This window comes from Sphingobium sp. LMA1-1-1.1, assembly GCF_040676365.1.
Classification (GTDB): Bacteria; Pseudomonadota; Alphaproteobacteria; order Sphingomonadales; family Sphingomonadaceae; genus Sphingobium.
Genome location: NZ_JBEGHS010000012.1, coordinates 1 through 57,671, shown reverse-complemented (window position 1 = coordinate 57,671; position 57,671 = coordinate 1). Strand labels below are relative to the sequence as shown.

Annotated in this window: 48 protein-coding genes and 1 pseudogene (1 of these 49 running past the window's edge); 25 read left to right on the top strand and 24 right to left on the bottom strand. The window is 61.6% G+C overall.

Annotation, left to right across the window (positions count from 1 at the left end):
• Positions 1–249: the 5' portion of a DUF2147 domain-containing protein gene (locus MRBLMA1_RS07850; RefSeq protein ID WP_363735963.1), read on the bottom strand. The gene continues 153 nt to the left of window position 1, outside the view; 249 of the gene's 402 nt are visible here — the first part of the coding sequence; it begins with the start codon at positions 247–249; its stop codon lies beyond the left edge, outside the window.
• Positions 250–308: 59 nt separating this feature from the next.
• Between MRBLMA1_RS07850 and MRBLMA1_RS07845 the strand changes: the two genes are divergently transcribed.
• Positions 309–1,007: a methyltransferase domain-containing protein gene (locus MRBLMA1_RS07845; protein ID WP_363735962.1), complete on the top strand. Its 699-nt coding sequence runs from the start codon at positions 309–311 to the stop codon at positions 1,005–1,007.
• Here MRBLMA1_RS07845 and MRBLMA1_RS07840 read toward each other — a convergent pair.
• Positions 958–2,070 carry an NAD(P)/FAD-dependent oxidoreductase gene (locus MRBLMA1_RS07840; RefSeq protein ID WP_363735961.1) on the bottom strand — a complete coding sequence of 371 codons (1,113 nt, stop codon included), beginning with the start codon at positions 2,068–2,070 and terminating at the stop codon, positions 958–960. The genes MRBLMA1_RS07845 and MRBLMA1_RS07840 overlap by 50 nt on opposite strands.
• Positions 2,067–3,131, bottom strand: coding sequence for a type III polyketide synthase (locus MRBLMA1_RS07835; protein ID WP_363735960.1), 1,065 nt, complete (start codon positions 3,129–3,131; stop codon positions 2,067–2,069). Before MRBLMA1_RS07835 ends, MRBLMA1_RS07840 begins: the two co-directional genes overlap by 4 nt.
• A gap of 559 nt (positions 3,132–3,690) precedes the next feature.
• On the opposite strand from MRBLMA1_RS07835, the gene MRBLMA1_RS07830 reads away from it, so the two are divergent.
• The 4 genes from MRBLMA1_RS07830 to kdpC are packed head-to-tail and all read left to right on the top strand — an operon-like array spanning position 3,691 to position 8,177.
• On the top strand, positions 3,691–3,780 hold the full coding sequence (locus MRBLMA1_RS07830) for a potassium-transporting ATPase subunit F (protein ID WP_363735959.1): 90 nt from the start codon (positions 3,691–3,693) through the stop codon (positions 3,778–3,780).
• A 12-nt stretch (positions 3,781–3,792) separates the two neighbouring features.
• A complete protein-coding gene (kdpA, locus tag MRBLMA1_RS07825; protein WP_363735958.1) occupies positions 3,793–5,496 on the top strand; it encodes a potassium-transporting ATPase subunit KdpA in 1,704 nt (567 codons plus the stop codon).
• 13 nt (positions 5,497–5,509) lie between these two features.
• Entirely contained in the window at positions 5,510–7,540 is a 2,031-nt protein-coding gene (kdpB, locus tag MRBLMA1_RS07820; RefSeq protein WP_363735957.1) for a potassium-transporting ATPase subunit KdpB, read from the top strand.
• A gap of 52 nt (positions 7,541–7,592) precedes the next feature.
• Complete coding sequence (kdpC, locus tag MRBLMA1_RS07815; protein ID WP_363735956.1) at positions 7,593–8,177, top strand: potassium-transporting ATPase subunit KdpC; 585 nt, start codon at positions 7,593–7,595, stop codon at positions 8,175–8,177.
• Positions 8,178–8,198: 21 nt separating this feature from the next.
• On the opposite strand, the gene MRBLMA1_RS07810 is transcribed toward kdpC, so the two are convergent.
• The 6 genes from MRBLMA1_RS07810 to msuE form a co-directional block, all read right to left on the bottom strand.
• Positions 8,199–9,599: an FAD/NAD(P)-binding protein gene (locus tag MRBLMA1_RS07810; protein ID WP_363735955.1), complete on the bottom strand. Its 1,401-nt coding sequence runs from the start codon at positions 9,597–9,599 to the stop codon at positions 8,199–8,201.
• 10 nt (positions 9,600–9,609) lie between these two features.
• Entirely contained in the window at positions 9,610–10,782 is a 1,173-nt protein-coding gene (gene ssuD, locus MRBLMA1_RS07805; protein ID WP_414714761.1) for an FMNH2-dependent alkanesulfonate monooxygenase, read from the bottom strand.
• 3 nt (positions 10,783–10,785) lie between these two features.
• Complete coding sequence (locus MRBLMA1_RS07800; protein ID WP_363735954.1) at positions 10,786–12,027, bottom strand: SfnB family sulfur acquisition oxidoreductase; 1,242 nt, start codon at positions 12,025–12,027, stop codon at positions 10,786–10,788.
• Between the two features lie 41 nt (positions 12,028–12,068).
• On the bottom strand, positions 12,069–12,278 hold the full coding sequence (locus tag MRBLMA1_RS07795) for a hypothetical protein (RefSeq protein WP_363735953.1): 210 nt from the start codon (positions 12,276–12,278) through the stop codon (positions 12,069–12,071).
• Between the two features lie 147 nt (positions 12,279–12,425).
• Positions 12,426–13,523, bottom strand: a complete 1,098-nt coding sequence (gene sfnG, locus MRBLMA1_RS07790; RefSeq protein ID WP_363735952.1) for a dimethylsulfone monooxygenase SfnG — start codon at positions 13,521–13,523, stop codon at positions 12,426–12,428.
• A 39-nt stretch (positions 13,524–13,562) separates the two neighbouring features.
• Entirely contained in the window at positions 13,563–14,150 is a 588-nt protein-coding gene (msuE, locus tag MRBLMA1_RS07785) for an FMN reductase (RefSeq protein WP_363735951.1), read from the bottom strand.
• Positions 14,151–14,823: 673 nt separating this feature from the next.
• On the opposite strand from msuE, the gene MRBLMA1_RS07780 reads away from it, so the two are divergent.
• From MRBLMA1_RS07780 to MRBLMA1_RS07765, 4 genes are all read left to right on the top strand, one after another.
• Positions 14,824–15,972: an aromatic ring-hydroxylating dioxygenase subunit alpha gene (locus MRBLMA1_RS07780; RefSeq protein ID WP_363735950.1), complete on the top strand. Its 1,149-nt coding sequence runs from the start codon at positions 14,824–14,826 to the stop codon at positions 15,970–15,972.
• Between the two features lie 254 nt (positions 15,973–16,226).
• Complete coding sequence (locus tag MRBLMA1_RS07775; RefSeq protein WP_363735949.1) at positions 16,227–17,456, top strand: acyl-CoA dehydrogenase family protein; 1,230 nt, start codon at positions 16,227–16,229, stop codon at positions 17,454–17,456.
• A 242-nt stretch (positions 17,457–17,698) separates the two neighbouring features.
• Positions 17,699–18,868, top strand: a complete 1,170-nt coding sequence (locus tag MRBLMA1_RS07770; protein ID WP_363735948.1) for a WD40/YVTN/BNR-like repeat-containing protein — start codon at positions 17,699–17,701, stop codon at positions 18,866–18,868.
• Positions 18,869–18,899: 31 nt separating this feature from the next.
• Positions 18,900–20,015 carry a zinc-dependent alcohol dehydrogenase gene (locus MRBLMA1_RS07765; RefSeq protein WP_363735947.1) on the top strand — a complete coding sequence of 372 codons (1,116 nt, stop codon included), beginning with the start codon at positions 18,900–18,902 and terminating at the stop codon, positions 20,013–20,015.
• 162 nt (positions 20,016–20,177) lie between these two features.
• Here MRBLMA1_RS07765 and MRBLMA1_RS07760 read toward each other — a convergent pair whose 3' ends face one another.
• Positions 20,178–21,257, bottom strand: a complete 1,080-nt coding sequence (locus MRBLMA1_RS07760; protein ID WP_363735946.1) for a LacI family DNA-binding transcriptional regulator — start codon at positions 21,255–21,257, stop codon at positions 20,178–20,180.
• Between the two features lie 189 nt (positions 21,258–21,446).
• On the opposite strand from MRBLMA1_RS07760, the gene MRBLMA1_RS07755 reads away from it, so the two are divergent.
• The 4 genes from MRBLMA1_RS07755 to MRBLMA1_RS07740 all read left to right on the top strand — a co-directional run bounded on the left by MRBLMA1_RS07755 (position 21,447) and on the right by MRBLMA1_RS07740 (position 25,663).
• On the top strand, positions 21,447–22,583 hold the full coding sequence (locus MRBLMA1_RS07755; protein WP_414714760.1) for a glycoside hydrolase family 68 protein: 1,137 nt from the start codon (positions 21,447–21,449) through the stop codon (positions 22,581–22,583).
• A gap of 5 nt (positions 22,584–22,588) precedes the next feature.
• Positions 22,589–23,485 (top strand): ROK family protein, encoded by an 897-nt coding sequence (locus MRBLMA1_RS07750; RefSeq protein ID WP_363735944.1) that lies wholly within the window; start codon positions 22,589–22,591, stop codon positions 23,483–23,485.
• A gap of 63 nt (positions 23,486–23,548) precedes the next feature.
• A complete protein-coding gene (locus MRBLMA1_RS07745) occupies positions 23,549–24,616 on the top strand; it encodes an alpha/beta hydrolase (protein WP_363735942.1) in 1,068 nt (355 codons plus the stop codon).
• Between the two features lie 120 nt (positions 24,617–24,736).
• Positions 24,737–25,663: an alpha/beta hydrolase-fold protein gene (locus tag MRBLMA1_RS07740; protein ID WP_363735941.1), complete on the top strand. Its 927-nt coding sequence runs from the start codon at positions 24,737–24,739 to the stop codon at positions 25,661–25,663.
• A 72-nt stretch (positions 25,664–25,735) separates the two neighbouring features.
• Here MRBLMA1_RS07740 and MRBLMA1_RS07735 read toward each other — a convergent pair whose 3' ends face one another.
• Positions 25,736–27,136 carry a sialidase family protein gene (locus MRBLMA1_RS07735; RefSeq protein ID WP_363735940.1) on the bottom strand — a complete coding sequence of 467 codons (1,401 nt, stop codon included), beginning with the start codon at positions 27,134–27,136 and terminating at the stop codon, positions 25,736–25,738.
• Positions 27,137–27,263: 127 nt separating this feature from the next.
• Here MRBLMA1_RS07735 and MRBLMA1_RS07730 point away from each other — a divergent pair, with 127 nt between their 5' ends.
• Both MRBLMA1_RS07730 and MRBLMA1_RS07725 read left to right on the top strand, forming a co-directional pair.
• Positions 27,264–28,379 carry an alpha/beta hydrolase gene (locus MRBLMA1_RS07730; protein ID WP_363735939.1) on the top strand — a complete coding sequence of 372 codons (1,116 nt, stop codon included), beginning with the start codon at positions 27,264–27,266 and terminating at the stop codon, positions 28,377–28,379.
• Positions 28,380–28,486: 107 nt separating this feature from the next.
• A complete protein-coding gene (locus tag MRBLMA1_RS07725) occupies positions 28,487–29,611 on the top strand; it encodes an alpha/beta hydrolase fold domain-containing protein (protein ID WP_363735938.1) in 1,125 nt (374 codons plus the stop codon).
• Positions 29,612–29,924: 313 nt separating this feature from the next.
• On the opposite strand, the gene MRBLMA1_RS07720 is transcribed toward MRBLMA1_RS07725, so the two are convergent.
• Positions 29,925–32,630 (bottom strand): TonB-dependent receptor plug domain-containing protein, encoded by a 2,706-nt coding sequence (locus MRBLMA1_RS07720; RefSeq protein ID WP_363735937.1) that lies wholly within the window; start codon positions 32,628–32,630, stop codon positions 29,925–29,927.
• A gap of 337 nt (positions 32,631–32,967) precedes the next feature.
• Between MRBLMA1_RS07720 and MRBLMA1_RS07715 the strand changes: the two genes are divergently transcribed.
• The gene (locus tag MRBLMA1_RS07715) at positions 32,968–34,245 is read left to right on the top strand and encodes an MFS transporter (protein WP_363735936.1); all 1,278 of its coding nucleotides are present in this window, start codon (positions 32,968–32,970) and stop codon (positions 34,243–34,245) included.
• Between the two features lie 148 nt (positions 34,246–34,393).
• Here MRBLMA1_RS07715 and MRBLMA1_RS07710 read toward each other — a convergent pair whose 3' ends face one another.
• Complete coding sequence (locus tag MRBLMA1_RS07710; protein WP_363735935.1) at positions 34,394–35,281, bottom strand: amidohydrolase family protein; 888 nt, start codon at positions 35,279–35,281, stop codon at positions 34,394–34,396.
• A 136-nt stretch (positions 35,282–35,417) separates the two neighbouring features.
• Positions 35,418–36,077: a 4-carboxy-4-hydroxy-2-oxoadipate aldolase/oxaloacetate decarboxylase gene (locus tag MRBLMA1_RS07705; RefSeq protein WP_363735934.1), complete on the bottom strand. Its 660-nt coding sequence runs from the start codon at positions 36,075–36,077 to the stop codon at positions 35,418–35,420.
• A 291-nt stretch (positions 36,078–36,368) separates the two neighbouring features.
• On the opposite strand from MRBLMA1_RS07705, the gene MRBLMA1_RS07700 reads away from it, so the two are divergent.
• The 3 genes from MRBLMA1_RS07700 to MRBLMA1_RS07690 all read left to right on the top strand — a co-directional run bounded on the left by MRBLMA1_RS07700 (position 36,369) and on the right by MRBLMA1_RS07690 (position 39,073).
• On the top strand, positions 36,369–36,650 hold the full coding sequence (locus MRBLMA1_RS07700) for a hypothetical protein (protein WP_363735932.1): 282 nt from the start codon (positions 36,369–36,371) through the stop codon (positions 36,648–36,650).
• A 37-nt stretch (positions 36,651–36,687) separates the two neighbouring features.
• Entirely contained in the window at positions 36,688–38,301 is a 1,614-nt protein-coding gene (locus MRBLMA1_RS07695; protein WP_363735931.1) for an FAD-dependent oxidoreductase, read from the top strand.
• An 82-nt stretch (positions 38,302–38,383) separates the two neighbouring features.
• Positions 38,384–39,073, top strand: coding sequence for a hypothetical protein (locus tag MRBLMA1_RS07690; protein WP_363735930.1), 690 nt, complete (start codon positions 38,384–38,386; stop codon positions 39,071–39,073).
• 443 nt (positions 39,074–39,516) lie between these two features.
• On the opposite strand, the gene MRBLMA1_RS07685 is transcribed toward MRBLMA1_RS07690, so the two are convergent.
• From MRBLMA1_RS07685 to MRBLMA1_RS07660, 6 genes are all read right to left on the bottom strand, one after another.
• A complete protein-coding gene (locus MRBLMA1_RS07685) occupies positions 39,517–40,815 on the bottom strand; it encodes an MFS transporter (protein ID WP_363735929.1) in 1,299 nt (432 codons plus the stop codon).
• Positions 40,816–41,087: 272 nt separating this feature from the next.
• Positions 41,088–41,372, bottom strand: a complete 285-nt coding sequence (locus MRBLMA1_RS07680) for a YciI family protein (protein ID WP_363735928.1) — start codon at positions 41,370–41,372, stop codon at positions 41,088–41,090.
• Positions 41,373–42,056 (bottom strand): RraA family protein, encoded by a 684-nt coding sequence (locus MRBLMA1_RS07675; protein ID WP_363735927.1) that lies wholly within the window; start codon positions 42,054–42,056, stop codon positions 41,373–41,375.
• The gene (locus MRBLMA1_RS07670) at positions 42,053–42,730 is read right to left on the bottom strand and encodes an RraA family protein (protein WP_363735926.1); all 678 of its coding nucleotides are present in this window, start codon (positions 42,728–42,730) and stop codon (positions 42,053–42,055) included. The genes MRBLMA1_RS07675 and MRBLMA1_RS07670 overlap by 4 nt, the downstream gene beginning before the upstream one ends.
• 13 nt (positions 42,731–42,743) lie before the next feature.
• On the bottom strand, positions 42,744–43,736 hold the full coding sequence (locus tag MRBLMA1_RS07665) for a protocatechuate 3,4-dioxygenase (RefSeq protein WP_363735925.1): 993 nt from the start codon (positions 43,734–43,736) through the stop codon (positions 42,744–42,746).
• Between the two features lie 3 nt (positions 43,737–43,739).
• Positions 43,740–44,762: an amidohydrolase family protein gene (locus MRBLMA1_RS07660; RefSeq protein ID WP_363735924.1), complete on the bottom strand. Its 1,023-nt coding sequence runs from the start codon at positions 44,760–44,762 to the stop codon at positions 43,740–43,742.
• Between the two features lie 170 nt (positions 44,763–44,932).
• On the opposite strand from MRBLMA1_RS07660, the gene MRBLMA1_RS07655 reads away from it, so the two are divergent.
• Positions 44,933–45,598, top strand: a complete 666-nt coding sequence (locus MRBLMA1_RS07655; RefSeq protein WP_363735923.1) for a GntR family transcriptional regulator — start codon at positions 44,933–44,935, stop codon at positions 45,596–45,598.
• 28 nt (positions 45,599–45,626) lie between these two features.
• On the opposite strand, the gene MRBLMA1_RS07650 is transcribed toward MRBLMA1_RS07655, so the two are convergent.
• On the bottom strand, positions 45,627–45,929 hold the full coding sequence (locus tag MRBLMA1_RS07650) for a hypothetical protein (RefSeq protein ID WP_363735922.1): 303 nt from the start codon (positions 45,927–45,929) through the stop codon (positions 45,627–45,629).
• Between the two features lie 136 nt (positions 45,930–46,065).
• Here MRBLMA1_RS07650 and MRBLMA1_RS07645 point away from each other — a divergent pair, with 136 nt between their 5' ends.
• The 4 genes from MRBLMA1_RS07645 (at position 46,066) to MRBLMA1_RS07630 (ending at position 51,751) form a co-directional block, all read left to right on the top strand.
• Positions 46,066–47,280 (top strand): Rieske 2Fe-2S domain-containing protein, encoded by a 1,215-nt coding sequence (locus MRBLMA1_RS07645; RefSeq protein ID WP_363735921.1) that lies wholly within the window; start codon positions 46,066–46,068, stop codon positions 47,278–47,280.
• A gap of 18 nt (positions 47,281–47,298) precedes the next feature.
• Positions 47,299–48,096, top strand: a complete 798-nt coding sequence (locus MRBLMA1_RS07640; RefSeq protein WP_363735920.1) for an amidohydrolase family protein — start codon at positions 47,299–47,301, stop codon at positions 48,094–48,096.
• Positions 48,097–48,389: 293 nt separating this feature from the next.
• Positions 48,390–51,056: a sensor histidine kinase KdpD gene (locus MRBLMA1_RS07635; RefSeq protein WP_363735919.1), complete on the top strand. Its 2,667-nt coding sequence runs from the start codon at positions 48,390–48,392 to the stop codon at positions 51,054–51,056.
• The gene (locus MRBLMA1_RS07630) at positions 51,053–51,751 is read left to right on the top strand and encodes a response regulator transcription factor (protein ID WP_363735918.1); all 699 of its coding nucleotides are present in this window, start codon (positions 51,053–51,055) and stop codon (positions 51,749–51,751) included. The genes MRBLMA1_RS07635 and MRBLMA1_RS07630 overlap by 4 nt, the downstream gene beginning before the upstream one ends.
• A 33-nt stretch (positions 51,752–51,784) precedes the next feature.
• Here MRBLMA1_RS07630 and MRBLMA1_RS07625 read toward each other — a convergent pair whose 3' ends face one another.
• Positions 51,785–53,680: a potassium transporter Kup gene (locus MRBLMA1_RS07625; protein ID WP_363736862.1), complete on the bottom strand. Its 1,896-nt coding sequence runs from the start codon at positions 53,678–53,680 to the stop codon at positions 51,785–51,787.
• 735 nt (positions 53,681–54,415) lie between these two features.
• Positions 54,416–56,854, bottom strand: a complete 2,439-nt coding sequence (locus MRBLMA1_RS07620; RefSeq protein ID WP_363735917.1) for a TonB-dependent receptor — start codon at positions 56,852–56,854, stop codon at positions 54,416–54,418.
• 177 nt (positions 56,855–57,031) lie between these two features.
• Between MRBLMA1_RS07620 and MRBLMA1_RS07615 the strand changes: the two genes are divergently transcribed.
• On the top strand, positions 57,032–57,187 hold the full coding sequence (locus MRBLMA1_RS07615) for a hypothetical protein (RefSeq protein ID WP_363735916.1): 156 nt from the start codon (positions 57,032–57,034) through the stop codon (positions 57,185–57,187).
• A 195-nt stretch (positions 57,188–57,382) separates the two neighbouring features.
• Here MRBLMA1_RS07615 and MRBLMA1_RS07610 read toward each other — a convergent pair.
• A pseudogene (locus MRBLMA1_RS07610) lies at positions 57,383–57,550 on the bottom strand (integrase core domain-containing protein); the annotation flags it as partial.
• Positions 57,551–57,671 lie beyond the last annotated feature (121 nt).

Below are 57,671 nucleotides of genomic sequence, written 5' to 3'. Positions count from 1 at the left end.
ACGGCGGAAACCCCATAGGGTGAGCAGGCCCAATATCGGCTGCCCGCGCAATTTCGGCTCAGGATTGTTGATGTCGGTCGCCGGCACGCCCGGTCCCCTGTCCAGTACCCGCGCGATCCGTCCGCACATCTGTCCCCCGCATGGCGCGATCTGCACCACGCCCTTCCGATCCTCCGTCAGCCATTGCCCCTCTACGGACGCTGGCTGGACTCCGGCCGTCAGGAGCAGGAACGCGGCGAATAATCCCATGGCATGCACCTCCACGCCCATGAAGATATGCTATGATGCAGGCAAAGAAGAGAGGGCTTATGGCAGATCTTTCGATCCGTTCGCGGCAGGAAGAGCAGATGGACGCGCCAGACCTGGATCCCGCCGTCTATGAGCGCGTGCTGCACGATCTGGCGCGCGTGAACCGCTGGACGTTCACCGCGTGGCCCACCATCGCCTTCCTGAACCGCGCAATCGGTTCGGCACGGCATTTCCGCCTGCTCGACGTCGGCTTCGGCGACGGCGACGTCCTGCGTGCCGTTGCGCGCTGGGCACGGCGGCGGGGCATCGAAGCGGAACTCATTGGCGTCGACCTCAATGAAAAGAGTCTTGCCGCGGCTCGTCGGGCCACGCCGCCCGACCTCATCATCGACTATCGCGCCGGCGACTATCTGGACCAGCCCGAACAATTCGACTTCATCATCTCCAGCCAGGTGACGCATCATATGACGGACGCGCAGTTGATGACGTTCCTGCGCCATATGGAGGCGAAAGCGCGCATGGGGTGGCTGATCTGCGACCTGCACCGGCATGGCTTTGCCTATTGGGGCTTTCCGCTGCTCGCGCGCCTGCTGCGCGTCCACCGCATCGTCCGCGAGGATGGTCAGCTATCGATCGCCCGGTCCTTCCGTCCCGGCGACTGGGCGGAAATATTGCCCCAGGCGGGCGTAAGCCTGGACGATGTCCGGATCATCCGCCGCTTTTCCTTCCGCCTGTGCGTGGAGCGGATATGCGGGTGAACAGCGCGGCCTGAGCACCAAGGGCCGGCACCCGGCGCAGCAACTGCATCAGCATCCCGCGCCCCCATGGTCCCGCCGCCCCGTGACGCAACGCTTCGGCAATCGCCAGCGGCCGGCGGCTGCGACGGCGCCATTCTTCCTGCCAATCCATCGCCACTTCCGCACCGCCGCGCAGATAGGCCTGCGCCGCACTTGCCCCGCTGTGGAGCGCGATGGCGATGCCGTCCCCTGCCAGGGAAGCGATCACCGCGCCCTGATCCCCGATGCGGAAGATGCCCGGCACATTCGCCGCCGCGCGCCAGCCATAGGGTACGCCAGCAATCGCCTCGAAAGAGTGCGGCATTTTTCCAGCCATGCGATCGGCCAGATGCGGCGCTTCCTTCATGATGGCCTGGATCAGCTCCGGGACGCCATCCGACAGGCGGTCCCGCGCAACGGACAGGCAGAAATTGGCGGAGCCATCCTCCTGCAACAGCAACCCTGCATAGCCGCCGTCGAACAGATGCATCTCGATCACGCCCGCCAGGTCCGCACCGCCGGGAAGGGTTGCGCGTATCCCGACGCAGGGCGCCTCCCGGTACCGGGCAAGATCGCGGGCCAATCCGCGCAATTCATGCTTGCCCGTCGCCAGGAACAGTGCGTCTCCCTTCAGATGTTCGCCATCGTCCAGCCGGATGGAGCGCTCTGCGGGATCGGCGGCACGCACTGCCCGGCCGCGCCGGATGACAACTCCAGCCTGCGCCGCACGGCCGATCAGTGCTTCGTCCAGCGTGCGCCGCGACAGCCCCGCCGCCGCATAGGGCAGCGGCAGTTCCAGATGCCGGCCGTCCGCCAACAGGCGCAATCGCTGGATCGGCCGCGCGCCCAACAGGTGCGCGTCGAGACCCAGATCGCCCAATGCCGCCAAGGCATCCCAGCCAAGGAAGCCACCGCACACGCTATCATGGGGGCCGCTCTGGCGGTCGATGATCTGCACCTCCACCCCCGCCTGTGCAAGGGCGATCGCCGCCGCCGCGCCCGCCGGCCCGCCACCGACGACCAGCGCGGGCAAGCGCGTCGTCATGCCAGTCCTTCGAAACGAAATCCCTCCGCCGCCAATCCCGGTCCGAAGGCGAGCGCCACTCCCTGCCCCACGCCCTCCAGCATGTCGTGCAGGATGAACATCAGGGTGGAAGACGACATGTTCCCGAACCGCGCCAGTACGCTCCGTGACGGCGCCAGGGCATCCCTGCCAAGGTCCAGTCCCTGCTCCACCGCGTCCAGGATCGACCGGCCGCCGGCGTGCACCGCCCATCGCTCTATCGCCGCCATATCCTCATTGCCCCAGAGGCGGCGACGCACCGCAGGATCGGCCAGCGCCGCCTGGATGCGCCCCGGCACCTCGCCGGACAGATGCATGATGAAGCCGCTATCGCCTATGTCCCAGCGGATCAGTTCCGCCGAGTCGGCGAGGTTGAGCGAGAATGGCCGGTCAATCGCAATCCCCGCGCCAGCGCCCGTCACCAGCGCGGCCGCCGCGCCATCCGCGAACTGGAGCATCATCAACAGCCGCTCGATCTTCCGTTCCGGCTGGAAATGCAGGGAAGACAGTTCGACCGTCACCACCAGCACCCGCGCATCGGGCTCCGACCGGACGATATGCCGCGCCGTGCGCAACGCCGCAACGGCGGCATAGCAGCCCATGAAGCCGACCAGGGTCCGCTCGACATCGGACAGGCCCAGCCGCTCGGCAATGATCTGATCGATGCCGGGAGCGACGAAGCCGGTGCAGCTTGCCACCACAAGATGGCTGATCCCCTCGACCGGTACCTGCGCCTTCAATCGGGCAATCGCCTCCATCGCCAGCCGGGGGGCGTGATCTGCGTAGCAGCGCATGCGCAGCGAGGTCGGCGGCATTTCGCCCGCATAGAAGCCGCCAGGGTCGACCGGCGACCCGCCGTCTGCCGTAGACGGCAGCACGCACCAGCGATGTTCGATGCCGGATCGCTCCGCCATGCGCTGAAACAGCCGTCGTTCGTGCAGGTCGTCCAATTGCCCCGTCGCCCATCGGACGAAGGGTGCATGCATGTCCAGCGTGGGCACGGCGCACCCGATGGCGTTGATGCGAGCACGCGTGTCGGTCATTGTATCAGTTTGTCTCCTGCAGCCGGTAAAAGCATCAAGGTCGGGAAAATCAGTCGACCGCGGCAGCCTTTCCCTCTGCCCTGAACCTGCATCTTGCGCCGCCGGAAGATCGGATCGGGCCGGACGCCGCAATGGGCGCATTGGTGCACGCGGCAGGAACGGTTGTCAGCCATAGTCAACAATCGCACCGGACAAGAACCGTTCCCTTCCATCTGCAATGACGGCGCCATATCCGCCATCCCGTTGCTCGATCCATGACGCCGTGCCGGGCAATGCCCCGCAGTGAAGGGCATGAGCCGCTGTGCGGGCGGCGGTGCGAAGCGGATCATTTTCATACGCAATTTCTATGTCTCGCTCATTTCCCCTGTCTCGATTTCAAACGCCGCCATGCCCTAATTGACCCGCGACAGACGATAGCCCGTCCCGCACCCCTGCGCGACAGATTCGGCTGCGGGAGTTTTCTTATGCAAGACATGCTCTGGATCGGCCTGATCCTCCTCCTTCTCGTCGCCAGCCTCGGCTATGCCGCGCTGTGCGAGCGGGCGTGAGGAGTGGCGTCATGACCATCGACCTCTGGCTCGCCGGGCTCACTGCCATCGGCCTTCTCCTTTATCTGGTCGCCGTGCTTGCGCGGCCTGAACGCTTTTAGGGAGGGCGTTTCATGACCTTTCAGGGATGGCTGCTGATCGCGGCCTTTGTCGGCCTGCTGCTTGTCCTGGTAAAGCCCGTCGGCCTGTGGCTGTTCGCGCTGTACGAAGGGCGCCGTACGCCGCTTCATGCCGTGCTCGGCCCGGTCGAGCGCGGCTTCTACCACCTTTGCGGCATCGACCCGCAGGAGGAGCAGGGCTGGCGTCGCTATGCCGTGCACATGCTGATCTTCAACGCGGCAACACTGCTCCTCACCTACGCGCTGCTGCGGATGCAGGCGATGCTGCCGTTCAACCCGCAGCATCTGGGCGCGATTGACGAGCATCTCGCCTTCAACACCGCGATCAGCTTCACCTCGAACACCAACTGGCAGAGCTATTCGGGGGAATCGACCATGTCGAACCTCAGCCAGATGCTGGCGCTCACCCTCCATAATTTCCTTTCCGCCGCGACCGGCATCGCGCTCGCATTCGCCTTGTTCCGCGGTTTTGCGCGACGGAACAGCGCCACCATCGGCAATTTCTGGGCCGATACGGTGCGGGTGACGCTCTACCTGTTGCTGCCGCTCTCCGTCGTGCTTGCCATCTTCTACATGGCGAGCGGCGTGCCACAGACGCTGGCGGGGTCGATCGACATCACGACGCTGGAAGGCGCGAAGCAGACCCTCGCCCTGGGCCCGGTCGCGGGGCAGGAGGCGATCAAGATACTGGGCACCAACGGCGGCGGCTTCTTCAACGCCAACAGCGCCCACCCGTTCGAAAATCCGACCGCCATCACCAATTTCGTGCAGATGCTCTCGATCTTCGCAATCGGCGTTGGCCTCACCTACACCTTCGGCAAGGCGGTCGGCAATGTGCGCCAGGGATGGGCCATCCTTGCCGCGATGATGGTCCTGTTCCTCGCCGGCGTAGCTGTCACCTATTGGCAGGAGGCGGCGGGCAACCCCATCCTCCACCATCTGGGGGTGCCCGGCGGCAATATGGAGGGGAAGGAGGTGCGGTTCGGCATCGCTGCCTCCGCCCTCTTCTCCGTCATCACCACGGCGGCGAGTTGCGGCGCGGTCAATGCCATGCATGACAGCTTCACCGCTCTCGGCGGCCTGGTCCCGCTGTTCAACATGCAGTTGGGCGAAGTCGTGGTCGGCGGCGTCGGCGCGGGCATATATGGCTTCCTGCTGTTCGCCATCCTCGCCGTATTCGTCGCCGGGCTGATGGTCGGCCGCACCCCGGAATATGTCGGCAAGAAGATCGAGAGCCGGGAGGTGAAGCTCGCCGTTCTCGCCATCGCCGTGCTGCCGCTGGTGATATTGGTCTTCACCGCGCTGGCGAGCGTGCTGCCGGCTGGTCTTGCGGGGCCGCTCAACAAGGGACCGCACGGGTTCAGCGAGATCCTCTACGCCTTCACCAGCGCGGTCGCCAACAATGGGTCGGCCTTTGCCGGCATCTCCGCCAATACGCCCTTCTACAACGGCCTGATGGGCGTGGCGATGTGGGTCGGGCGCTTCTTCGTCATCATACCCATGCTGGCCATCGCCGGCGGACTGGCGGCGAAGAAATACACGCCGGAAACCGCGGGCAGCTTCCCCACCACGGGACCGCTCTGGACAGGGTTGCTGGTCGGCATCGTGTTGATCGTCGGCGGCCTCACCTTCCTGCCCGGCCTCGCCCTTGGCCCCATCGCGGATCATCTCGCGATGATCCATGGCCAGCTCTTTTAAGGATCACCAGCCCATGCCCCGGTCCGAAGCCAAATCGCTCTTCACCGTCGACCTCATCCTTCCCGCGATCGGCGACGCCTTCCGCAAGCTGAAACCACGGGAACTGATCCGCAACCCAGTGATGTTCACGACCGCCACGGTCGCCGTGCTGCTGACGCTGCTGCTCGCCGTGGGGCAGGACCATCTCGGCATCGGCTTCAAGCTGCAACTGGTGGTCTGGCTGTGGCTGACGGTGCTGTTCGGGACCTTTGCCGAATCGCTGGCGGAAGGACGCGGCAAGGCGCAGGCCGCCTCGTTGCGCGCAGCCAAGGCGGAACTGACCGCAAAGCGGCTGAGGGGCGACGCGGTCGAGACAGTCCCGGCCAGCCTGCTCAGGATGGGCGACGTCGTGCTGGTCGAAACCGGCGACCTTATCCCCTCCGACGGCGAGGTCATTGCCGGTGTCGCTTCGGTCAATGAAGCGGCCATTACCGGCGAATCCGCGCCGGTCATCAGGGAAGCGGGCGGCGACCGCAGCGCGGTGACGGCAGGAACGCGCGTCATTTCCGACCAGATCCGGGTTCGCGTCACGGTCAATCCCGGACAGGGCTTTCTCGATCGCATGATCGCCCTGGTGGAGGGCGCCGAACGGCAGAAGACCCCCAATGAGATCGCCCTCACTTTGCTGCTGGTGGGCCTGACCATCATATTCCTGATCGCCGTCGGCACGATACCGGGCTTTGCCAGCTATGCGGGCGGTAGCATTCCGGTGGCGATCCTCGCCGCCTTGCTGATCACGCTCATTCCGACGACCATAGCCGCCCTGCTGTCGGCCATCGGCATTGCGGGCATGGACCGGCTCGTGCGGTTCAACGTGCTGGCCAAGTCGGGCCGCGCCGTGGAGGCGGCCGGCGACATAGACACGCTGCTGCTCGATAAGACCGGCACCATTACCGTGGGCGATCGTCAGGCGACCGAGTTCCGCGCCGTCGGGGGAACAACCCAGGCCGCATTGGCCGAAGCCGCGCTGCTCGCCAGCCTGGCCGACGAAACGCCGGAGGGCCGCTCCATCGTCCTGCTGGCGCGGGAGAAGTTCGGGCAAAGCGCGGATACGCTGCCCGAAGGAGCGGTGGTCATTCCCTTCACCGCCCAGACCCGCCTTTCCGGGGTGACGCTCCAGGGATCGACCATCCAGAAGGGTGCCGTGGACAGCATCCTGCGGGCCAATCCCGGTCTTGAGGAGGAGCCCGCGGCACAGGAGCTTCGCCGCATCACCGACGAAATCGCGCGCGCGGGCGGCACGCCCCTGGCGGTGGCGAAGGACGGGCGGCTGCTCGGCGCGATCTTCCTCAAGGATATCGTCAAGGCGGGCATCCGGGAACGTTTCGGGGAACTGCGGCAAATGGGGATCCGCACGGTGATGATCACCGGCGACAATCCATTGACCGCAGCCTCCATCGCGGCGGAAGCGGGCGTGGACGATTTCCTCGCCCAGGCCACGCCTGAGGACAAGCTGGCGTTGATCCGCAAGGAACAGCAGGGGGGACGGCTGGTCGCCATGTGCGGCGACGGCACCAACGACGCGCCGGCGCTGGCGCAGGCGGATGTCGGCGTGGCGATGAATACCGGCACCCAGGCGGCGCGGGAAGCGGGCAATATGGTCGACCTCGACAGCGATCCGACCAAGCTGATCGAGGTGGTGGGCCTTGGCAAGCAACTGCTGATGACGCGAGGGGCACTGACCACCTTCTCGGTAGCCAATGACGTCGCCAAATATTTCGCGATCATCCCGGCGATGTTCGTGGCGCTCTATCCCGGCCTTGGGGTGCTCAACATCATGGACCTCGCCAGCCCGGAGAGCGCGATCCTTTCGGCCATCATCTTCAACGCGTTGATCATCCCGTGCCTGGTACCCCTGGCGCTGAAAGGCGTGACCTATCGCCCGATCGGAGCGGGACCGCTGCTGGCACGAAACCTCGCCATTTACGGGCTTGGCGGGCTGGTGGCGCCCTTTGTAGGGATCAAGCTGATCGACCTTGCCGTGAATGGGCTGGGCCTGGCCTGACCCGCAGCGCAACAGCCGTTCGTTTCGCGCGAACGGAGGAAAGGACTTTCCGATGTTTACCGACCTGAAGACCGCCCTGCGCCCTGCGCTGGTCATGACCCTGCTTTTCGCGCTGCTGTTGGGGCTCATCTATCCGCTGGCGCTGACCGGCATTGGCCAGGCGCTCTTTCCCTTTCAGGCCAATGGCAGCGTGATCCGGCATAACGGCAGGCCGGTCGGCTCCGTCTTGATCGGCCAGAACTTCTCCGAAGACCGCTATTTCCATCCACGCCCGTCCGCAGCGGGCAAGGGCTATGATGGCCTCGCCTCCTCCGGCTCCAACCTCGGTCCCACGGCGAAAGCGTTGGCGGAGCGGGTCGCAACGGACGTCAAAGCCCTTCACTCGCCCGGTCGTCCCGTTCCATCCGACCTGGTGACCACCTCCGCGTCGGGGCTGGACCCTGATATCAGCCCCGATGCGGCCTTTTTCCAGGTGGAACGGGTGGCCCGGGCACGTCGACTGAACGCTGACCAGGTCCGCGCGCTGGTGCAAAGGAGCATCCGGCAGCCGCTTCTCGGCTTTCTGGGCGAAGCGCGGGTCAATGTCCTCGAAATCAATCGACGGCTGGACGACATCAGCGCCAATCCGACAGGATGAAGCCGACGGCCCTGTCCCTTGTCATTCGGCGGCTGAGGCCATGACACATGAGAGGGCCTCGATGATGCCATTGGCGACAAGCACCGCATGATGTGTCACTTCGGGAAGACCCATCAGTTCGCCAAATTGCCCCCGAGCCAGTGGACCGGCCACGAACAACGAGTCATTCGCGCCGCCTTTGCCGAGCAATCGGCTTTTCTCGTCCACCGGCAGCCCAAGCCCGGTCGGATCGACCACGACCCGGCCCGCGTTCAACAAGTCGGCAAGAAAGGGCTGGGACGTCAGAACGTCCGAATGACCCGGCCCCGTCGTTGCCACCACAGCGTCGAAAGTCTGTCTTTCCGTCCGTCCGGACCGCCTTTTGAACGACACATGCAAGCCATCAGCGTCGGCATCGGCCGATCGCAGGGATGCGGCATATATGTCGAGCGACCCGCTCGCCAATCGTCGATCGAGCAGCGCGTCGACCTGCGGCGCTATGCGAAATCTGTGCGTATCCCAGAAGGGACGGATATGGCGAATGAGACGACGCCGCTCGGCAAGCGGCAATGCGCGCCAGATGCCCTGGCCCTGCGTTCTAAGACAATCAAACAGACCCTGCCAGGGGCGGTCCGGCCGCACCGCCCGACGCACGCGGCGAACCAGGTCGAGTGCCGTACGCGAAGGCGGCGTCAGGAAATCGCCATAGGGTTCGACCGGCTTCCGGGCATGGGCTCGCGACCGCTGGCCGCGGCGGGAAATGGCGGTGATGTGGCCCGCATGTCCCTTGCGCTCCAGCGAAGCGACGACGTCAGCCATGGTCAGCCCGGTCCCGACGATCAGTACCCTGTCGCTGGCATCAATGCCATCCAGCGCGCCCGGCGCCCATGGATCGGCAACGAACTTGGGCTGTCCCGCCAATCCGCCGGTCAATATCTCCGGAGGCATGGGCGGGGGGTGGCTGGTGGCGATGACGACCACATCTGCCTGATATAGCTCTCCTCCGCTCGTCTCCAAGGCCCAGCCAAGACGGGTGGAAGGACGGACGCGGGCGATTGCGGACCGGATATGGCGGACGCACCCGCTCGCCAGCACCGGTTCCAGCATCTCGCGGACATAGCGCCCGAACAAATGCCTTGCCGGAAAGCGGCGCCCGTCCGGCAGCACCGCATCCGGATCGTCGCCCAGCGCGTCATTCTGGTCGAGCCATTGGCTGAACTGGTCCGGTTCATCGGGGTCCAGCGTCATGCGACGCGCCGGAACATTGACACGATGCGATGGATCGAGGGTTGAATAAGCCAGGCCCGCACCGATCGCATCACGCTGTTCGAAGATCAGGATGCGCACGGCATCGCCCCCAATCCTCGCCAGATGATATGCAGTCGCCGCGCCCGAAAAACCGCCGCCGATGATCGCTACCGCTGGAGGAAGATCGTTTGTCACGCCATCTTCCTCAGGACTGACCGGTTCGCAGCAACGGGCGGTGGTCGCCGGCGATGGTTTCGCCAAACGGTCCCATATTGCTGATGGCCGCTCTCGGCCCGGTCGCATGGGCAAGCGGCAGGCGCGGCAGCACCAGCTCGCCGAAACGATAGGCTTCCTCCAGATGCGGATAACCCGACAGGATGAAGCTGTCGATGCCCAGGCGTCGATATTCGTCGATGCGCGCCGCCACCGTTTCCGGATCGCCAACCAGAGCGGTGCCCGCGCCGCCCCGGACGAGGCCAACGCCCGCCCACAGGTCGGGGCTGATCTCCAGCCGGTCGCGGCGGCCGCCGTGCAGGTTGCTCATGCGCTGCTGGCCCACCGAGTCCATCCGCGCGAACACGCTCTGCGCGCTGGCGATGGTGTCGTCGTCGAGGCGGCTGATCAGACGGTCGGCTTCAGCCCAGGCCTCCTCTCGCGTCTCCCGGACAATCACATGCAGGCGAATGCCGAAGCTGACCTCACGCCCCTCCGCCCTGGCCAGCGTACGAATATTGGCGATTTTCCCGGCGACATCCGCCGGGGGTTCGCCCCAGGTCAGATATTTGTCGACCATGCGCGCGGCGATGCGCGACCCGGCATCGGACGATCCGCCGAAATAGAGCGGCGGATAGGGCGTCTGAACCGGCGGAAACAAAAGACGCCCGTCAGAAATGCGGAAGTGCTTGCCCTCATGCTCCACGACCTCGCCGCGCAGCAGCGCCCGATAGATGCCGAGAAATTCCTCGGTCACCTCATAGCGTTCAGCATGGCTTTGAAAGATGCCGTCGCCGCCATTTTCCACCGGGTCGCCGCCGGTGACCACGTTGATGAGCAAGCGACCGTTGGAAATGCGATCCAGCGTCGCTGTCATCCGCGCGGCGAGCGTGGGGGACTGCAGGCCCGGGCGCACCGCGACCAGAAAGCGCAGCCGCTCCGTCACTGGCGCAAGTGCGGAGGCGACCACCCAGCTATCCTCGCAACTGCGGCCCGTCGGCAACAGTACGCCATAATAGCCCAGTGAATCCGCGGCCTGGGCCACCTGCCTCAGATAAGGCAGGTCGACCGCCCGGCCACCCTCCTGCGTGCCCAGATAGCGGCTGTCGCCATGCGTCGGCAGGAACCAGAGAACATTGATCTTGTCAGGGACAGGGGCGGCCATGGCTCAGCTCCACGCGTGAAGCGGCGGCTTTTCGCCGTTGAGATAGTAGTTGCCCAGGATCGCATATTTCCAGCGGACCGGATCGTGCAGCGTATGGGTGCGCGCGTTCCGCCAGTGCCGGTCAAGCCCATGTTCGGCGAGCGTCGAGCGCGTGCCGGCCAACTCGAACAGCTTGTTGGTTGCATCGATGGCAAGCTCAGTGCTCAGCACCTTGGCTTCGGCCGTGGTGATCTGCGCGGCCGCGACGGTTTCCGCATTCGGGTTGGCGACAGCTTCATCGACCGCGATCGCCGCGCGATCAAGCAGCGCGCGTGTCGCGTTGAGGCGCAGCTTCAGCCCACCGACCGCCTGGATGACATAGGGATCCTGCCATGCATGGTCGAGGCCACTGTCCAGCCATGGCCGTGACTTGGTTCGCACGAACCGGATGGTGTCCTCGATCGCGGCGGCGGCGATGCCGGTATCGACCGCGACCTGAATGATCTGGAAGATCGGGCCGTCGGCCGTTGGCTCGGCATAGCCCTTCCACCCTGGGATCACATGGCTCTTGGGTACGCGAACATTGTCCAGGATCACCGTACCGCTCAGCGTCGTGCGCTGACCAAAGGCGGACCAGTCGTCGATCACCGTCAGACCCGGCGCGCCCCGCTCGGCAATGGCATACCAGGCGCGGCCTTCGCCATCGACGGCGACGATCGGAACCAGATGCGCGAGCAAGGCGCCGGTCGAATAGAATTTGCGGCCCGAAACGATCACATCGTCGCCGTCCTCCGCGAAGCTGGTTTCGAATTCGGCGGCGCGTTTCGATCCGAATTCAGAAAAGGCATTGCCGAACCGCGTGCCCGACAGCACCTTTTCGAACAGGATCTTCTTTTGCTCCGGCTCGGCGGTGGTGCGGATCGCCGCGACGACGCCGATATGGTTCTGCGGAATCTGGCCCAATGAAGGATCGGCGGCCGAAATGATTTCGATGACCTTCACGATCGTCCGATAGGAAAGCTCCGGCCCGCCATGGTCACGCGGCACGTTGAGCGACCAGAGTCCGCTTTGCGAAAAGGCGTCGAGTTCAGCGACTGGCCAGATGCGCTCGCGGTCGCGTTCCGCAGCGCCCTCGACAAAACGCGCAGCCAGCCTTTCCGCCGTCTCGATCGCTTCGGCATCGCTGCGGATGATGTGGGCGGGGTCGGCGGGCCGGGCGAGCGGCGGTACGCCTTCCCGAACATGGGGCTTGTTGATCGCATTCATGACGATACTCCTTTTGAAGCGGGAATGGACGGATTGTCTGTTCAGTTGATGCTGCGAAACGGCAGCAGCGCGGCACGGCTGTCGAATGAAAGCGCCGTGTCATCTGCGGAGAAACTGCTGTTCGGCGGGGTCGCGTGACGGCTCGGTGGCGCGCTCGACAGTGGATCTTCGAACATCATCGCAGACGCGCGCACCGACTTGGTGAGCAAGCGCGGATCGGAATAGGTCTTGAAGGAATCGTTATTGGCCAATGCCTTGCCTCCTTCTGAGGGGTGATCGGCGTTTTCGCGCCGGCAGGTTCACCCGCCTGCCCACGAGACATGGTCGACGGCCGCCGCCGCAGGCGGGCTCCGCTCCATCATGCGCGAGAAGGACGGGTGGTGCGCTACGCATCGGGATCAAGCCACTTCGAGCGCCGCTTCGGCTTCCAGCTCCCGCACGATCGGCAGGACATTGCGGCCGAAATATTCGACCTCCTCCTGGAAATGCAGAAAGGCCGAGAGGATGAGGTCGACGCCGACAGCCTTCAGCGCGATGATGCGCTCGGCGATCTGGCGGGGCGTGCCGATCAGGTTCGTCTTGAACCCGTCATTATACTGGACGAGGTCGTTGAAGGTCGACTTGGCCCAATTGCCCTCACCCTCCGGCGAAGCCTTGCCTGCCTGGCTTGCCGCCGATCCGAACGCCTGGACCGCCTCCGGATCCGCTTGCGCGATGATGTCGTCGAGGACCTGCCGGGCCTCTTCCTCAGAATCGCGCGCGATGATGAAGGCGTTGACACCGATTTTGACGCTGCGCCCTTCGGCCGCCGCCTTGGCACGCACGTCGTCGACCTGTGCCTTGATCCCTTCGATGCTGTTGCCATTGGTGAAGTACCAGTCGGACACGCGCGCCGCCATGTCGCGCGCCGCGCGCGAACTGCCGCCCTGAAACACCTCGGGATGCGGCCGCTGCAGCGGCTTTGGTTGCAGCGTATAGTCAGTGAAACGGTAGAAATCGCCACGGAAGCTGAAGTTGTCCGTAGTCCAGATGCCTTTGAGCGCGCGAATGAATTCCTCAGAGCGGCGATAGCGCTCGTCATGTTCCAGCCAATATTCGCCAATGGCGGTGAACTCGCCCTTGAACCAGCCGCTGACGAGGTTGATGGCCACTCGGCCCCCGCTGATCTGATCGATGGTGGCAAGCTGCTTGGCAACGACGGCCGGAGTCCACGGCCCCGGCAGGATCGCGGCGATGACCTTCAGCCTGGTCGTCGCCGCCAGCAGCGCCTGGCTGAAGGCAACCGGCTCATGCTGATATTCTGCGCCATAGCCTGCGGTGAAGCGGATTTGCGAGAGCGCATAGTCGAAGCCTGCCGCTTCCGCGATCTGGGCAAGCTTGCGGTTGTAATCGATGTCCCAGCTCGTCCGCTGCTGGATCTTGCTGACGACCAGGCCGCCGCTGACATTGGGCACCCAATAGGCAAAGCGAACTGGTTCGACTGAGGGGGAGGACATGGGCAATCTCCTGTCGTGATGGGGAAGAATTGGGGGGAGTCAGAGCTGGGCCAGAAAGGGCTGGCGCAGAATGGCGGCCTGCGTTGCCTCCAGCCGGTTGAGCCAGGGGAGAGCGGCATCGACCGCCCTTGAGATGCGCTCGACGAGGGCAGGATTGGCCGGGCGAAAATCGATGAAGTCGCCTTCGGCCGCGTAGATGCCGAGCGGGAGCGGCACTGCGTCGAAAAAGGCAAATAGCGGGCGCAATTGATGATCGATCATCAGCATGTGCCGCTCCGTGCCACCCGTCGCGGCGAGCAGCACCGGACGCCCGACCAGCGCCTCCCGCCCGACAAAGTCGAACAGATGCTTGAGGAGCCCGGTATAGGATGCCCGGTAGACGGGACTGGCGACAATCAGCAGGTCCGCCTCCTCGATCGCCTGAACGGCAGCGAAGGCATCGGCGGGCAGATCCGCGCGCTGCATTGCGCCGCCGACCTGCGGCCCGATTTCGGAAAGCTTCACCGTGCGAACGCGAGCGGGAAGCGCGGCTTGCAATTCGCCGATTATCGCATCGAGCAACGCCTCGGTGCGGGAGGGCTGCTGCAGTGATCCGGCAATGGCCGTAACGTTGAGCATTTTGGTCATCGAACTGCTTCCTTGTGGACGAGCTTCACTAAGCAGAAATCGTGCCAATTTTATTATATCTTTATATTTCAGTTGATTACATCGGTTTTCTTCCAAACCGTTCTGCCGACATGCTTCTTATTGCGCAGCGATGTGCTGATCCGCTGCTGCATAAGCAGCAGGAGGCAATCAGGAGTAGAAGGTAGGCAGCGGCTCCTGATCGTTGAGCGCCCAGTCCCCGAGTTCCCGCAGCTTGTAGTCGACCGGGTCATCAGGGCGTGGGTGCGCAAATTGCGTCAGAAGCGGTCGAAACCGAAATGTCCCGTGGTCGATCGCGCGCCCATTATATCGAACATGCGTTTGTGATCTCCATCCTGCCGCGTACCGACACGACCTTCGCAGTGACGATGCCGATCACCGTTTCCGACCACTGCTGTCCGGATAGGGCGTCGTTCTGCTCCCACGCAGCGTCCAGCAGAGCTGCGGCACGATCGTTCAACAACCGCGCACCTTCCAGAGCAAGCCAGGCCTCCCAGCCCGCTCCAGTGCATAGGAGTCTTTCGACAGCTGCTCGGCGGACATGAACAGGCGGACGTTCACCCGACCGAACGTCGCGACTCCGCTGTCAAATCGGAACTTGAATGTTATACATTTTAATATATTTTCTGCAGCGTTGTTTAGGCCCATGAAGGACATGCCGCCAGCAAATCTGTCGGCGCTCATGGCGCAAGTCACGGAGTCAATATTGCTCTCGATCCTCAAAAATGCGTGGTATGCGGCGGCTTTTTCGGATGAGGTGATCGATAAGCCGCTGTCCCGGACCCTGGTCGAGCGAAAGGTCGCCCTGTTCCGCGGCGAAGATGGCAAGGTGGGCATGATCCTGGACCGCTGTCCCCATCGCTTCGCACCCCTTTCCGCAGGCCGGCAGGATGGCGACACACTGGAATGCCCTTACCACGGACTGCGCTTCAACCGCGCTGGCGAATGCGTCTACAATCCGCATTCCAAGACAAAGGGGCCATTGCGGGCGGCGGACATCCCGTCCTGGCCCGTGATGGAACGCTACGGCATTATCTGGTTCTGGCCAGGCGACCCGCAACAGGCGGATGAATCCAGCCTTCCGTCGATCGATTTTCTCGACAAGCCGGAGGAATATGCGCTGGTCAAGGGCCGGCTCCATGTCCGCGGCCATTATGAACTGGTCGTGGATAATCTGCTGGACCTAAGCCATGCCGCTTTCATCCACCCTCAGTTCAGCGGCGGCGCCAACACGCCCGAGGAGATACTGGCCGCTACCAGCCAGCGCCTGGAACGGCGCGCAAGGTCGATCGTGAACCACCGCATCCGCACCGGCCTTGGGCCGTCCTCCGCCCATGTCCGGCTGTTCGGCATGGACCCGGCCATACCGGTCGAATCCGACCTCACCATGACATGGTACCCCCCCGCGATGTTGGATTTTGCGCTGGGCAGCTGGGAAATGGGGCAGGAGCGCGAACAGGGCATCCACATTCCCCAACTGCACATCATCACACCGGAAACCGAGTTTACATCGCATTATTTCTTCATCAACGGGCGCAATCGGCGGCAGGGTGAACCCGAAGTTGACAAGGCCCTTCTCGATTTCTTCGACATGGCATTCGCCCGGCAAGATGAACCGATGATCGAGATGGTGCAGGCCAATATGGGCGCTGTGAGCGATATTAACGAACTGGGCCCGATCCTTCTTCCCACCGACGCGGCTCCCGTCTCCGCCCGCCGCATGCTGGCAGACCTGATCGCGACAGAAAGGCATGATGCGGAAAGCCGCCAATCGAACGAGGGGGTAGAACTCACCGCATCCTGACGCACCGGGACGAATGGTCCTGACGAAGCGGCAAATTGCCAACTTCGGACGAATATCTTCATATAGCCTTGGCATATATGCTCGCCAGCTGCGGCGTACGTAAAAATATTCTTCGCTCTGATGCATGCCACCAATGCCGAAAAGACAATGCGGGGCTGCTCAACAAGGAACCCCCTTGATCGCCACTCCAATATCGCCTATCAAAATGGACTAACAATATTGCCGCTAAAGCATAGAGAGGGATAGAAATGGCCATGACCGCTCCGACGGATATTGTCGGCCGCCATGCGACGAATGGCCGGCCCATCCTGCAATCCAGCGAACATGCGCTGGCAGAGGCGCGCGCCCTGCTTCCCCTGCTGGCACAGCAGGACAGCCAGTTCGAAGCCGACCGGCGCCTGCCCGACGCAGTGGTCGACCGGATCCGAGCCACCGGGCTGTTCGGCATCGTCATGCCGCGCGATCTGGGTGGTTCCGAACTGGGCTTTGCGGATCTGGTCAGGGTCACGGCGGAAATCGGGGCCGTGTCGGGCTCGGCGGCCTGGATCTATGGCGTTCTGGCCGGCCATAGCTGGCTGATCAACCTGTTCCCCGCCGATGCGCAGCAAGAGGTGATGCAAGATCCCACCACGCTGCTCGCCACCGTTTTTCGCCTTAATGGCGAGGTTGTGGAGGAAGGGGACGGCTATCGACTGCGGGGAGGCCTTGGCCGATTCTGTTCGGGCATTGATTATGCGAGCTGGGTCATCATCGGCAATGCGGTCAAGAAATCCGACGGCAGCATGGAGCCGCGCTTCTTCGTCATACCCAGGTCGGATCTGGAGGTTCTGGACGACTGGCACACAATGGGCATGCGGGCGACGGGCAGCCGGTCGATCAGGATCGACGATGCCTTCATTCCGGCCCACCGCAGTTGTTCGTTGGCGGACATGCTGGCTGGCTCCACGCCGGGTGCCCGGCTCCATGAATCAGCCGTCTATCGCCTGCCCTTCTCAAGTGTCGCCCCTTTCTCCATCGTTGGCGCGCCTCTGGGCATGGCACAGGGGATGATCAAGCGCTTCGCCGACGATCTGGGCAGCAAGTTGGCCGAGGCGGATCCGCTGGAGGTCGCCGAACAGTCCGCAACGCTTGGGCGCATCGCGGAAGTCTCGGCAGAGGTGGACGCCGCATTGGCGCTGGTGATCGCAGACGCGGAAACCATCGACCGCGCCCGGGATCCGCGGGAAATCACGCCGCTGATCAGCGCCCGCATATCCCGCGATTGGGCATGGGCCGTGCAGCGCGCCCGTCATTCCGCCAACCGCATCTTCGAAGCGTCGGGCGGCACCGCCATCTATGACGGGGAACGAATGCAGCAGATGTTCCGCGACATTAATGCCTCGTCGCAGCATTTCGCCTTCACCTGGGACCGGGCCATGCCGGCATATGGCCGGGCGATGGCGGGCCTGAAGCCAGGCAGCTTCGCCCTGCCCTCCCGCAAATAGGGGGTCGGCGAGCCAGGTCGAAAAGGATGCCCGCGATGTGTGGCATCCGCATCGCCGATGTAGCGTCGCGCATCCCAATCCGTCTGGGGTACGCACCCCGCTACCTCGCGCGCTTTCGCAGTGGATGGAAACGCTTCCCGACCGGGAAATCAGCGGATCAAGGAACTGCGTTGAAAGCGACGGCGAAATGTGCATAAGATCGTTATACGATTAATTATATCAATTATCCGATAGGAACACTCATGGCGCAGCATGTCCAGGACACGATCATCTGCGTGTCGGCCAATGGCAAGACCGACTCCTCCAGCCAGCGCGCGGCGCGACGGATGCTTGTCGCCACGGCGGACGGCGTGCTCGACTTCAGGCGCAGCGGGCCGGGCGCGCCGTGGAAGCTGGAGGATGAAAGGCTTTTGCCTGGCCGCCATGTCAGCGCGCTCGTCTATGACGAACCCACCGGCCTTCTTTTCGCGGGGCTGCATTTCGAAGGCGGACTGTTGGTCAGCCAGGACGAAGGCGCCACATGGGAGCCACGCAATACCGGGTTGGATTCGGGTCATGTCTATTCGCTGCTGGTGCAGCATGTCGGCTCTGCCACGATCCTGAACCTGGGAACCGAACCAGTGATGTTTTATCGCAGCTTCGACCTGGGCAAGAGCTGGCAGGCTTATCCCAAATGCACCGAGGTTGAAGGGACTGAACACTGGTTCTTCCCGCGCTCGGCACCCCATATCAAACATATTGCGTCACACCCCTCCCGTCCTGAAGCCATCTATATATGCGTGGAACAAGGCGATCTGCTGCGCAGTGACGACAGCGGAGAAAATTGGCGGTCGATCAATTCGATGGAACGGCCTGACGACAAGTTCCGCCGCGATCAGCATCGCGTCATATTCGTTGGCGACAATGCCGAAGAACTTTATCTGACCACCGGCATCGGGCTCTACCACAGCAGCGACGACGGCGAAAATTGGGAGCGATTGACCGACACGTCGCACGAATGCGCCTATCCCGACCCCTTCTTCATCCACCCGCATCATGACCTGCTGTTCATGGTGGGGGCCGGCATGAACCCCAATCCCAATTGGGGCGCGGCAGGCACGGCCTATCCCAAGTTCATGACCAGTACGGATCGCGGCCAGAGTTGGCAGGTGGCGATGAATGGCATGCCCGATCCAGTCGCCGGCAATCTGGAAGTGGCTGCGATGCATGTGTCCGAAGAAGGCGGTGTCGAACTTTACACAGGATCTGCCTGTGGGGAATTTTTCGCAAGCTTCGACAACGCCCAAAGTTGGACCCAGATCGGTCGCGGCCTGCCCCCAATGTCGAAAGGGCCGCATTTCCGGCATTTCCTGCCGCCCGAAGAGCGCGTCGCCTATGAAGAGAAGCTCAAGGCGATGAACGCCTTTGCCTGACGCGGACCGGCTTGCGAGAGGAATTGGAGTGATGACGGAAACAAGCCGCGCGGCGGTCAAGACCGGCGTGGAGAAGACCGAGCTGCGCGAATTCGCCTTGCCACGGCTTGGCGACGGCGATGGCCTGCTACGCGTCGAATCCTCCGGCGTGGGTGGCAGCGACCCTGAAACCTATCGCCGGGAAAATGCCGCGCCGTGCATCATGGGCCATGAAAATGTCGGGACGGTCGTGGATCTGGGCCAGGCCGCGCAAAGGCGCTGGGGCATCAAACCGGGCGACCGCATCGCATTGCACGAATATCTGCCCTGCTGGCATTGCCACTGGTGCCGGCAGGGCGATTTCCGCCTGTGCATGGAAGCAGATTTCTTCAATGTGAAGGATCGCTTCAACACCCTGCGCTATGGCACATGCAACGCGGACATCCCTCCCCATTTGTGGGGCGGCTTTGCAGAATATATGTATCTCGCCCCCAATGCGGTGATCCACAGGATCCCGGCCACGATGGACGCGCGTCATGCGACGATGGCAGTGCCGCTGGGCAATGGCGTACAATGGGCGGTGTTGGATGGGGGCGCGGGCCTGGGCAAAACCGTGCTGGTGTTCGGTCCGGGGCAGCAGGGGCTTAGCTGCGCGCTCGCGGCCAAGGCGGCGGGCGCGCTCAAAGTCATCATCGTAGGGCTCAGTCGCGACCGTGTGCGTCTCGACCTCGCCTTGCATCTGGGCGCGGACATCGCTGTCGATGCGCAACAAGAGGATCTTTCGCGGATTGTGGCGGCGGCTACGGACGGCAAGGGTGTTGACGTGGTCGTCGATACCACCGGGGATCCCGATGGCACCATAGCCGAACAGGCGGTCGCCCTTTCCGCCAAGGGCGCGTGGTTGAGCCTCAACGGACTTGGCGCGACAGTGCCGATCAATGAGATCAAGAAGCGCTACCTCACTGTCCGGGCGCCCCGCGGCCACAGCTATGGCGCAGTGCAAACGGCGTTGAACATCATCGCGAGCGGCATGTGGCCGATTGACAGGATGTGCAGTCACGATTTCGGATTGGACACAGTGCATGACGCCATCCTGGCAACAGCGGGACGGGGAATCGAAGGCGCAATCCACGTAACGGTAAGTCCGGCCAATGATCGGCAAAAATAAAATTTGAATGGAAAAGGAAATTATCGGCGGAAATGAAGGGTAGAATAACCAGTCCTGACTAGATCATGCCTTCGGCATATCACCGGCCGAAGCAGGCCTTGGTAAGGATTGCTTCACCTTCCTGCTCAGGATCTTCGGGACAGAACGGTTTTCGTGTCTTTTCTATAAAGACCTGGTGCTCTCACGAACTACCAGGATGGGAGGCATGACCACACTCGGGGTATTTTTCCCTCCCATTCTTTCCTTGAGCTTCTCGACCATCAATTTGGCGCCTCGGGAAATTTCCTGCCGGATAGTGGTCAGAGGTGGGGCCGAGTAGGAAGACAGGGGAAGGTCGTCAAACCCTACAACCTGAACATCCTGAGGTATCCGCTTTCCAATGCGGTGCAGGGCGCTCAAGGCTGAGAGCGCGATCAGGTCAGAGGCAGCCACGATGCCATCATAGGAGAATCTTGATGACAAGGATTTCTCGATCTGTGGCCCCATATCCTCCCCTGCGAGCGTGATTTTCACATGCTTCAAAGCGATGCCCGCCGCTGCCGCCGCCGCTTTGGCGCCTTCGAGCCGCATCTGGATTTCGATCCCCGCCGCATCGCCCATAAAGAGCAATTTGCGCGCGCCCGTGGCGACGAGATGTTCGACGGCCAGCCGTCCGCCGGCGAGATTGTCGGTGCCGACTACACAATGGCGCTGGTGTGCCCGCTGGTGTCCCCATATGACCAATGGCTCATATTGCGCCGCCACCTCCTCGATAATGTCGAACTGGTCCGACTGGCCAATAACCAACACGCCATCGACCATTCCCGAGCGTGTGACCTTTTCGAGCCAGTCCTTTGTTCCGTCCGGAATGACACGGCTAAGCATCAAATCATATCCGCACTCGGCCAGCTCGTCCGCCAGGTGGCCAAGAAGGGTCAAGAAGAATGGGTCCGAAATATGTTGGCGTCTTTCGTGGCCCAGGGGAATGACCACACCCACAAATCCGGTACGACGAGAGCGCAATTTACTCGCCATCTGATTGGGCCGAAAATCATGTTTCTTGGCCAATGACTGGATACGTTCCCGCGTCTCCGAATTCACAATGCTTTTATCGGCAAGCGCCCTTGAAACGGTACCCGTCGAAACACCGGCGATGCGCGCTAGATCTGCAAGGGTCCTCACGATCTCGGGTTGGGTAATGGTGGGTGGCGGAGCTGTTACGCCTTCTTTTGCGGTTTTGCGCTTCTTCATCACGATGGTCACTTATCATCTTGCAGGTTGATTAGGAAGGAAGTTATCCCCGCCCGCTGACGCCTGAGCCGCCAGTAGGGCGTCTCCGAATGGGGCGGCATGCGCCGACATGCCTGACTCGCTTATCTCGCGGAACAGATTGCCTTGTTCTTCCGATCACAACTTCTTGCCTTTCTTGCAATCGTTTGTAAATCTCTCGCAATGATCGAATCCGACAATCCACATTCTGTCTCCTTCTCGCCTCTCGAGTGGCGAGCGTCAGCCTTCTGCCGGCGGGCTGCGCAACCGAGTCGCGCGCCAGTCCTGGACGCTTCAGAGATCCATCGCGTCCTGAATGACCTGGACGTGTGGGACGCATGGCCCCTTGCCGACCGTTCCGGCGCCCCGGTCGCCTGGCGAGGAGGAGAATTGTGGTTCGCGCTGGCAGCGCCCGCTTTTGACGATCCGGAGGCTCGGCACGCCCATGCCCGCATCCACCACTTTCTTCGGACCGACCGCTTCGAACATATAGCGGCTACCTTTCCCGACGGGTTTTCGCCAGGCAGCCGCGAATGGTCGGGGTCGGCGATATTGGATGGTGATGAAGTCACTCTCTATTTCACCGCCGCCGGCTATCGTGATGAAGACGCGATCAGTTTCCAGCAGCGCCTGTTCGCATCTACGACACGCCTTTCCGACGATCCCGAAACCATATTCACCGGCTGGTCCGAACCACGTGAACTGGTGAAACCCGATGACATATTCTATGTCAGCCAGCACGAAGGAACCGGACAAATTGGCGAGATCAAGGCTTTTCGCGATCCGTTTCCCTGGACCGATAGCGATGGGTCACAATATCTGCTGTTCACTGCCTCGGCCGCGCAAAGCCGGGATCGGTTCAACGGTGTGATCGGCTGCGCCCTGCGGGGGGAGGATGGCGCCTTTACGGCCTTGGCCCCGCTGGTCGATGCCTGCGGCGTCAATAACGAACTGGAACGCCCGCATATCGTCGAACATGGAAGTCAGCTCTATTTGTTCTGGTCTACCCAGGCGAAGGTGTTCGCGCCCGGCATCACCGCGCCTACGGGACTTTATGGCGCTGTGGCGGAGCAGTTGAAGGGGCCCTGGCGCCTCCTGAACGGCGACGGGCTGGTCTTTGCCACCCCTGAAAATGAGCCCTTCCAGACCTATAGCTGGTGGGTTCTGCCGGATCTTTCCGTAACCAGCTTCGTCGATTATTGGGGTGTCGACGATCCCGACGCCGAACGGAAGCCGGCGGGCCGATCGCATTTCGGCGGCACGTTCGCGCCGTTCCTGCACCTGCGCCTGACAGGTGACCAGGCCCGGCTGGAGACATAGGCATCATGGGCAAGCTGGTAGCGATTGAATTGGGCGGCACGAAGACCATCCTGGCGTTGGGCCGCGATGGCCATATCGACGAACGCGTCGAATTTCCCACCACCACCCCGCAGGAGACGATCTCTCGCGCCATCGCGACGATCAACGGTTGGCGCGATATCCATGGGATCGATGCGATCGGCATTGCCAGCTTCGGCCCGGTCCGCGTTTCTCCCACCGCCCCCGATTCCGGCACCATACTCGCAACACCCAAGCCTGGCTGGAGCTGGACTCAGGTCAAGGCGCCCTTCGCCTCTGCATTTGGATGCCCGGTCAAGCTGGACACGGACGTGAACGGAGCCGCTTTGGCAGAGCACCGGCATGGCAATGGCCGCGGATGCGCAAGCCTGGTCTATCTCACGATCGGCACCGGCCTGGGCGGCGGCGTATTGCTGGACGGCAAGCCGGCGCAGGGGCTGCTACATCCCGAGATCGGGCACCTGGCCCTGCGGCGCGCGCCGGGCGACGATTTCGCGGGCGCATGCATCTTCCACCAGGATTGCGCCGAAGGACTGCTGTCCGGCCCCGCCCTCGCAGCCAGGTTCGACATGTCCTTGCCGAACGTTCTGCCGACCGACCCTCGCTGGGATTTTGTCGCGCATGATCTTGCGCAATTGTTCGTATCGCTGATCCTGACGGTGTCGCCTGAAAGGATCATCGTGGGTGGCGGCGTGACGTTGCGCCAGCCCCACCTTCTGGACATGGCGAAATCCAGGGTGCCTGCCATATTGAACGGATATTTGCCCGATTATACGGACGAACTTCTGTCTCACCTGATAACCACGCCCCGGTTGGGAAATGATGCAGGCCCCGTCGGCGCGCTCATACTGGCCGAGCAGGCGCTTGAAGAGGCGGGCGGATAAGGGTCGATACGAACCAGCCGGACCAGACCGGCGGCGCGATATCACAAGTTGAGGAGAGAGAGAATGAACAGGCGGGAATTTGCGATGCTGGGCGTCGGCGCATTGGCGGCGGCCGTCATGCCGGTCCGGTCGATGACCGCGGCCATGGCTGCTTCCACGCCCGCGGCGGGCGCTGGCGCCGATGCGCTGAAATATGTGGATCCGGCGCTGCAAGCGGCGGCGCGCGAGACACTCAAGTTTGCGCCGATCACCTCAATCGATGCCAAGGTCTTGAAGGACATGCGCGGCATGAGCGAAAAATTCGCGGGTGCGCGCCTTCCCGACGTTCCGGTCCAGGAACAGCAGGTGCCCGTCGGCGGCGGGGCGCCCGATGTCACGGTCTATGTCATCAATGCCCGTCCGGGCGACCGCCGTCCTGGCATCCTGCACACGCATGGCGGCGGCTACATCGCAGGTTCGGCCAAGTGGGAAGTGCCCCGCCTCCAGAAGCTGGCGCAGGAAATGGACTGCATCATCATCAGTGTCGACTATCGGCTTGCCCCGGAAACGACCTACACCGGGTCGATCGAGGATAATTATGCCGGGCTGAAGTGGATGTACAACCGCGCTGCCCAGATCGGCCTTGATACGACGCATATCGCCCTGATGGGTGAAAGCGCTGGCGGCGGGCATGCCGCGCGGCTGGCGATCACGGCGCGTGATCGGCGCGAGGTGCCGATCGCGTTGCAGGTGCTGGTCTATCCCATGCTTGACGATCGTACCGCCAGTTCACGGGCCGTGCCGCCCTTCATCGGCGCTATCGGCTGGGGACCGGAGGCGAACCGATATGGCTGGCAGGCCTTTCTGGGCCAGCAACCGGGTACGTCAACCGTCCCTGCCGCCGGCGTGCCGGCGCGCGTCAGCGACCTTTCCAATCTGCCGCCCGCATGGATCGGCGTGGGCAGCATCGATCTGTTCGTGAGCGAAGACATGGAATATGCCCGCCGCCTGATCGACGTTGGTGTTCCCACCGAACTCTATGTCGTTCCCGGCGCTTTCCACGGCTTCGATGTCATCGGCGCCGATACGGAACCGGCTGCCCGCTTCACCAAGTCGAAATTGGATGCCCTGCGCAGGGCGTTCGGGAAATAGGGGATAAGGGTCGACGCGGATTGACTGGCATACCCGGTCGATCCGCGCTGGCTCGCGCTCCATCGGCGATCGGAACGGCCGCCACGCTTCCAGCATATCAGTATGAATGGGAATGATGCGATGAATAAGCTCCTGCATTCGACCGGCTTGATGCTGCCGTTGGCGCTCGCCGGATTGGCCGTCGCAAGTCCCGTGTCAGGCACACCTGCGGCCGCGACGGGCGACCTGCACCGCGATTATGACTATCTGGAAGCTGGCCGGCGCAGCCCTTACCGCCTCTATGTGCCGACCAGCTATGATCCGAAACGGGCCTATCCACTGGTGGTGATGCTGCACGGCGGCGGATCGGACGAAAATGAAATGTTCGAAAATACGGACATCCGGGCGCTCGCGGAAGCGCGCGGGGTGATCGTCGTGGCGCCGCTGGGCTATCCAAGCGGCGGCGGATACGGGAATTTCTTTCCCATCGTAACCACGGCAGCATCCAAGCAACAGGTCATCGCCATGACGGGCAATCAGGTCGCCAGCGCGCCCAAATCGGTCCCGCAACCGGCAGCACAGGCCAGATCGCCGTCCGCCGCACCAGAAGACTATATCGAGATGCCGGCGGGTTTGCTCAACGATCCCAAATCAGCGGAGATGAGCGAGCATGACGTCCTCAACGTCGTGAAACAGGTTCAGGGGCAATATCATGTCGATGCGAAGCGCATCTACCTGACGGGCAATTCGATGGGTGGGTGCGGGACGCAATATCTGGCCGCCCGCTACCCTGAATTATGGGCCGCCGTCGCGAGCGCGGGATGCCTTGTCGGCAGCTGGGCCTATCCGTTCCGCCGCCTCAAGGACGCGCATCTGGCCATCATGTATGTCCATGGCGAGTTCGACCACCATTCCAACCCCCGCTGGGCCAAGGCGCTCAGTAAGACGGCGGCCAATAATGGCGTTGAAACCGAGTATCTGATGGTTCCCGGCGGCACTCATGGCAGCGCCTACAGCATTGCCATGCCGCAAATCCTCGACTTTCTGCTGCGACACAGCAAAGGCTGATGCCGGACTGAAGCACGATCGCCGACGCATCATGCTCCAGTGCCAGCCAATGGGGTCTGTCCTGCGCTCCGTTCAGTGCGAGTCCGACAGGAATGCAAGGTGGACGCGACCATAGACCACCTGGCCCATGCCCGTTCGCCAGTCGGTCCAGGCGGCATGCACATAGTCGGCGCTGGCTGCTACGACGTTGATGAAATCGCCCCGCGCCGCATAGTCCTTCGCGAAGGCCGTCGGCACGATCGAACGGGCTGTCGACAGCCGCACCGCCGGCCGAAACGCCTTTCCGTCCGGCGCCGCCGCCACGAACACGTCATAGGCGCCGTCCTGATAATAGCCGCGCCACATCAGGACCAACGTCCCGTCCGGCGCATAGCTGAGCGCAGGACGGGACGCGCGCACCACAGCCCCATCGACGGTCGCCGCCGACACGGTCTGCCATGTCGTGCCGCTGTCGCCCGTGACCATTACATCGGGACTGGGCCGATCCTTCCTGATCATCGCCAGCGCGTAGACATTCTCGCGCCTCTCATCCGCCGCGAGCGGCGGATAATGGACCAGCGTGTCCATTTCCTTGGATGCCGCGACGAAATGATGAACCGGCTGTCCGCCATGCGGGCCGCTGGCGAACACCACGCACAGGCACTCCACCCCTGTCAGCGGTACATGATCAGCCATGTAGGCAAAAGCGATCCGACCGTGGGCCGCGGCAATATGTCCATCCCAGCGCTGCGGCCATTGCAGGTCGCCAAACGCCTGTATCGGAGCCCAGCTGACCCCACCATCCTTGGAGGTGACGTAGAAACGCTGAGAGTGCGCCGCCCCCTCCGGCGGGGCGGGATAGCCACCGGACATGATGATCGTTCCGTCCGCCTTGTCCACATACAGGCGCGCGCCATCCCATGGCGTCTTCTTCGCTACTTCGGGAACGGCCGGGTTGGGCGCGAACTTGTCGAGCATGCCCGTGGCGATTGGCGCGACCAGAGGGGACCAGCTTGCCCCGCCATCGGCCGAAGCACGCATCGCGACTCGGCCCGGCGGTGGCGTGTCCTTCGGTGCGTTTTGCGGCAATTCACCGGCCAGAGTTGCGGCAACCAGCAGCTTGCCGTCGCGATCGAAATCGACGTCGGGGGCATTGCATTTGGGCGTGTCGGGCGTGCCCCACTCCAATGGCTGGCTGCTGAAACGCACGCCCCCGTCGGTGGATAGCGATACATAGCACCGCATTTCCCGGCCTTCACCGCTGGTGGCGGCGACATTGGTGGACAGGGTGCGCCAGATTATGGCGATTCGATCGGGATCGCGCGGATCGACCGCTATGGCCGGGACGGAAGCCGCATGGGTGAGTTCGCCGGGGCTGAGGCGGCGGTTGATGACATCCGCGCCTGCCGCGCCGGCGCTCCACGCCGTCCCCGCATGAACCGCACCGGTCAGCGCCATAGTCATCGCCATGGCAAGCGCCATTTGTCGCTTCATAACCTCTCCTTTTAGACCATTGCCCGATCCTGCCGCACTGACCGTTTACAATCAATTGCAATCGTGCAAAACCGCCATTTCCACGCCAGTAAGAGAATGGCGTCCATATAGTCAGGAGAGCACTGAAATGCGCATAGGGCGCCGCCCTTCCCTGGGCCTCATCACCGCCAGCTTGCTCCTGGGCGCGGGGGCTGTTCCAGCCTCGGCACCAGCACAGGATAATAAGGGGCACCCGGAAATAAAGGTGGATGACGACGGCACGCTCCATGTGCCGGAACTCACCGTCCCCACCTCCAGCTTCCTGACGCCGGAGGGGAAGGCGTTCCTCACCTATCAGCTCAAGAGCATGAAGGACCCCCGCTCGAAGATCCTGCCGCCCGGTGGCGAATTGCCCTTCTTCATGATTCCCTATCTCAAGTCCGCCGAGCAGATGTTCAAGGTCGACATCAAGGAGACCAAAGTTGCGGGCATACCGGCGATGGTCTTTACGCCGAAGGATGGTGTGAAGCCGGAGAATCGAAACCGCGTCTTGTTGAATCTCCATGGCGGCGGCTTCATGGGTTGCTATCCGGGCTGCGGAAAGCTGGAATCGATGCCCCTGGCCGCACTTGGCGGGTACAAGGTGATCATGATCGATTACCGTCAGGGACTTGATCACAAATTCCCTGAAGCAAGCGAGGACGTCGCCAAGGTCTATCGGGAATTGCTCAAAAGCTACTCGCCCAAGCGCATCGGCATCTATGGCTGTTCGGCGGGCGGAATATTGGTCGGCCAGTCGCTCGCCTGGTTCGACAAGGAAAAGCTGCCCATGCCCGGCGCGGCGGGAATATTCTGCGCTGGCATGACGCTGTCCGACGTCCAGTTCGGTGGCGACGCGAACTTCATCTCCGCCCCGTTCGGCGAAGCGCAGATGCCTGCGGAACCGCCGCCGCCCAAGGGCGCTGGCCTGCCGCCCATCCCCTATTTCAACAAGGTCCGCTACGACGACCCGCTGGTGGCCCCGGCCAACTCCCTGGAACTGCTTGCCAAATTCCCGCCAACGCTGTTTATCACGGGCAACCGCGCCTTTGATTTCAGCTCGGCCATCTATTCGCATGGCCGCATGGTGAAGGCGGGGGCGGAGGCGGACCTCCATGTTTGGGATGGCCTGTTCCACGGCTTCTTCATGAACCCGGCCGTTCCGGAATCGCAGGATGCGTTCGACGTGATGATTAAATTCTTCGGCAAGCATCTGGCGCGCTGAACGAAACAGATGAACAGCCGGTCGAAATGCACAAAGCGCGACCGTGAACGGCCCGCTCCACTTCTTGCAAGCGGGAGCGGGAAAGCCGCTGTGATAGGGAAATCATCATGAGTATCTGTTCCAAGGAGGGCCGGCTTGCCGGCCCCCTGCCTCGGCTGATCCTGGCATCGTCTCTGCTTGCCGTCGCGACGGCAACGTTCGCCCAGCCCGCGCCGTCCGCGCAGCAGCCGACCCCATTGCGCGTGGACGAACAGGGGACGATCCAAACACCACCCATGACGATTCCGCTGTCGTCCTACCTGTCGCCCGAGGGCAAGGCTTTCGTGGCTGAACATCTCAATGCCTTCCAAAAAGGCATTGGTGCCATCGACGACAATGGTGTCCCCGAATGGATGAAGGGCTATCTTGCCTCTGCCAGGAAGCAATTCAATGTCGAACGGCAGGACACCAGCATTGGCGGTGTCCACAGCTATGTCTATACGCCGCGCGACGGCGTCCTTCCGCAAAATCGGCGGCGCGTGCTCATCAATTTGCATGGCGGCGGTTTTGGCGGTTGCTTTCCAGGATGCACCGAACTGGAATCCCTGCCGATTGCAGGGCTGGGCCGCATCAAGGTCGTGTCGCCTGACTACAGGCAGGGCCCGAAAAGCCGCTTTCCCGCCGCCAGCGAGGACGTGACCGCCGTCTATCGCGAACTGCTCAAATCCTACAAGCCTGGCCAGATCGGCGTCTATGGCTGCTCCGCCGGGGGTATGCTGGTCGGCCAGTTCCTGGCCTGGATCCAGAAGGAGGGGCTGCCCAACCCCGGTGCTGCGGGCATTTATTGCTCCGGCTTGTCCTTCGGCGATGTCGCCTATGGCGGCGACGCGACCTATATCGGCCTGCCCCTTGGCGACGCGGCTGTGCCGCCGCCGCCGCTTCAGCCGGGACAGAAGGCGCCGGTATTGCCTTATTTCGAAGGCGCCGACCTGAAAGGGCCACTGACGGCACCCGCCCTGCACCCCGATGTGCTCGCCAAATTTCCTCCGACCATGTTTGCGACCAGCACGCGCGCATTCGACTATAGTGCTGCGATCTATGCCCATCGCCAGCTCGTGAATGCGGGAGTCAAAGCGGAGTTGAACATGTGGGAGGGTCTGCCCCACGGCTTCATCTACAATCCCGATATTCCCGAATCCAAGGACTTCTTTCAGACCGTGCTGCGCTATTTCGACAGTCATCTATCGCGGTAAGCCATGGGCCCAGGATCGGGTCCATGCGCTGATTTCCTATTTTCCTTCATGGCCCGCCGCTCCCGGCGGGTCTTTTTATTTCCAGCGACAGATCGATCCGGCACAGGATGGATCGACATGATCAAGACCCTCGTAAATGCCGATCTGCCAAGCCGACCGCCTGCAAGGCATCGCCGGCGTCATGCACGACACCACCTATTTCTGTTGTTCACCTCACGCGCAAAAAAATAAGGCTGGGATGTGCACCGCACATCCCAGCCACAATCCCAACGGGAAGGTCGAGAGCTTTTCGTCGCTCCCGATATCCCCGAAATCAGAACTTCTTGCGGATGTTGAAAGCAATCATCCGACCGAGAGGGCTTGCGACCGTAGAGTCATAGACTTGATTGAGCGCTACCGCCGCGAACGGAGGTTTGCGGTCGAACAGATTGATCGCGCTTACAGACAGACTCAGCCCATCCATCACACCACCATTGGCTCCCAGATCGTAGTTGAGCGACAGGTCGAAGGTGGTATAGGATTTCACCCGCTGCACTGGCGCGATCGAGCCGACAGTATTCTTGTACCTGTTGGAATAGTTCACGAACAGGTTCGCGGTGACGATCTTGTTTGACCAGCCCAGATTACCGCGCGCCCGGAAACGGAGCGGATAATTGACTTCATTCAGACGATCGACGGCCCCCGCACCCGGCGCGAGCTGCTTCTTGTATTTCAGCAAATAGGTTCCCGAGATACCCGTATTCACTGTCCCGTCAGCAAGTTCGAAAAGATAGTTTGCCGCAAAGTCGAAGCCCTGCATCTTCACTGCAGTGGCGTTGTTCCGACGCACGTCGACAAGCGCATTCACATTGGCCGCAGGGATCAACGGCGTGCCGGCCCAGGGCAGAGAATAGACTTCCTGGACCTGCGCAGGCGTGGGATTAAGGATCACATATTGCGCATAGGCGGGATCGGTGAACACTTGCGGACTGAAGAAGGGCGCCGTTTCAATAATGTCGCGATAGACGATGTTGAAATAGTCGAGCGAGGCGCTGAAACCCGTGCTTGCAGGCGTATATTTCGCGCCCAAGGACCAGGTGGTTGCGGTCTCTGGCTTCAGATTGGGATTGCCGCCGGCATATTCGACGACATTGCCGAAGGGACCGAAATTGGGAATGTAGAAAACGGCGGCCGCACTGGCGGGATTGACGTCCGCGAGCAACGGTGCGCGGAAGGACGTGCCGTAACTCGCACGCAGCGACAAGTCACTGAAGGGATCGTAACGCAAGCCGAATTTTGGATTGGTTGTCGATCCGATGTCGCTATAGTTGTCATAGCGAACCGCTGCGTTCAGCTCCAGCCGTTCGAGACCAGGACTTGCGTTGGCGCTGCCGACGAGAGGGACATTGGCTTCGGCAAATAATGACCAGACGTCACGACTATTGCTGGTGCCAGACAGCACATTTTCCTGCGACAGCGTCGGCGTGGTGAAGTTTTCATAAGCGCCATTGAAAAACGCGTCATGATGGAACTCAGCACCGACCGCAACGCGAACCGCGCCGCCCGGAAGCTGGAACAGTTCACCGTCGGTCTTTATGCTCGCAAGATCCATCTTGTAGCTGCCGGCGATGCGGAAGTGTCCCAGCAAAGAGCGTGCACGCTCCCCATTGACGCCGCCCGAACCATAGGGGTTGAGCGCCGTTGCCGGATCAGGATCAGCCAGAGCGGCCGTGAGAAGATTGATATTCTCTTCCTGCGGAGAAATGCTCCGACCTTCCGTGAAGCTGTGCGACGCGTAAGCCGAGATCTGCCAGCTTCCGCCAATATCCCAGTCCAGGCCGCCTGCGATCTGATAATTGGATTCGGCAGCTTTGATGATCGGCGGACCGACATCATCGATCAGCGCGAACTCGACGGTCTGTGGTGTTGTCTGGCCAGGTGCGAAGGATATGAAGAAAGGATTGGTGCTGGGCACGAGCGCGCTGACATCAATGCGGCCATTGCGGGAATTGATCATGCGCTTTGCATAGAAGCCGCTGACCCAGCCCTTGAGCGACGAACCCAGCTCCTGGTCGAGGCGCGCCACGAGGCTCCACCGATCGGTTTCAGGTAACAGATCCTGCCCCTGGTAGGATTGAGCGTAATTGGGCGTGGTGGACAGGTCGGCAGGGGTCAGATTCCGCCCCGAACCGCCCGGCAGGCCATAGCGTATGCCGGTTGCGGGATCGGTGACATTGCCGGGAGACGCAAAGAAGGAGCAATTGTTCGTGCCGCCGAACGCGACCTGGTTGCAAGGAAAGAGATTCGAACGATCTTCCTGGCGGAGACGGCTGTGATAATAATATTCGCCCGCGATCGTGACCGATCCCGTGTCCCATTTGCGTCCCAGTACCGCGCTGCCCTGCCATTCGCGATAATCATCGGCAAACCCGTAGCGACCGCTGGTCTCGAAGCCATTGAAATTCTTGCGCAGGATGAGGTTGGCGACGCCCGCCACCGCGTCTGAACCATAAGTGGCCGAGGCGCCGTCCGCGACTATGTCGATGCGTTCCAGCGCGATGGCCGGAATGACGGACGGGTCGAACAGCGAACCAGTGATGCCGGCCGGCGGCACGCGACGGCCGTCAAGCAGCGTCAGCGTAGCCTGCACGCCCAGGCCGCGAAGATTGAGGCCATTGGCGCGCGTCGTGTTGAGCGCAGCGTTGTTGACGGTGCTGCCGATCGTAGCTTCGCCCGGTCCAAGCGACGAGACCTGCGGCACCGTCTTCAGAATATCTGTCGTGGTGGCCAGGCCCGTCTGTTGCATGGCGGCCTGACCGACGGCGATGACGGCCGAACCCACCGGCGCCACTCCACGCAGGTTGGTCCCCGTGACGATGATATCGGCCGAATCATTGCTGCCTTGTTCCTGCCCCTGCGGAGCGGACGGCGCCGGCGAAGCATCAGCCGACGTGGTCTGCGCCGCTGCATATTGCGCAGTGGCGAGCGCCATGAAGGAAGCCATCCCCGCGGTAGCCCAATATCTGTTGGAAAATTTCATATCACCCTCCCATTAAATCGATTGCAATGCAGCTTGAACCGCTGTTTTCTGACCTATGTCCTACGACATCAAATTTGAATACACAATAGTTAGCTTAAATGGCAGAGCCAAGGAACCATGACCATAACATGCCTGGATACCCGGTTGCAGAGCCGAGGCAGGCCATGCCCTCCGTCACTCCACACTTCTGTCTGATAGGAACAGGTGCAGAGATCGCCGGTGCCATAACCACGCCTATTTTCTATAAACACATATCAACCCTTTTCACAATCGATTTCATAATGCATGCGTGAAGAAGAATTGAAGGCGCCGGAGGCACGGCGCGCGGGAGAGAAAAATGGAAATGCGCACAGCCGGATCCATGCCACGCAATGGTTCGACCACCACGTTGAAGCTACTGATATTCATGATGTTTGCGGCCTTTGCGATGACGACCGATTCGGTCGGCACCGTCATCCCGCAGATCATCCGCGAATATCAGCTTGGCATGACCGCGGCCGGATCCTTCCATTACGCAACCATGTCGGGCATCGGCCTCTCTGCTATCGGGCTCGGTTTCCTTGCCGACCGGATGGGACGTAAATGGACGATCCTGATGGGCCTGGGCCTGTTCTGTATCAGTTCGGCGCTGGTCGCCACCGGCAGCCGCTTTGGGCTTTTCGTCATGATGCTGTTCGTTTCAGGTCTCGGAATCGGCATTTTCAAGTCGGGCGCGCTCGCGCTGATCGGCGACATCTCAACGTCCACGCGCGAACATGCCCAGACGATGAACCTGGTGGAGGGATTTTTCGGCATCGGCGCGATCATCGGTCCGGCGATCGTTTCCTACGCGCTGCTTTCCGGCGCGACATGGAAATGGGTCTATATTATCGCTGCCCTGCTGTGCCTGATCCTGATCGCCGGCTCGCTCATGACGCCCTTCCCCCGTCATTCCCGGTCTGCAGTGCAGGAAACCGACACCCGCAGCGCCTTCAGCATGCTCGGCGACCCGATCGCCCTGTTCTTCGCATTGCTGCTGATGCTGTATGTCGGCGCTGAAGCTGCCATCTATGTCTGGGCGCCCACCTATTTCAGCGGCTATTCCGGCGAGAATGCATGGATGGCGGCCTATGTCGTCTCGATCTTCTTCCTGTTGCGCGCAGCCGGGCGTTTCATCGGCTCCTGGCTGCTGAGGCGGCTGGACTGGACGGTGGTGCTGGTGATCTGCAGCAGCGCGATGGCGGCGCTGTTCCTTGCCTCGGTCCTGCTGGGCCGAGGTGTAGCCGCGCTGGCACTGCCCGCGACCGGCCTGTTCATGTCCGTCCTCTATCCGACGATCAACTCGACCGGCATCAACTGCTTCGATCGCGCGCGGCATGGTGCGATCGCGGGCTTCCTCCTATTCTTCACCTGCGTCAGCGCCGTGGTGGCGCCGCTCGCCATGGCGGCGGTCGGCGACCTGATGGGCAATGCCGATTTCAGCATGATCTTTGGCGCGGTCCTGGCAACGCTGCTGGCGCTGCTGTGCATCTGGAACTGTGTCCGCCAGCCCGCTTCGGCGCGCCTGCTGGAACGCAACCAACAGGACTATGCGTCCGACGCCGTTCGCCCTCCTGAGCAGCCAGCGCGGTCGTGAGCCGCCGTCTGGCCAAATTCGCGCTGCGACCATCGCCGCAAGGGCGCCTGCAGTCCCGGCGCACCTGCCGGCAAAATGCGCGGGCGCCGTCGGGAAATGGCAACGGGAGCAGCGATCGCGCCGCTCCTGCGGCGCATCGAGAAAGATTTCAGACGGTCTTGCGCAACAGGTCGACGTTGCTGCCTGCCTTGTCGAGCGCATAGATCCGCGCCGCGGTGCCACCCAACAGAAGCGCGCGATGCGGTTCTGACAACCCGGCCACGGCGCTGCGCCCCAGTTCCACCAGCTCCTCATAGCTTCCGGGCGACTGGGAAATGTCGGTCCCCCACATCAGGCGATCGGCGCCGAACCGGGCGATGAAGCGCTGAAGGATCGCCATGGGATCAAACCCGTCCCCCACGATGCGCGCAAGTGGGATCGCAGTGAATTTCAACGCTATGTTCGGCATGTCGGCGAAAGGCGCGATCAACGCGTCCGGGCCATCCAGAGGATCGCTGTACGACTGGTTGGAAAGATGATCGATCACCACCGGCACATCTGGATAATCGGCAACGAGCCGCGCCAGCAGTTGAAGTCCTTCCGGTCGCATCGCCGGAAACAGGTGAACACATATCGGAACCTGCCGCTCCTGCGCCAGCCTCCACAAGGGCGAAGCCATCTCTCCGCCCAGCCAGTCCATTCCGGCCATGCCAGGCCGTTGCATCAGCCTGAATCCTACCGCGCCGCGTTCCAGCCAGAATATGGCGTCTTCTACCTGGCTCTCGCTCGTGGCATCAATCGCCACCACGGGGAACAGGCGATCCGGGGCAATTGCAGCCGCGCTGCAGATATAATGATTGTCAAAACCATATACCTGGCGGCGCTGGACCATCAGCGCCATGCCAACGCCATTTTCATCCATCTGCTGAAGCAGCCGTTCGGCGGAAAATTCGGACGCCCGGCAGCGCGCCTTCATCTCTTCCGGCAGGGGCAGCGTAGGAAATGCTTCGAAATCGCCGGAAAGGACGTGAGCATGCGAATCGACGATCGCGTTCAATGGATAATCCCCTGTGCTGAAGGACTTTCCTTTTATTGAATACAATTATGATAGGCAATTTATTTCTGAACTGACCAGGAAAGCGAGCACCATCGGCCGGCGCGCGCCCTTCCCGAACGAAGGGCGTCCCTCATCGTCAGCCCAGCGAATATATGTCGAGCGTCGTTTCACCCTGCAGCAGCCGACTGCAAATCTCCGCCTCATCCAGGTCGCGGCGGCGGCTGGCCTCCACCACCTCGGCCGCCCGACCGCGCGGGATGGCGACCACTCCGTCCGCATCGCCGATCACCAGGTCGCCCGGATGGACGACCAGTCCATCGAACAGCGTCGGCGCATTGATCCAGCCGATCGCCTGCCGGTCCTTGCTCGTGCCGCGAACGCACAGCCCCCTGGCGAAGACCGGGAAATCGACTTCGGCAAGCAGGTCGAAGTCACGGACGCAGCCGTCCAGCACCAGCCCGCCCAGTCGGCGCACCTTGGCCGCCGTTGCCATCACCTCACCCCAATATCCATGGTCATATTGGCCCGAACAATGGGCCACCAGGACATCGCCAGGCTGCGCCGCATAGATGGCGTAATGAAGCCAAAGATTGTCGCCCGGCGGACAGTGCACCGTCATGGCTGGTCCGCAAAGTCGGAAATGCGGATGAACCGGCTTGATCGCACGCGGCATGACCCCGATCTTTCCCCCGGCTTCATGCACGGTGGCCGAAGCCAATCCCTGCGCCTGCGCCACGATTTCGGGGGCCACCCGCTCGAAACCCCCGGTAAGGACGCGCGATTTGGGGTCGATCATGAAATATCCTCCACAAACAGGCCGAGCGCCGCAAGCCTGCGGCAGCGAACAGCTTCATAATAATGATACGATCGTGTATTCATTATTGTTGGGCAGGTCAAACTTCCAGCTATCACGCCTCTGAATGGTGTGGCGGGAGGCGAAAGCGATAAAACCGCTACCCAGCCAATGGCACCACCTCACCGAGAAATCAGACGAAGGCTGTCGATTACCCTTTCCATATGCGACCAATTGGAATAATTGCCTAACGATCAGATATGCAGATATCTCATCGGCTACGAGGAGCTGAGCTTGTCAGAAAAGAAAGCCGCGGACCTGGCCGACGCCCGTTCAGCATCGCCGGGATCCGAATTCACACTTGCACTTGAACCCGACTATTGCTGCGGCGGTGGCCATTGCGGCCCCCTGCCCGGCTATGATTTTCGCTGCCCCAGTTGCGGCAAGGATAGTGCCGACCGCCTTGGCGACTATCTGAAGGTAGGGGAGATCCTCACCTGCTATTTTTGCCGAAGACGCATGCGCGCGATCGAACAGATCGGCGATTTTGAATATCGCTTTGAATTTGCGGACTGATTTCTGAAATGGTGCGATGGCTGAAGTGATGGAAAGAATGGAAACGGACGTCCTAGTCATTGGCGGCGGTTCGGCCGCCACGCGGGCGGCGCTGGAAGCGTCCGATGCGGGCGTTTCCGTCCTGTTGGTCGACAAGGGCCGGGTCAGCGAAAGCGGATCGAGCCCACATGCGCTCGTCGGCTTCAGCGTGCCCCTGCTGGACGAACAGGACAGCGAGCAGCTGTTCATTGACGACTGGGTCGAGGCTTCAGGCGGCATATGCGACCGCGACCTGGTGACGATGTGCGCACGGCATGGTCGGACGCTGGCGGAAGATGTGGAGAAGCGTGGCGTTTCCTTCATTGCCAACCCCGATGGCAGCTGGTTCATTTCCAAGCGGGCGGGCCATTCCGTCCGCAGGACGCTACAGGCCAAGGGGCTGGGCAAGGGCGTCCATGCCAATGTCATCGCGCCGTTGCGGCAGGCGGTGATCGCAGCCGGCGTGGTGCTGGCGGAAGATATGATGGTCACGCGCCTGCTCAAACGGGGCGACCATGTGGCAGGCGCCTATGTGGTGCGCGCCGATGGCAGCCATCTGGTCATTTCCGCCAAGTCCGTGGTTTTGGCTGCGGGCGGTGCCAATCGGCTCTATTCGATTTTGTGCGAAGAGGTGAAGGAACATCATTGCCGCACCACGGGCGATTCCTGGCGCCTCGCTTTCGAGGCGGGCGCGCCCATCATCGACGTCGAATTTACCCAATTTCGCGATTCGCCGCCCGCCGGGCCGATTTTCGGCGCCAAATATGTCAACGCCCTGGGCGAGCGCGTGATGGAGCGTTACGACCCCGTGAACCTGGAATGCGCGCCGCGCTACATGATGGCGCGCGCGGTTTACCGCGAAAATTTCGAAGGCCGTGGTCCGGTCGTCTGGAATGTCGAGGAGGGTGAAGTCGCCCGTTCGCGCGCGCCGGTGGGCCACCAATATGAAGCGGGCCAGGTCGTTCCCATCACGCTCATGTTCCAGCGTTCGATGGGCGGGGCGCGGATCGACGCCAATGCCGCGACGGCGGTGCCGGGCCTGTTCGCGGCAGGCGAGGCATCAGGGGGCGTGCACGGCGGCGACCGGATGCAGGGCTGCGGCTTTCTGGAAACGCAGACCTTCGGCATGCTGGCGGGGCGAAGTGCGGCCGCCTATGCCGTTTCGCATCCGCGCGTGGGGATCGACGAAGCCGCGATCGAGGCGGAACGAACCCGGCTTTCACGGCGCAAGGGGACGAAGGATCCCTCTTCGCTCATACCCGTCATCCAGACATTGATGTGGGAAAATGCCGGCGTCGTATCCAACCGGGAACGGCTGGACGATGTGATCGCCCGCCTGGCGGCAATCCGCGCGGAGGCGGAGAGCAATGTTGCCGGGGAGGATGTTTTCGCCGCCGAAGAGGCCGCCAATCTGGCGCTGGCGGCGGAACTGGTGGCCCGCGCCAAACGGGCGCGTGAGGAAACCCGCAGCGGGCACGGGCGCACCGACTTCCCCGAAGCGGACGCGAACTGGATCCGGCACGTCTGCCTGTATCGCGAAGCGGACGGCGAAATAGGCCTGACGACGGTGCCTGTGGAAACCTCCGCAACGCCGTCCAGCGCCGCAAGCCGGTGGACCTCGGAAGACGAGTAAGGCCTGCGAAACGCGGCAACATCAACATAAGACGCAGGGAGACGGTAATGCAATCCGCAAGCTTGGGGCGAAAGGCAAAATCATGACGGGAAAAATCACCATGGCGAACTCCTATTCGCCGCGCGAGGTGCAGCTGCTATGGACTGGCGCGATAGTCGCCCTGCTCGCGGGCCTGGCATTTGCGCTTATGTCCGGGGTCAGCACGTTTTTCCTGTACGGTTTCCCGATCATCTTCGGCGTGATCGGCGCCTTCGTGCTGGCGCGCCGCGAGACCGGCAGCCGGCCGGCCATCCATCATGCGATCACTGCGCTGCGGCTCTATTACGCCGCCCATCTGATCTGGACGTCGCTGCGCTACTGGTTCACCGACATGCAGCCGATGATGACTGCCTCTCTTTCCTTCGAGTTCATCGACATGCTCGAAAAAATGGGCATATTTCCAGCCATAAAGACGCTGGAAGGCTTCATCGGACTGATGTTGCTGTTCAACCGGTTCGTGCCGCTGGCGCTCGTGCTCGAAGTTCCGACCAGCATGACGATATTCTACCTGAACACGTTCATTTCGCACACTATCCGGACGATATTTACAGGTCCGGCGGAAATCATCGTCAATGGACTGACGCTACTGGGCTATTTCGGTTATTATCGACCGTTCCTGGCCGCCAGGACCGAACCAGCCCCTCCCCTGTTGAAGCATGCCCCGCCATTGCAGGACGGTTATCCGCAGAGGGACGGAAGCCCATCGATCGGACACATCGCCGAAACGGAATAACCGTAGCGACCCGGCCACATCCTGGACGGGCAAACATTCCGATAATTTTTGCAATCGATTGTATTTTATATTTGCATGACTGCATGAAAGGGCATAACCAGCAGGAGAGCACAAAGCCCGGATCATCGATTTCACGACGATCCCTGATATGGCCTCCTCCTTGACCATATACAGACGCTGGTTGCTCAATTCCGGTCCAGTTGATCCGGAGAAGCACTGGCCTTCATATTGACTGCACACAATGTGGAGGCCAGTGCTTTATCAAAAGCACCAGACAGGTAATAACGGTCCATGATCTCCTTCATGGGCCGTTATTAATTGATGGTCCTGAAATCTGATCGACCGCTCCTCTCTGATCCTTGTCGATAAAGATCAGATCTGCGTTCGGGATTCTCCGTTCCGCGATGTCTTCCCCGATCAGTTCGGATCGCTGGCAAATCGCTTCAGCGCGCGAGCAGCGGCGCGCCCGCCGGCAGCTTGACCATCTTCACGCTCCACACAGCCGCGATCAGGGCCAGCGCGATCAGGCCGAAATAAGCGGCTCCCCCCTCGAAATTCATCGCGATGACGCTGGTGAAGGAACTGGCGATCGCGCCAACCCGGCCAAATGCTGCCGCCGCGCCAATTCCGGTGGCTCGCAATTCGGACGGGTAGATGAGCGCTGACAGCGTGTAGAAGCCGTTATGCACGCCGGCCAGCAGCAGCCCGAGCAACGTGAAGATGAGCAGGATGGGGGCCGGAAAAGCCGGATCCAGTGGCAGCGCACACAACAACAGGGCGATGCCGGAAGCAATGGCTGTCATGGCCATCAAGGGCAAACGAACGCCATGGCGCTGGATAAGCAGCCCGCTCAACAGGCCGCCAAATGTCGCGCCGCCGTTGAAGGATCCCATGATGAAGCTGGTCGACGCCACCCCGAAGCCGCGGCCATGCAGCAGTGTCGGCAACCAACTGAACAGCGAATAGGTCGCCAGCAGGCAGAAGAAGAAGCCCAGCCAAACGGAAATCGTCTCCAGCCGCAACCGGCCTGCAAACAGGGCTGAAAATTTTCGCCGCTCGTGCGTAGGAGCGACATCGAAGAAGCGGCTGGACGAGGCGATCGGCCCTTTGAGCCGCCGCATGACCTTATTCAACTCCCTCTCCCGTTCAGGCCGGAGAGCGAGGAAGAACGGGCTTTCGGGCATGCAAAGGACGAAAAGCAGCGACGTGACGATGGCCGCAGCGCCGACCAGCAGGAACAGACTTCTCCAACCAAAGACCGGCAGCATCAGGCCGCCGAGCACGCCCGCCAGAAATCCGCCAAAGGGGATGAAAGCCATGCCGATCGCGATGGCGATGGCACGCCGACGCGGCGGACTCGTTTCCGTCAGCATCGCCGCGCCGCTGGGAATGGCCGCGCCCAGGCCGAGGCCGTCGAAGAAGCGGACGATCGCCAGCGTAAATGGATCGGGCGCCAGCACCGCACCCATGGTGGAGATGCCGAACAGCAGCAGGGCCATGATCAGCGTCCAGCGTCGGCCGATGCGGTCAGCGATGAGCCCGCCGCATATTGCGCCAAAGGTGATGCCCGCCAGGCCGATTGCGGCCACCGGCGCCATGGCCGCCTTGGATATCTGCCATTCGGCCAATATTGCAGGGATGGCGACGCCCAATATCTGGTTCGCGCAACCATCCATCATGAAGGCCAGAGCGCCAAGAGCCAGCACCAGTTTCTGCTGAAGCGTCCAGGACGTCGAATCCATGAACTCAGTCAAGTTGACCGGATTTGGGGCATCACGTTCGCCGCCCATCGATCTCTCCCTACGCTGGAAACTATATTGGCTATCTGATTGCGAGAAACCGCAATCGCGATGCCTGCCGCTGTGGGCATTCCAAAATTGTAGTCAGTAATTTTATTTGATTTTTATCTTGTTATGAGAGGCATTTTTATTCCGAAAATTTTGTCATTATTGGATCGACATGTTCCCGGCGCCGAATATAGGAAGATCGATTCAACCGGCTTCCTGCTAATCAATCAAGGCGCCTTGATGGCCGCAACTCGGAATGGCCTGACCGATGACAGCGTGAATATATTGTGGACCATCATGGGTTCACCCTGGGCAAAGCGGGTCGCTTCAGCCAGTGTGTCGGCTTCATACAGGACGACGCTACCCGCTCCCGCGCCTGCCTCGTCCAACAGAGCGCCCGCCATGACCAGGCGATCGCCTTCCCCCTTCCGGTAGGCGATATGATCCGCACGATGCCGCTCGCGATCTTCATCGCTACCCTTTTGGCTATATTCGATGAGGAAATGTGGCATTCATCTCTCCGTTGACGGGTGGAAAGCCTTTTCGCTGCGCGTCTGGAGTTGATGGTAACGAAATTGCCGCCGCGCTTCGTCCAGCCTCGTTCCATTGCGCACGGCCGCCCTGATCTGCTCTTCCGCCTCATGGATCGTTTCGGCAGCTTCCAGCACCCCGTCTTCGTGCTCGCGCGGGATGACGATTACGCCATCCGCATCTCCCAACAGGATGTCACCGGGGGCAACGCGGGCGCCGCCGATCGTGACGACGCAATCCATTTCCTCTACCTGCACGCGATCCTTGCCCGTACGCATCCAGTGGCCGCGGCTGAAGACCGGATAACCAAGCTTTCGGCATAGCGCCACATCACGGCTGATACCGTCGATCAGCGTCCCCGCGAGCCCTCGGCGATGCGCAATTTCCGTCAGTATATCGCCCCATATGGTGGCATCTTCGCGGCCGCCATTGTCGATGACCACGACGCTGCCTGCCGGCACATCGTCAATATAGTCGCCAACCGTCCCCGGCGGGTTGGCGGCTGGGCCGCAGCGCATCGTGAAGGCCCGGCCCGCCATGCGGAACGCCGGATCGCGCCCCTGGATCTGGTAGCATTGGCCAACGATGCCCAGCTTGTCCAGCGCGTCGCTGACGGTCGCGGTATCCAGCTTTGCCGCGCGGACAATATTCCTGTCTTCGGTCATTTGCGCGCCTCATCGAGCATATGTTCATAGTTTCCGCCCAGCACTTCACTAAGGCGCCCGCCCGCGAGTATGGCCTTGGACATGGCTGCTTCCTTCGCGACGATTTCTTCAGCCGCTTCCAGAACAGCTTCGATATTCTCGACAGCAATGAAGATCACCGCACTGCGATCCGCGATCACATAGTCTCCGGCATTCACGGTCACATCCCCTATGCGGACCGGGACGTTCGTGTCCTTTTCCACCACGCGCCCACGCGCCGTCAGGGATGTCAGGCGATTGGTGAAAATCGGAAAATCATAGCCGCGCGCCTCGTCAATATCGCGCACCGGGCCATCGGCGACAACACCCGCGACATTCCGTTGCATGGCGCCCAGCGTCAGCAGACCGCCCCAGCAACCTGCCTCCACACCTGAACGCTGCTCCACGACGATGATGGTTTCGTCATCCGACTGTTCGATGGCCGCCGTGCAGAGGTGACGCGGCGGTCCGGGCGGCGGGCTGCCAGTGCCCAGCAGGACGGTGATCGCTCGGCCGGCTATGCGCCGGTCGCCCGATTCCTGGCGCAGGCCGGTCACCTGCCCACCCAGTTTCAGCCGGTCGAGCGCGTCCGAGACTGCGCATACATCCAGTCGCCGCAAACGCCGCAGCAGGGGATCGGAGGAATTTGCACTCATATGTTTTCAGTCCTTAATCCCAGTAGACGAAGCCCATCGCATTGCCGGTGCCGGCCTCGCTGCGGTAGCAAGGCACATAATCCACGACGTGCGGCGCCAGACCCAGGTCGGCCATCACGGCAGCGACAGGCACCCAGTTCTTCATTTCCGATGTTCCGTCCTGGAAGATCGCCTCCCCCAGCGCCTCGACCTGTGACATGTCGGCGGAACGCAGCGCGTCGAGGAAGACGCGGTCGACATCTTCGTCGATCACGAAGTGAGTCAGCCCTCCCGACGCGATGACGGCCACCCGCGCATCGCTATTCCAGTTGGCGATCGCCTTCAGCACCGACTTGCCGAACGCATGGCATCGTTTCACGGTCGGCTGGTTGGGGGGGTAAAAGGTGTTGACCGTCACCATCACCATCGGCACTGGCCTGTCGCGCATCAGGCGGCGACAGACGAAGCCATAGGCGTGGGGTGTTTCCGGCTTCGGCAGGGCCTTCATTGCCGCGACGTCGAATTCGTCCTGCATCGCCTGCGCAATGATGGCTCTCGCCAGTTCCGGATGGCCCGGATAGTCGGCGCCGCCCGCCGGAATATAGCCAGGCACCGATTCCGCAATGCCAGGCGGCAGCTTGGCCATCCGATCGGGCGAAAATTCATGATTGGTGATGGTGTCGCCATAATGAACGCCGAAAGCGGGAATCAGCCGTTCGTCGAATATTTCCATCTGGTCGTTACCGATCACGACGGCGACATCAATCCTGGCCTCCTCGAACCGGTCGGCCAGTTCCTCAATCGCCGCCTGGCAAAGCCGCTGGCGCATATCCCATGCCTCCTGCGTGATCTGTTCCCGCAGTCCTTCGTCACGGCGCGCGGCGACCAGTTCGTCGAAGGTCCAGCTCTGCCCCTGCCATGCATGGCGATTGGCCTTGTCCGCCGGCACACGGGCTCCCCAGACTTCCGTCTCCGTCACCAGCATCGGACCATGGCTGGTGCCAATACCCAGCACTATTTTCGCCATGGCTCAGTTCTCCACCCGATCCAGCTTGAACAGCGCGCGCGCATTCCCTTCGAAAATTGCCGACTTCTCGTCCTGGGACAGCCAGTCGAAACTTTCGATACAGGGACGGATATCGTCGAAGGTCCTGCCCGTATCCGGATTGATCGCCGAACCCACGCCTGGGCATTCCGCACCAAACAGGCAACGGTCGGCGCCTACGGTCTTGATCAGCAGGCGCAGCGCCTCTTCCGAATAAAGGACCGTGTCATAATAAAGATACCGCATGGTATCGAGGAATTCGAAGCCGCGGCGCGCGGCCGACGAACGGAATCGACCGATATGATAGGGAATAGCCCCACCACCATGGCTGACAACGATCTTGAGGTTCGGGAAATCCTTGAACACATTGGATTCCAGCAGGCCATATACGGCCATCGTCTCTTCCAGAAGGAAGTTGAGCGTATAAGGCGCCCGCGCCGAACGGGATCCGGCCGAATGGATATGCGCCGGAACGTCCAGTTCGCATAATTTCTCATAAAGAGGATACCAGTAGCGGTCGCCCATGGCGGGCGGCTCTACCCCGCTATTTTCGAACGGGTCGGGGTTCAGCAGGCACCCCTTGAAGCCCAGGCGGGACACGCATCTTTCCAGTTCCGGCAGCACGACCTCGACCGGTTCACCGGCAATCTGAGGCAGGCCGGCGACCGGCGCGAAGCGATCGGGCATCAGTCGCGACTGCCGCGCGATGATATTGTTGGTTTCCTCGGTGAACCAATGGACCAGCTTGGCGGGCTTTTCCGAATGCATCATCTGGAAGGGACGCGGGCTCAGCAACTGATAGTCGGTGCCAACCCGATCCAGCATGTCCAGATGGCCGCAGGGCGCCATTTCCTTCCGGTTGGTGTGCGACAAAATCTCCTCATCGCTCAATTCGGGAAAGGCTCGACCATGCTCTCCCCGATGGGAAAGGAGCATGGATTTATAGACCCACAATTCGGCAGGGGCGCTAACATGCCCATGGCAATCGATAATCAAGGCCGTCCCCATTAATGGATTTGGATGCATTTTTGTATAACAATCTTTTAGTAGCCGTCAATGGCGCCATTCGGACTGTTTTCCGCCCTTTTCCGCTGGTCCTTTACAAAAGCGGCTTTCCAGCGCGGAATTGGTGGAGTAGGTGATCATTCAATTGTGTCAGTCAGATTGAGGCAAATCGAATGAAAGCGGCTCAGGCGGATGGGAGCGGGGTTCCAAGCCATATTGCCGCGCAGGTCAGGGCACTTGTTGCGCGCGGAATTTTGGCGCCTGGCATGCGGCTCGGTCAGACCGAACTTGCGGAGCGGTTCCAGGCAAGCCGGGTTCCTGTACGCGAGGCACTCAAACTGCTGAGCTCTGAGGGCATAGTCGAACACGACCCCAATCGGGGCTTTTTCGTCACGCCTCTGTCGCGGGACGAGGCGGAACAGTTGTTCGTCATGCGGCACCTTATCGAGGATGAACTGCTCACATCCGTCGCATGGCCCGACGAGGCGCAACTGAAGGAATTGGACGAGCGCGCCCACGAGCTAGAGGGCCTGCTCGATGCCGGAAACCGTACGGAATGGTGGGAGCAACATCGCGAATTCCACCGGATGATCTTCAATCTGTCGCCACGCAAAATCATCGTGCGGGAAGCGATGCGACTGTGGATGCTCACGGACAGGTACAGGGTATTATTGCCTCTGCCGCGCCGGGTCAGCGAAGAGCGCGACATCGTGAACAAGCATAGCCTGGTCGCCGCGCTTGCGGAGCAGAACCGCCCCAAGCTCATAAATGAGAGGCGTGCGCGCCGACAGGGATTTGAGCGCCTCGTCATCGAGATGCTCGCCTCCAGGGACCTCTAGGCCGTAAACGGCCGCCAAACCCGGAAAATCATATTTCATTCTCGACGGCGTGCCGCAGCTTGCGCGCGGCGGCCGCGGGTTGATACGCCACGCCGACCAGGTCATGGGCTTCGTTGACGATCTCCCGCAGACGCGTCAGCCTGCCTATTTCCGCATCGGAAAGATGGGCGCGATCAGCAAGCCGCAGGTCGATCAGCCGCCACACCTCGTCCAGTTCGGCCTCCCTGTAGATGAGATGCTCGTCCCTTCGCGACGCCTCCAGCCGCTGCGCGATCAATGCCAATGTGGCGTTGTCAAACCCCAGAACATCCATCGCATCGTCCAAATCCATCCGCCCACACTCCAATTCGCGTGACAACGCCAAAAACCTTCTATATAGAATTCATAATTGTATAGCAATGTGGAGTTGCGCAGTGCTTTCTCGAGAAGATAATGAGATTCTGGTTCGCGTTGGCCCGGGAACGGCCATGGGCAATTTAATGCGCCGTTTCTGGCTGCCGGCCCTTCTTGAAAGCGAACTTCCCGATAATGATGGAACTCCCGTACGCATCCGGCTGCTGGGGGAGGATCTGGTTGCGTTTCGGGACAGTTTGGGCCGCATAGGCCTGCTGGAGGAACATTGTCCCCACCGCCGCTCCTCACTGGCGCTGGGCGCGAATGAGGATTGCGGCCTGCGTTGCCTGTACCATGGCTGGAAATTCGACGTGAACGGCCAGTGCGTCGACACGCCCGCCGAACCGGAAGGCGCAACCCTGGCCAAGGCGATGCGCGCCAAGGCCTATGCCACCCATGTCGCGGGCGGGATGATCTGGGCTTATATGGGCCCGGCGGAAGAAAAGCCCCCCTTCCCCGATTTCCCCTGGCTTTCAATGACGGGAGGCCATTCCGTCCCCTTCAAGCTGCTGGAAGACTGCAATTATGCCCAGGCGGTGGAAGGCACGGTCGATTCCGCCCATGCCGGCGTGCTGCATCGCGAAAATCCCTGGTCGCAGGAAGCAAAATATCCCCATGAAAAGGATCTCCGCCCACGGCTCGAGATCGATTATACTAATTATGGCCTTCGCTATTGCGCTATCCGTAATGACGAGGGGCTTCGTCACGCGCGCGTGACGCAGGTTGTCCTGCCCTTCTGGACGTTCATTCCCCCCGATGGCGGCAAGGCGCCCGCCTTTCGCCGCGATCGCCGGCTGGTCAACGCCTTCGTGCCGCGCGACGATTATTCGACCTGGCATATCCAGTGGTTCTTCGACGATAATTTCGCGATCGACGTGCCGCATCGCATAGAGGAAGGCGGCCACTGGCATGACGAGCATTTCCGCAAGCTGGTGAACATCGACAACTGGTATAATCAGGACCGGGAAGCGATGAAGAGCAGCAATTTTTCGGGTATCAAGGGCATCATGACGCAGGATCATGCGGTGAGCGAAACCCAGGGGAGGATACTCGACCGCACGAAGGAACATCTGGGCCGGTCAGACATAGCGGTCGTGGGATGGCGCAGGCTGATGCTGCGCGCCGCCCGAGAGCTGGCTGTCAATGGCTCCGCTCCCGAAGCGGCGACGGCGCCGGTCGACTGGTCGCGGGTGACAGCCGAAACCTTCACCTATCCGTCAGAACAAGGCTGGCGCGATGTCCTGCCCCTGCCGGAGGAGTTGAAGCCGCAGACATCCAGTGCGGCCTGACCCGGACGCAATAGCGCCATGATCGTAGACAGCCACTGCCATGCCAGCGACAAATGGTATGAGCCGGTAGAGACGCTGCTGGATGCCATGGATCGCAACGCGGTCGATGCGGCGGTGCTCGTCCAGATGCTGGGCGACTTCGAACATGAGTATATGCTGGAAGCCGCACGGCGATATCCTGGCCGCTTCGTCGTCGTCGGCGGCGTGCGCATTGAACGGGGCGACGCATGCGAAAACATCAGGCGTGCGGCCGATGCCGGCCTTGCCGGGGTGCGCCTGCGTCCCGGTGGACGCTCGCCGGGCACGGATCCCCTGGCGCTCTGGCGTTGCCTGGAGGAACTGCGGCTTCCCATAAGCTGCGTGGGCAAGGCAGCGGACTTCACCAGTCCCGATTTCACGGCGTTGGTGAAGGCGCTGCCCGGCGTCCCCATCGTGCTGGAGCATCTCGGCGGCCTCGCGCGGCCCGATGTGGGCGACCGGAGCAAGATGGCGGAGGCCGTTCTTGAACTTGCCCAATATCCCAATGTGCATCTGAAACTGCCCGGACTGGGTCAACTCGCGCGCCGCATGGCCGAACTGGACCCCCGGATCGCCATGCCGTTGCAGATGGACGGCGTCACGGCTTTCATCGACCATATCATTACCGCCTTTTCGGAACGGCGTATCATGTGGGGCAGCGATTTCCCCCCGGTGGCGTCAAGGGAAGGCTATGCCAACGCGCTGGAATGGACGCGCCTTAGCCTTGGCCACCATCCGGCATCGACGCTCCAGTCCATATTCGGCGAAACCGCCCGGCGAGTGTTTTTCCAAGATTGAGGCGAAACAGGGATCTGGCATCACAGGATCCTCTGCCGCCGTTTGACGACCGGGCCGGGCTTAAACCATTGAAGGCAGCAACGGTTACGGTTCGCTTTCTTCTGCGGCTCTGCCTGGCGCATGTGCGATTGGCACAGCGGCAACAATCAGTAGATGGACCGTCTTTATCGGGATCTTACCCGCGATTTCGCTTGATCACCTAAACCAATCGGGCCATGCTGAAGCAATCCATGGATTTCCCTGGGTTCCGACCGGAAACCTTCCCGCGGCTGCAGACATCTCACTGTGACAGAATGAGTGACCCGGAGCGCCGCGATCCCGAAATCTTTCTGCGTCAAGCAGCGCAGGAGGGTCGCGGCCGTCTCAAGATATTTCTCGGCGCGGCACCGGGTGTGGGCAAGACCTATGAAATGCTCACCGACGGCATGCAACGGCTGAAGGCCGGCGTCGATGTTGCGGTTGGCGTGGTCGAAACTCACGGCCGGCACGAAACCGAGGCCCTGCTCCATGGGCATGAGGTCATCCCCCGGCGCGAAGTCGATCATCAGGGCCATGGCCTGACCGAAATGGACCTCGACGCCATCCTCGCCCGCCATCCCGCTCTGGTGCTGGTCGACGAACTCGCTCACAGCAATGCACCGGGCAGCCGCCATCCCAAACGCTATCAGGATGTCGAGGAGTTGCTCGATGCCGGCATCGATGTCTATTCGACCGTCAACATCCAGCATGTCGAGAGCCTGAACGACATCGTCGCGTCCTTCACCCGTGTCCGTGTGCGGGAAACTGTGCCCGATTCAATCCTTGAAACGGCCGAGATCGAGGTGGTTGACATCCCGCCCGACGAACTGATCGAGCGTTTGAAGGAGGGCAAGGTCTATATTCCGGCGGAGGCCAGCCGGGCGCTCAACCATTTCTTTTCCAAATCCAATCTGACGGCGCTGCGAGAGATGGCGCTGCGCCGCGCCGCGCAGGCTGTCGATGCCCAAATGCTGGACTATGTGCGGGCCCATGCGCTGGCTGGCAGCTTCGCGGCGGGCGAGCGCATCGTCGTCGCGATCAGCGAACTGCCAAGCGCACAGGGCCTTGTGCGCGCTGCCAAGCGACTGGCAGATGCCCTGAGGGCCCCGTGGACCGCTGTCCACATCGAAACCCAGCGTAGCCTTGCCTTCACGGCGGAGGAACGCGCTCATCTGGCGGACACCATGGCGTTGGCGTCGCGCCTGGGGGCAACGACCGCGACCATCCCGGCCTCCAGTGTCGTGGAAGGACTGCGTCAATATGCGACAGACGCACGCGCCACCCAGATCGTGATTGGAAAGGCAAGCCGCAGCTGGTGGTTCGAACTGCGCCACGGGTCAGTGGTCGATCGGCTGGTGCGCAATATGGGCGATGTCGCAGTCCATGTGCTGCCCGGCGAAGAAACGGCCCATCATCGCCGTACCCGGCGCGCTGCCACAAGTCCCTGGGGCAAGCCCTCCGACTATCTCTGGTCGACGGCGATGATCGCGATGATGACCGCCGTCGGGCGCCTGCTGGTCCAGACCATTGCGCTTGGCAACATCGCCCTGCTCTATCTGGTGCCTGTGATGTTCGCCGCCGCCAGCTTCGGCCTGCGTGCCGGACTGTTCGCCGGGCTGCTGTCCAGCCTGGCCTATAATTTCTTCTTCCTGCCGCCAACCGGCACGCTGACGGTCAGTAATCCGGAAAATGTCATCTCCATCCTCGTCCTGCTGGGCGTCGCCATCGTCACCAGCCAGTTCGCCGCGCGCGTTCGCGCCCAGGCGGATCTGGCGCATGGCAGCGCGCGGCAAAATGCAGCGCTCGCCGGCTTCTCCCGGCAACTCACGGCCGCTGCCAGCCAGGATGAGTTGATGCACGCCATATGCGGCGAGGTCGGACGGCTGTTCGATGTGCGCACGGTCCTCCTCCTTCCTTCCCCCGATGGGCCACAGCTGCGAGCCGCCGTGCCGCCCGAGGATCGGTTGGAGCAGATCGAGAAGGCGGCCGCCCAATGGGCGATGGACAATGAGCAGCCCGCGGGACGCGGATCATCGACGCTGACGGCATCGGACTGGCTGTTTCATCCCTTGCGGACGACACGCGGGGTGCTCGGCGTGCTGGGGCTGGCGCGGGAGGATGCCGGGGAACCCCTGCGATCCGATCAGTTGCCGCTGCTCATGAGCTTGCTGGACCAGGCCTCGATCGCGTTCGATCGCATGGCGCTGGAGGAGGAGATGCTCGACGCACGCCAGATCCGGGAACGGGACCGGCTGCGTTCGGCCCTGCTTTCCTCCGTGAGCCATGACCTGCGCACCCCCCTCACCACCATCATCTCGGCCATTCACGAGTTGAAGCGCCAGCACCCCTCCGATCTTGCCGACACGGTGGAGGCGGAAGCCCAGCGGCTGACCCGCTTTGTCGCCAACCTGCTGGACATGGCGCGCGTCGAAGCTGGCGCGTTGCCGCTGAAGATCGAGCCGATCGACCTGTTCGATGCAGTGGCAGGCGCCGTACATGACACGCGCCAATCGCTTGCAGGGCATGAGGTTAAGGTGGATATCCTGCCCGATATTCCCTTGGTCCGGGTCGATCCGACGCTATTGCACCATATCCTCATCAACCTGCTCGACAATGCGGGGCGCTACGCCGATCCTGACACGCCCGTGATCATCAGGGGGCAGCGCCTGCATGATGCGATCACCCTTTCGGTGATCGATGAAGGCCCCGGAATTCCGTCGGGCAGCGAGGCTAGGGTGTTCGACACCTTCACCCGCATGGAGGGATCTGACCGGGCGAAGCACGGTACCGGCCTTGGCCTCGCCATCGTCAAGGGCTTTGCAGAAGCCATGGGCCTTGGCGTTTCCGCGGCAAACCGGGGCGACCCGACAGGGGCCTGTTTCACCCTCCGCTTTCCCCAGACGCTGATCCTGTCTCCGCTTCCCGATGAGGACATATTATGACGACCCGCCACAAGGTACTCATCGTCGACGACGAACCACAGATCCGCCGCCTGATCCATGCGGCCCTGGCCCGCGCCGACTATGCGACGGTGGAAGCAGCCAATGCCCGGGAAGCGCTCGAGAAACTGCGGGATGAGCGACCGGACATCAGCCTGCTTGATCTGGGCCTGCCCGATCGGGACGGGCTGGAACTGGTGCCGCTCATCAAGAGGGACTCGGACACCAGCCTGATCGTCATCTCGGCACGGGACGCGACCGAACAGAAGGTCGCGGCGCTTGATCTGGGCGCGGACGATTATCTCACCAAACCTTTCGACACGGACGAGATGCTCGCGCGCGTGCGCGTGGCGCTCCGCAATCGCATGACCAAGGATGGTGGCGTTTCGGCAGTCCGCGCGGGAAATGTCATGATCGACCTGATGGCGCGGATCGTGACGAAGGAGGGACAGGAAGTGCATCTGACGCCAAAGGAATATGGCGTGCTGGCGCAACTTGCCAAATATCCCGGGCGGGTGATCACCCATCAGCAGATCATGGCCCATGTGTGGCCGCACGAACATGCGCATCATGTTGAATATCTGCGCGTTCTGGTGCGCACCCTGCGGCAGAAGCTGGAGGATGACCCCCAACGACCGCGCATCATCGCCAATGAACTGGGAATAGGCTACCGGCTGAAGGAGGGCGATGGCGGTTAAGCGCTCCCGCACTGAGCCGCCGAAGCGCAGCGTTCAGATCTCGACCTGCGACCCCAGTTCCACCACGCGGTTGGTGGGCAATTTGAAGAAATCCATCGGCGTCACCGCATTGCGCATCATCCAGGCGAACAGCTTCTCGCGCCAAATGGCCATGCCGGGCTTCTCCGATGGGATCAATGTCTGGCGGCTGAGGAAATAGCTGGTCTGGCTGACGGCGATCGGTCCGCCGCAACCTTCGACCGCTTTCATCGCGGCGGGTATGTCGACCTCTTCCATGAAACCATGGCGCAACATCACGCGATAGAAGCCCGCGCCCAGATCCGTCACTTCCGACCGGCCGGTGAGCGGCAGGTGCGGCACCCCTTCCGTTCGCACGGTCAGGATGATCACGCGCTCATGCAGTATCTTGTTATGCTTCACATTATGGAGCAGCGCCGGCGGCACCCCCTCTATGCGGGAATTGAGGAAGATCGCCGTGCCCGGCACACGCTTCAGGGAGCCGGAAACAGACTGGATGAACAGTTCGACATCCATCGCGCCTTCGAGCAGATAGAAGTTCATGATCTTCCGTCCTGTCGACCATGTCGTAAGGGCGATGAACACCACGGCCGCCACCAGCAGCGGGAACCAGCCTCCATCGGGAATCTTGGTCGCATTCGACAGGAAATAGGCGCCGTCCACCACCAGGAACAGCCCCGTTACGCCCGTGGCGATCAGCCGGTTCCAGCGCCAGACGCTGAAGGTCAGCACGGCCATCATGCAGGTGGTTATGACCATGGTCCCCGTAACGGCAATACCATAAGCCGCCGCGAGATTACTCGAAGACCGAAAGCCCAGCACCAGCAGCACGACCAGGAACAGCAGCGCCCAATTGACCAGCGGCACATAGATCTGTCCCGCCGCCGAGGCGCTGGTATGCGCGATCTTGAGGCGAGGCAGGAAGCCTAGCTGCACCGCCTGTTGAGTGACCGAGAAGGCGCCGGAAATCACGGCCTGGCTGGCAATCACCGTAGCGAGTGTGGCCAATATCACCAGCGGCAGGCGCGCCCATTCCGGCGCAAGCAGGAAGAAGGGATTTTCCGCCGCCTCCGGGAGGTCGAGCAGCAGCGCGCCCTGGCCCATATAGTTGAGCAGCAGGCAGGGAAAGGCGGCGTAGAGCCATGCTATGCTGATCGCCTTGCGTCCGAAATGACCCATATCGGCATAGAGCGCCTCCGCTCCCGTCACCGCGAGCACGACCGACCCGAGCGCGAGAAAGGCGAGCTTTGCATCCAGTACAAAGAAATGGATGGCCCACATCGGGTTGACGATCGCGACAATCGCCGGATGGCGAATGATGTTGAGAATGCCGAGCCCGGCCAGGACCAGGAAATAAACGGCCATGATCGGTCCGAACAGCGCCCCCACCCGCGCCGTGCCATGCTTCTGGATCAGGAACAGCCCGATCAGGATAACGATCGCGGCAGGAAGAACGAAGGGCGTGAAACCGTCATTCACGGTCTCCAATCCTTCCACCGCAGAGAGAACCGATACGGCGGGGGTGATGATCGCGTCGCCGTAGAACAAGGCTGCCGCCAGCACGCCCAATATGGCGATCGTCGGAGTCCACCGGCTCTCCCCCAGCTTGCGCGAGATCAGCGCGAGCAAAGCCATGCTGCCGCCCTCCCCGTGATTGTCGGCACGCATGATGATGAACACATATTTGACCGTGACAATCAGCGTCATGGTCCAGAACATCAGAGACAGGACTCCATAGATATGGGCGGGGTCCACGGCCAGCGGATGGTGGCCGACAAAGCTCTCCTTCAAGGCATAAAGCGGTGATGTGCCGATATCGCCGAAAACCACGCCCAGCGCACCCAGCGCCAGAAGCGGCAGCTTCTCTTGCGGATGGCCGTGGCCCACCCCCTCACCCGCTCGATCCGTCATCCGCACCGTCACCCGCTGTTTCCCGGCCGCCCATTGCATGGAGCCACATTATATTTCCAGTGGAACTTTATTCGATCAGCATAGGATTCGCGTAGGAATGCACGAAAATCCTGTCGGATCCTATGGAATTTAAACGCAGAGCGCGGCCTTTCGCTCTCGATAATCTACGCCGAAATGCGCAATTGGACATTCTCCCCGAAGGAGAATGCCGAAATGACGCGCTGGTATGAACATGGGGCAGCGAAAATCGGAGTGAGGCTGGCTGGCTTGGTCCTGTTGATCTCCACCTGGCCAGAGGAAGGCCTGCTACATCGGCTGGTCCTGGGCACTCCGGGCACGGAGATGAACGCTGCAGAAATCGCACTCGCCGCTCTCTTGTTTCTGAGCGGATGCGCAGGCGCGGCTCTGACTATCATGGGACCACGGCTGTGGCAGCCGGTGAAACTTTCAGCACGCTGGTCCAGCCAGGGGTCCGCCAACCCAAAGTCGCGTCAGCCACTGCACGACAAAGCCGATCATCCTTAGAAAACCGCCTGTCGGCACTCTGTACCAGCGACGCCTGCACTTCCGTTTTCTCCGTGTCATCCACAGCTTGGGCTTCGCAGCCCAAATCCATGCGAGATTTCCGATGGCCAACCGCGACACCGACCGGCCGCTGCTGTGCTTGATCCATCAGCGCGCGTCCGGTCAGCTGCGCTGACCATCGAGCTGTGCGATCATCGGCGACAGACGCTGCTACCGGCGGTACGTCACGGTAATACCTATGGTACGCGGGCGGAATGTCGCATTCTCGAAAAGCAGCGTGCTGCTATCTTGATGAGCAAGGGCCAGACGGGGGGCGCTATCGAGCAGATTGTCCACGAACAGCGATATATCCGCGCCATGTACAAGCGCGCCCGCACGCAGACTGACGAACGTAGTGGCCGCGGGGGCGATCAGACCGGGGTCATAGCTGGCGCTAGCAGGATCGCGTTGGGGTATCGGACGTCGCAGCCGGCTTTGATACTGAAGATCGCCGCGGAGGAAGGCATCGACGCCGCCAATTCCAAATTCATACCGCCCGCCGACGCTCAATGTCCAAGGCGGACCTTCGATTGCGTCGCCGTTCAGCACCACGATCTGACCTTGCGACGCCAACCGCGCATCCTGCGTGAAATGCGTATCGGTGTATCCGGCCGCCAGGTCCAGTGTCACGCCCCGCAGCGGCGAGAGCGAAGCCTGAAGATCGAACCCGCGGCTGCGCGCAGTGCCAAGGTTGGCGATGAAGCGCAGGGCGCAGGTCGGCAGGTTGACTATTTGCTGGATGTTGCTCCAGTTCGAAGTGTACGCCGACGCTTCAATCTGGACCTTTCCTCCGAAAAACTTGTTCTTCGAACCAAGCTCCCAACTCGTAACCTTGTCGGATTTGTAGGCGCCTGGAGCAGAGTTCAGACCAAGCGCAGCAAGATCGTCTGCGCACGGAGTGACCGGGATCGGCGGATTGGCGCCGGCGGCGCGAAATCCCTTGGACCAGCTGGCGTAGAACAGGTTGTTCCGGTCGGCCTGATAGTTCACGCCAAGCTTTGGCGTAAAGGGCCTGTCGGTTTTCCTGCCGGAGCCTTCAGTCCGCGAACCATTTTGCGAGCCATCGGCGAAATTGACCACTGAGAATTTGGACTCGGCGTAACGGCCGCCGGCGACGATCTTGAGCTTTTCGGTGATCCCATAGGTGACATTGGCGAAACCGGCGATCTGGCTTTCCGTGGCGACCGAATTGTTGATGTAGCTGTCCTGTCCATAGAGCGGATAGCTGAAAAAGTCTTCGAGGCTTTGGCCGAACACTGCATTGAAGAAGCTATTGCCGAGTGGATCGACCAGCTCGTCCGTGCTGCGTTGGCGGCTGTGCTGGTAGAAAAGGCCGACTACCCAGTTCAGACGTGCGTTCGGATCCGACGATTGCAGGCGAAGTTCTTGCGTCACGAGCCGCTGTGTATTGGTGACGTGCGATGGGCTAAGATAGTAGGGCAATCTCTTATCGATGCCGGTCGGCGTCAGGAAAGGGTAGAGTGGGCCGGGATGGGCATCGGTGCTGCCGCCGGGGCCAGTGCTTTGAAACCCGCAACCATCCAGATAGCATTTCTGGTAATAGGAAAGATTGTACAGCGTGCCGCTGTAACCGGTGCGGTTCATACGCTGAAAATATGAGCTGATCGATGTAATCGAGACTCCACCGGTGTTGTACTGGATGTTCAGCGAGGGTTGATACCAGCGGTCGGAACTCCCCCGATATTCCGGAGTGCTGGTGTGGAAAACCCCATTCCCCGGATCAGAAATGCCAACAAAGAAATTGTCAGATGCGTTTGTAACACGCTTCTGGTAGGTGATACCGAGCGTGATCTTGAGGTCGTCGTCCGGCGCATAGGTAAGAGCGCCCCGCAGCACAGTGACATCGCCCTGATTGATGTTCTTGTCATCAACGATCCCGGTTTGGTTGTCGACATGATCAATGTAGCCGGCGTCACGCCGGTGCCAGGCGCTGATCCGGAAGCCCAGTTTCTGGGGAACGATCGGTCCGCCAATCGCTGCGCCGGTTTCCCAGTTGACACCGCCATGCGCAACGGCAGCGATCTCTGCCCGATCATAGGTCTGAAAATGATCAAGATTGGGCTGCGGCGTGATGAAGCGCACCGTACCGCCTTCCGACCCGGCGCCGAACAACGTCCCTTGCGGCCCGCGGAGCACTTCGACACGCTCGAGATCAAAGATGGCAGGCAATGTATTGTCGGAACTGAAGCCCAATCCGCGTATCTGAATTGGAGTGTCGTCTATGTAGATGCCGGTCGTACCTGCCCCCGCGTCTGACGCGATGCCGCGGATGCTGATGTTGTTGCTTGCACCTCCCGCGCTTCGCCCGAAACGAATCCCAGGGGTGAAACGCGCTACGTCGGCCAAGGATTTGATGCCGCGAACATCCATCGACTCTTGGGAATAAGCGCTGATGCTGATTGGAACGCTTGAAGCGACCTGCGCCTGGCGGGTGGCGGTAACTACGATCTCGCTCGGTCCTTGTGCCTCATCCCTTTTCGGTGGCGCGTCTTGCTGCGGCGCCTGAGCGCGCGCAGGTATCGCCACCAGCAGGCCGGCAAAGGCAACCCCCATCATCACACCATTATGCAAGTATTGATGCTTGTTCATTTCCGTGCCCCGTTCGTTTGCGCTCTTGATGTCGCGATGCAGGTGCCCGGCATCCTCCGATATAGCCAAGTCTAGGACGATTGCGCGCTCCTGCTACGCCAGGAGTGCCACTACACAAGGCTTGCAGTGCCATCGGCCGGTGCTGAGCGGAACGACCAGGGCTCGTTGGAACGGGTAATGTCAGCCCTTGCCGCAGGCGTGGTTCTGGCCTGGGATATATTTGCACCATCACGAAACCTCATCAACAAGAGCGACAAAGCGCCGCGCGTGATCCGCAATAGCGTTCCTTATGAACTGATGCTGTGGATGCCTCCTTCGCCCGGCATCGTATGATGCTGATTGCGCCGATTTGGTGCACGAAGGAGGAGCGGATGGCAGAAGCATACATCTTGGCGATCGATCTGGCGAAGCGGAGCTTCCAGGTCTGTGCAACGGATCACGCGGGATCGTGTGTGGATGCCCCCAGGTTCGCAAGGGGATTTTCCGGCATTCCTTGATCTGCCCCCACCGAGTGGACCGATCGGAGTGTTAGTGGATTAAGCCCATCGCCGCCATATCCGGGTGGAGGTGGAGCGAAGCGGAACCGGAGGCCGGATATGGCGGTGTCGCCGTTTCCGGGGCCGGTGGCTGGTATCCAAGACTGCTGTGCGAGCGCACGGTGTTATAATGCCGCCGCCAGGCTTCGATCAGTGAGGTGGTGTCGGCAATTCGGACAGGGTGATAAGCTCATCCCGACCTGAAGGAATGGACGGGAATGAAGACGACGAGAAAGCGCTACAGCGCCGAGTTCAAGGCGAAGGTGGCGATGGAAGCGATC

Bases quoted from the DNA above. Each gene is read 5' to 3' on its own strand.
- MRBLMA1_RS07740 (WP_363735941.1), top strand. From the start codon at position 24,737: ATGAATAAGCTCCTGCATTCGACCGGCTTGATGCTGCCGTTGGCGCTC.
- MRBLMA1_RS07735 (WP_363735940.1), bottom strand. From the start codon at position 27,136: ATGAAGCGACAAATGGCGCTTGCCATGGCGATGACTATGGCGCTGACC.
- kdpC (WP_363735956.1), top strand. From the start codon at position 7,593: ATGTTTACCGACCTGAAGACCGCCCTGCGCCCTGCGCTGGTCATGACC.
- MRBLMA1_RS07745 (WP_363735942.1), top strand. From the start codon at position 23,549: ATGAACAGGCGGGAATTTGCGATGCTGGGCGTCGGCGCATTGGCGGCG.
- MRBLMA1_RS07755 (WP_414714760.1), top strand. From the start codon at position 21,447: ATGATCGAATCCGACAATCCACATTCTGTCTCCTTCTCGCCTCTCGAG.
- MRBLMA1_RS07675 (WP_363735927.1), bottom strand. From the start codon at position 42,056: ATGACCGAAGACAGGAATATTGTCCGCGCGGCAAAGCTGGATACCGCG.
- MRBLMA1_RS07660 (WP_363735924.1), bottom strand. From the start codon at position 44,762: ATGGGGACGGCCTTGATTATCGATTGCCATGGGCATGTTAGCGCCCCT.
- MRBLMA1_RS07840 (WP_363735961.1), bottom strand. From the start codon at position 2,070: ATGACGACGCGCTTGCCCGCGCTGGTCGTCGGTGGCGGGCCGGCGGGC.
- MRBLMA1_RS07780 (WP_363735950.1), top strand. From the start codon at position 14,824: ATGCCGCCAGCAAATCTGTCGGCGCTCATGGCGCAAGTCACGGAGTCA.
- MRBLMA1_RS07620 (WP_363735917.1), bottom strand. From the start codon at position 56,854: ATGAACAAGCATCAATACTTGCATAATGGTGTGATGATGGGGGTTGCC.
- MRBLMA1_RS07705 (WP_363735934.1), bottom strand. From the start codon at position 36,077: ATGATCGACCCCAAATCGCGCGTCCTTACCGGGGGTTTCGAGCGGGTG.
- MRBLMA1_RS07725 (WP_363735938.1), top strand. From the start codon at position 28,487: ATGAGTATCTGTTCCAAGGAGGGCCGGCTTGCCGGCCCCCTGCCTCGG.
- MRBLMA1_RS07665 (WP_363735925.1), bottom strand. From the start codon at position 43,736: ATGGCGAAAATAGTGCTGGGTATTGGCACCAGCCATGGTCCGATGCTG.
- MRBLMA1_RS07715 (WP_363735936.1), top strand. From the start codon at position 32,968: ATGGAAATGCGCACAGCCGGATCCATGCCACGCAATGGTTCGACCACC.
- msuE (WP_363735951.1), bottom strand. From the start codon at position 14,150: ATGACCAAAATGCTCAACGTTACGGCCATTGCCGGATCACTGCAGCAG.
- MRBLMA1_RS07845 (WP_363735962.1), top strand. From the start codon at position 309: ATGGCAGATCTTTCGATCCGTTCGCGGCAGGAAGAGCAGATGGACGCG.
- kdpA (WP_363735958.1), top strand. From the start codon at position 3,793: ATGACCTTTCAGGGATGGCTGCTGATCGCGGCCTTTGTCGGCCTGCTG.
- sfnG (WP_363735952.1), bottom strand. From the start codon at position 13,523: ATGTCCTCCCCCTCAGTCGAACCAGTTCGCTTTGCCTATTGGGTGCCC.
- MRBLMA1_RS07775 (WP_363735949.1), top strand. From the start codon at position 16,227: ATGACCGCTCCGACGGATATTGTCGGCCGCCATGCGACGAATGGCCGG.
- MRBLMA1_RS07800 (WP_363735954.1), bottom strand. From the start codon at position 12,027: ATGAATGCGATCAACAAGCCCCATGTTCGGGAAGGCGTACCGCCGCTC.
- MRBLMA1_RS07690 (WP_363735930.1), top strand. From the start codon at position 38,384: ATGACGGGAAAAATCACCATGGCGAACTCCTATTCGCCGCGCGAGGTG.
- MRBLMA1_RS07765 (WP_363735947.1), top strand. From the start codon at position 18,900: ATGACGGAAACAAGCCGCGCGGCGGTCAAGACCGGCGTGGAGAAGACC.
- MRBLMA1_RS07830 (WP_363735959.1), top strand. From the start codon at position 3,691: ATGACCATCGACCTCTGGCTCGCCGGGCTCACTGCCATCGGCCTTCTC.
- MRBLMA1_RS07750 (WP_363735944.1), top strand. From the start codon at position 22,589: ATGGGCAAGCTGGTAGCGATTGAATTGGGCGGCACGAAGACCATCCTG.
- MRBLMA1_RS07685 (WP_363735929.1), bottom strand. From the start codon at position 40,815: ATGGATTCGACGTCCTGGACGCTTCAGCAGAAACTGGTGCTGGCTCTT.
- ssuD (WP_414714761.1), bottom strand. From the start codon at position 10,782: ATGGCCGCCCCTGTCCCTGACAAGATCAATGTTCTCTGGTTCCTGCCG.
- MRBLMA1_RS07615 (WP_363735916.1), top strand. From the start codon at position 57,032: ATGTCAGCCCTTGCCGCAGGCGTGGTTCTGGCCTGGGATATATTTGCA.
- MRBLMA1_RS07655 (WP_363735923.1), top strand. From the start codon at position 44,933: ATGAAAGCGGCTCAGGCGGATGGGAGCGGGGTTCCAAGCCATATTGCC.
- MRBLMA1_RS07770 (WP_363735948.1), top strand. From the start codon at position 17,699: ATGGCGCAGCATGTCCAGGACACGATCATCTGCGTGTCGGCCAATGGC.
- MRBLMA1_RS07645 (WP_363735921.1), top strand. From the start codon at position 46,066: ATGGGCAATTTAATGCGCCGTTTCTGGCTGCCGGCCCTTCTTGAAAGC.
- MRBLMA1_RS07695 (WP_363735931.1), top strand. From the start codon at position 36,688: ATGGAAACGGACGTCCTAGTCATTGGCGGCGGTTCGGCCGCCACGCGG.
- MRBLMA1_RS07650 (WP_363735922.1), bottom strand. From the start codon at position 45,929: ATGGATTTGGACGATGCGATGGATGTTCTGGGGTTTGACAACGCCACA.
- MRBLMA1_RS07635 (WP_363735919.1), top strand. From the start codon at position 48,390: ATGAGTGACCCGGAGCGCCGCGATCCCGAAATCTTTCTGCGTCAAGCA.
- MRBLMA1_RS07730 (WP_363735939.1), top strand. From the start codon at position 27,264: ATGCGCATAGGGCGCCGCCCTTCCCTGGGCCTCATCACCGCCAGCTTG.
- MRBLMA1_RS07640 (WP_363735920.1), top strand. From the start codon at position 47,299: ATGATCGTAGACAGCCACTGCCATGCCAGCGACAAATGGTATGAGCCG.
- MRBLMA1_RS07625 (WP_363736862.1), bottom strand. From the start codon at position 53,680: ATGACGGATCGAGCGGGTGAGGGGGTGGGCCACGGCCATCCGCAAGAG.
- kdpB (WP_363735957.1), top strand. From the start codon at position 5,510: ATGCCCCGGTCCGAAGCCAAATCGCTCTTCACCGTCGACCTCATCCTT.
- MRBLMA1_RS07630 (WP_363735918.1), top strand. From the start codon at position 51,053: ATGACGACCCGCCACAAGGTACTCATCGTCGACGACGAACCACAGATC.
- MRBLMA1_RS07670 (WP_363735926.1), bottom strand. From the start codon at position 42,730: ATGAGTGCAAATTCCTCCGATCCCCTGCTGCGGCGTTTGCGGCGACTG.
- MRBLMA1_RS07680 (WP_363735928.1), bottom strand. From the start codon at position 41,372: ATGCCACATTTCCTCATCGAATATAGCCAAAAGGGTAGCGATGAAGAT.
- MRBLMA1_RS07835 (WP_363735960.1), bottom strand. From the start codon at position 3,131: ATGACCGACACGCGTGCTCGCATCAACGCCATCGGGTGCGCCGTGCCC.
- MRBLMA1_RS07720 (WP_363735937.1), bottom strand. From the start codon at position 32,630: ATGAAATTTTCCAACAGATATTGGGCTACCGCGGGGATGGCTTCCTTC.